Origin of the sequence: Methylobacterium sp. ME121, assembly GCF_000974725.1 — a bacterium.
Lineage (GTDB): Bacteria > Pseudomonadota > Alphaproteobacteria > Rhizobiales > Beijerinckiaceae > Methylobacterium > Methylobacterium radiotolerans.
Genome location: NZ_BBUX01000051.1, coordinates 1 through 45,458 on the forward strand (window position 1 = coordinate 1; position 45,458 = coordinate 45,458).

A 45,458-nucleotide genomic window follows, 5' to 3' on the forward strand; every position below is an offset into this window, starting at 1 on the left:
CGGGCGCGCACGCCGGTCTCGGTCAGCACGCCGTCGCTGAAATCGGGATCGGAGGCGTAGACCGCGGTCGGGATCTGGAGCGCCCCGAAGAAGCCGAAGAGCGGCCGGAAGGCGTGCTCGACCACGAGGGCGTGGCGCGCGCCGCCGCCCGTGGCCACGATCGCCACCGGCTTTCCCGCGAGCGCGCCCGGATCGACCAGGTCGAACAGGTGCTTGAACAGGCCGGTATAGGCGCCCTTGTAGACCGGCGAGCCGACGACGAGCCCGTCCGCCTCCTCGATGGCCGCGAGCACGCTGCGCGCGGCCGGCGCGAGCTGGTCGCGGGTCCAGGCGGCACCGAGGCCGGTCCCGGCATCGACGAAGTCGAGGATCTGCGCGTCGAGGGGAGCCTGGGCGCTGGCCTCGCGGAGCACGGCATCCACCAGCGTGCGGGTCTTGGAGGGCCGCTGCACGTTGGCGCTCAGCCCGACGAGTCTCGGTCGTGTCATTCCGGATGCCTTGCTGTGAGACGGGATGACGGACCGCCCCGACTCCGAAGAGCGGAGGTTGCGCGGCCGGACATCCGAACAGGCCGCTAGAATTGATGGCCGCGACATCCGCCGTCAATGAAACGGCGTTCCCAATTCCCCGGTAAAGGAAAAAAGTTCTCCTCGAAAACGGGCGTGGAATATGGAACTTCATCTCGCCAGCCACGCAGGGCGGCGGAGAGATCTTGCGTCCTCGCGGCTCAGGCGCGCGGAAATCGGAGGTTCAGTCTCCCGATGTGCCTGAGGGGAGAAGTGTCTTCTCGAAACGGGAGCGGGCTTGGAACCGAATCGCCGAGCGCGCTCGCCGCAACGGCGCCGGATGCCGGCGCGGCCGGCGACCCTTCCGCGGTGTCATCCGGGCCGGCGTCAGCGTCGCCGTCGCCACGGTCGCCGCCACCGTCGCCGCGACCAACATCGGCGGCGCACCGGCGAGAGCCCTCATCGGCGGACGCGTTCCTACTTGCGGGCGAGGAGATGCTGCACGGTGCCGTCGTCGCCGTACTTGGTCCACATCTGCGCGCAGGCCTCCTCGGGACGCGCGCGGAACTGCGCCAGCTCCGCGTCGAGGTCGTGCTGCAGGGCGACCGAGCGCTTCTTCGTGAAGAAGTCCGCGTGATTCAGATGGTTCTCGCGCGAGAACTGACGGAAGCGCTCCGTGTCGATCCGGACGGCCGGACAGTGTCTCGCGGCCAGATCGGCCTCGATCCCCGGACGGAGCGCCGGCATGTCCTTCTGCAAGGCCGAGCGGCGGGCTTCGGCCCAGGTACCGAACACGGCCCAGGCCAGTGCGGCCGCCACGAGAGGAGCAAACTTATTCATCGCAAGACGTATCGCTGTGCTGCGACATCCCAAATCTCGCACCTGCGATAAGTTCGGTCAGGGCCGCGGAACGCAAGACACTTCTGTGTGAAAGCGCACGCCCCGCGACCGGCGCGGCGCCGGGTCCGGAACCCGGACGGCCTCAGTAGGCCGGGACGACGCGCGTCTCGGGCAGAGGCGCCCGCATGGTGAAGTGCAGCCCGGCCGGCTGGAAATCGAAGGCGATCTCCGCCTGGCACTGGACCTTCAGGACGCGCTGCAGCAGCGTCGAGCCGAAGCCCTTCCGCGTCGGCGCCGCCGTGGCCGGACCGCCCCGCTCGGTCCAGTCCAGGTGGAGCAGGCGGGCGGCGGGCGTCTGCTCGATATCCCAGCGGACCGCGATCCGGCCCTCCGGGACCGACAGCGCGCCGTGCTTGGCCGCGTTGGTCGTCAGCTCGTGGATGGCCATGCCGGTCGGGACCGCGAGGTCGCCCATCAGGTCGATCGCGGGGCCGTCGAGCTGGATGCGGGCGCCCTCGACGTCGTTGTAGGGGCCGAGCTCGTTCATCAGCATGTCGCGCAGGGGCGCCTGCTGCCAGTAATCCTCGGTCAGGAGATTGTGGGTCTTGGCCAGCGAGATCACCCGCGCCGAGAACGACGCGTAGAACGCGTCGACGCTGGTGGCGGAGCGGGCCGAGGCCCCGAGCAGCGCCTGCACGGTCGCCAGCGTGTTCTTTACCCGGTGATGCAGCTCGCGGATCAGGAGCGCCTGCCGCTCGGTCGTGCGCTCGCGCTCCTCGAGATAGGCCCGCGCCTCGAGCTGCCGGCGCTTGGCGCGATGGGCGGAGCGGGCCGCCATGACCAGCGTCGCCGGATGGAACGGGCGTTCCAGCACGCTGACGTTGCCGAGCATGTCGGTCAGCTGCGCGATGGGCTCGGCGCCCCGCAGCCGCAGGAGGATGAACGGGAAGTCGGACCAGGGCGGCTGCGCGGCGATCCAGTCCGCCAGGGCCTGGCGGTTCGAGGACAGCAGCGCCTCCTCGGTGAGCACCGCGCAGGCGGCCGTGTCGAGCCGGGAGACCACGTCCGCGAGGCTGGCGCACACCTGTATCGCGATCCCCGCCTCGCCGAGGATCGCCGCGGCGACGGCGGCGTCGCGGCCACCGGGCGTGAAGATGAGAACCGGCGGTTCAGCCTCGGTCATCAGCCGCGCGGGTCGGCAGGAGCGACGACCGCTCACCCTCGAATGTCGGAACGCCGGTCATGATACCTCGGAACGCGCTGAGCGGTTCGCCAACGCGGATCCCGCCGGAGTCGATCCGCAATTCGCGGATCGCGTCCTCGTGGCTGCCGGTGCGCTTCTTCACGACCGAGATCGCGCGCCGCAGCCGCCCCTCGGCCTCGAAGGTGCGGAACAGCAGGATCGTGTCGCTGAGGTAGGTGAGATCCACGTTCGTGCCCATCGCCCCGATCATCCCGTGCTGGGCCAGGACGAGGAGCGTGATGACGCCCTGCTGGTTCAGGTAGGTCAGCAGCTCGTGCATCTGCAGGAGCAGGTAATTCTCCTCCGGCATGGCGTTGTGATAGCCGGTCAGGGAGTCGATCACGACCGTCGTCACGCCCCGGTGCTCGACCGCGTTCTGGACGATGTCGGCGAGTTCACCGGGCGAGACCTCGGCCGGGTCGATCTGCTCGACGATGAGGGATCCGGCGGCGATCGCGTCGTCGATCGGCATGGCGAGGCCGCGGGCCCTGCGCGTGAGGACGCCGGTGGTCTCGTCGAAGCTGAGGATCAGCGCCCGCTCGCCGCGGGCGATCGCCGCGGTGACGCAGGTGAGCGCCACCGTGGACTTGCCGACGCCGGACGGGCCGATCAGCATCGTGCTGGTGCCCCGGTCGAGGCCGCCGCCGAGCAGCTTGTCCAGTTCGGGGCTGCCGGTGCCGCACTGGTCGTCGGAGGAGGTGCCGAGATGCTCGGCCGCGACGAGGCGCGGGAACACCGTGAGGCCGCCGCGCCGGATGACGTAGTCGTGGAACCCGCCCCGGAACGGCGTGCCGCGCATCTTGATCACGCGCAGGCGCCGGCGCTCGCCGCCGTACAGGGGCGCGAGCTGCTCCAGCCGGATCACGGCATGGCTGAGGCTGTGCAGATTCAGGTCGTCCGTCTCGGCGGTGAGATCGTCGAGGAGCAGCGCCGTGGTGTTCTGGATGAGCAGGAAGCTGCGCAGGGCGTGGACCTGCCTGCGGTAGCGCAGCGATCCCTGCGAGAGCAGCCGAATCTCCGACAGGCTGTCGAACACCACGCGCTGCGGCTTGAGCCGCTCGATCTCGGCGATCGCCATGCGGACGGTCTCGCCGAGTTCCAGGTCCGACGAGTGGACCAGGCTCTGCTGCTGCCCGGGATCGAGGCTGAGTTCCGGCGCGACGAGCTCGCAGATCTCGATGCCGTCGAGGGACCAGCCGTGGCGCTCCGCGACGTTCAGGAGCTCGCGCCGGCTCTCCGAGAGCGTGATGTACAGGCAGCGCTCGCCCCGCCTCACGCCGTCGAGCAGGAACTGCATCGCCAGCGTCGTCTTGCCGGAGCCGGGCCGCCCCTCGATGAGGTGCGAGCGTTGGGACGCGTAGCCGCCGGCCAGGATGTGGTCGAGGCCGGTCACCCCGGTGGAGACCGGCGCCGCGTCGTGATCGGTCACTGCCATGTCCAGCTTCCTGCCGTCGTCCCACGGGCGGGCGGCCCGTCGACCGCCCGACGGAACGCGGAGCCCGGTCTCGTACACGAAGGCGCGCGCAGCGCGAAACGCCGCCGCGCGGCGGGCACGGCGATCCTGCCCGGCGGGCGCGCGAACCGGTGTGCCCGGGCCGCGCGGTCGCGGGACGGCCCCTCCCCCGGCCGGGTCCGGAGGCCCGGCGCCCGCAGGGAGCGGGCGCCGGGGTGTCGGGGCGTTACTGGCTGCCCGGGCCCTTCGCGAGGCCGGCCAGGGTGAACAGGTCCACCGACAGCTTCGCGCCGATCACGAAGGCGTCCGGGATCGGCTTCGGGCGGAACGGGAAGCGGGTCTGGTCCGGGTCGATCACGTATTGCAGGTTCGGCATCAGCCGCACCGCCGGGGTCAGCTGGATGCCGTAGCTCAGCTCCAGGATGGTCTGCAGGGACTCGACGTTCCGGGTGCCGAGCCCCAGCGACGCGCGCGCCGCCCGGATGTTGGCCGTGCCCAGCGGCGAGAGCTTCTCCATGGCGAGGACGAGGCCGAGGGTGTCGTAGGGCCGGCCCGGGAAGGTGCCGGTCAGGACGGCGCCGCCCTCCAGGAAGTAGTCCTGGGTCTGCCGGCCGCCGGTGCCGCCGATCGCGACGCCGAACACCGACAGGCCCTGGACGCCGTTCGGATCCGGCCGCCAGACCATCTGGTCGAAGCGGGCGTAGACCGCGGACCGTCCGAACCGGGTCAGCGGATCGAGGCCGCTGAAGACCTGCGCGCCGCCCCGCCGGTCGCGCACGGGATCCGCGTAGTCCGACCGGTCGAACACGGCGCCCAGGCTGTAGTTGCGCGGCAGCGGGTCGTTGCCGAAATTGGTCGTGTAGCCGACCTCGACCGGCACCAGGAATCCCGTGGCGCCGTTGGTCGATCAGTCGACGCCGTTCCGGGTCGGCAGCTGGTCGCGCGGGTTCACCTCGTAGATGCCGGCGTGCAGGAACACCGTGTCGGTGACCCAGGCCTTGGCGTGGCCACCCCAGGTGGCGATCGGCCAGTAGGTGAAGTTCGTCAGCTTGAAGATGGACTTGGGCGCGCCGCAGGTCGCGTTGTTCTGGAAGTTGCAGTAGAGCGGCGAGGCCAGGAAGTTGGGGTTGGCGAGCAGGCGGCCGACCTCGATGTCGAGGCGGTTGTCGAGCAGCTTCTGCTCGTAGGACAGCAGCGTCAGGTGGGCGGTCTGGCCGCCGCCGTAGATCTCCTGCACGCTGCCGTTGAAGCCGATATCGTCCTGCGCCAGGCTCCGGCCGTGGCGCTGGGTGACGATCGTGTGCACCGAGCCGCCGTCGATGCCGGCGAGGCGGCCGAGATCGGCGTCGAGGCCGAACGCGATCTGGCCCGCGTAGGCCGATCCCTGCCGGATCCCGCCGGACGGGTTGGCGGCGAACTCGCCCGTGTAGTTCAGGATCATGCTGATCCCGTTGCCGAGATCGAGGGTGCCCGGCGGCAGGCTGGGCGGCGTCGCGCTGCTGCCCTGCACGTCGAGGCTGGCCGCGGCGCTGCTGGCGCCCGAGAAGCTCCGCGCCTCCCGGATGACCCGCCGCCGGGCGCGGTTCGCCCGATATCTCGCCTTCTGCGCCGGGCTCGCCTCCGGCCCCGGATTCACCAGGGACGGTCCCCCGTCCGGGGCGGTCGCCTCGACCTGCGCGACCGCCGGGCCCGCCGTGACCGCCGCGGCGCAGAACGCGAGCGCGGCCCATCGCCGATGCTGTCCCCTATGCTTTCCCATGTGTGACTCCCCCTTAACCGCGCGGCCTTGCCTGGCTCTGTCGCGTTCGTGTCCCGCAGGGGCCCTCCCGGGCAGTCCGTGTCCGGTCAGTCCGTGAAGGCCTCCACCGTGCGGCGCTCGCCGCGCATGAAGGCGTCGGCGGCGTGGATCAGCGGATTCAGGTCGACGTCGCTGGCGCCGGAGCGGACCAGGGCGGCGAAGCGGTCGTAGAGGCCGCGGTACTCCGCCTCGGGCGGGAGCGGCCGGTCGCGGCCGGCGATCGACAGGGCGGCCCCGCCCCGCGACAGGACCAGGGGGCCGTCGTCGGTCTCGACGCGGATGTCCCAGGTCTGCGGCCCGGTCTGGCGCCAGTCGAACCGGGCGCGGATCGGGGTGCCGGCGGCGTCCGCGAAGTGCAGGTCGGCGGCGATCGGCGCCTGCCGGTTCGCCGGCACCGACAGGGTCGCGCCGGTGAGGAAGAACGGCGGCAGGATGTGGGTGGCGATCGACAGGGCGTTGATCCCCGGATCGAACACTCCCATCCCGCCCGCGTCCCAGATCCAGTCCTGGCCCGGGTGCCAGTGCCGGACATCCTCCAGCCAGGCGATCGCCACCGACCGGATCCTGCGGCCCGACAGCCAGCGGCGGGCGGGCTCCACCCCCGGCGCGTAGCGGGAGTGCCAGCTCGCGAACAGGCTCACGCCCCGGTCCCGCGCGGCCGCGACCAGGAGCCCGACCTCGGCCAGCGTCGCGCCGGGGGGCTTCTCGAGGAAGACGTGGCGGCCCGCCGCGATCCCCGCCAGGGCCGCCGCGAACCGCGCCTGCGGCGGCTGGCACAGGGCGACGGCGTCGAGGTCGCCGTGCGCCGCCAGCATCGCCTCCAGCGTGGCGTAGCTCGGCACCCCGTCGAGGCCGCCGTGCGGGCTCGCCACCGCCACGAGCGCGTAGTCCGGCGAGGCGGCGAGGACCGGCAGGTGCTGGTCGCGGGCGATCTTGCCGACGCCCACGAGGCCGATGCGGATCGGGGACGCCATCTCAGAGCACCCGCACGGACGGTGCGCCCGCCGGCGCGATCGCCAGCGGGTTGCGCAGGGGCAGCGTGAACGGCGCCGCCGCGATCTCGAAGACGTCGCCCGGCCGGGTCGCGACGCCGTCGCTGAACGACAGGGTCGCGGTCCCGAAGAAGTGGACGTGCACGTCGCCGGGCCGCCGGAACGGCCCGTACTTGAAGTGGTGTTGCTCCAGGTTGGCGATGCTGTGGGACATGTTGGCCTCGCCGGAGAGGAACGGCTTCTCCCAGAGCACGGCGCCGTCGCGCAGGATGCGGCTGGTGCCGCGCACGTCCGGCGGCAGGGCGCCGAGCCACAGCTCCGGGCCGAGGGCGGCCGGGCGGAGCTTGGAATGGGCGAGCCAAAGGTAGTTGCCGCGCTCGGTCACGTGGTCCGAGAACTCGTTCGCCAGGGCGAAGCCGAGGCGCACCGGGGCTCCGTCGGCGTCGATCAGGTAGATCCCGGCGATCTCCGGCTCCTCGCCGCCGTCGCGCGCGAAGGCGGGCGAGACCAGCGGCTCCCCGGAGGCGACGAGGCCGGAGCCGTCGCCCTTGTAGAACCATTCGGGCTGCACGCCGGCCTCGCCCGGCGCCGGCTTGCCGCCCTCGATGCCCATCCGGAACATCCGCATCGAGTCGGTCGGGGCCGGGTCGGCGGCCGCCGCGCGGTGCATCGCGTCGCGGCCCTCCGCGGAGCCGAGATGCGTCAGGCCGGTGCCGCTCAGCAGCAGGTGGGCGGGGTCGGCGTGGTCGATCGGCGGCAGGAGCCGGACCGCGTCGAGATCGACGGGCGCGCCGAGCCCCGCCCGCTCCGCCGTCGCGGCCAGATCGTCCCCCGCCGCGAGGGCCCTCTGCGCCAGGGCGAGCACGCTGTCGCCGCCGAGCACCCGCCGCGCCCGGCCGTCGGCGAGCAGCGCGAGGCCCCGCTGCCCGTCGGCGGCGCGGAATTGTAGGAGTGATTGTCCCATCTGGTCCTCCCGGGGACGACCGCTCCGGGGCGTCCCGAACGCGCGGCCGTCGAGGGTCGCGCGGCGGCCTGTCAGCGGCCGGGTTGCGGGGCGAGAGCGCCATCGATCCGGCGCGCGAGGTGCCAGGGATCGTCCGGGCGCAGGGGCGGCGGCGGCAGCGCGTCGGGCAGGTCCCGGTAGCAGACCGGCCGCAGGAACCGCTCGATCGCCAGCGGTCCGACCGCGCTGCTACGGCCGTCCGAGGTCGCCCGGAACGGGCCGCCATGCCCCATCGCGGGGGCGACCTCCACGCCGGTCGGCCAGCCGTTCGCCAGGACCCGGCCGACCCTTCGGGCCGACCGGACCGGATCCGCCAACAGGTGCAGCTGCTCGACCGTGCCGGCGCGCTCGTCCTCGGGCCGCGCGCGCGGCAGGCCCGTCTCGCCCATCGCCCGCGCGACGAGCGGCGCGGCGAGTTCGGCGATGCCGTCGGCGACAGCCTCGAGACAGCGCGCGCGTGTTGCTAGGGGCCTCTCGGAGGCGTGCGGCGATGCCGCCGCCAGCGCGCAGGCGGCCTCGACCTCCGCCGGGCCGGCGGCCGAGAAGGCCGGCTCCAGGGCCGCGCCGGTAGCGGGACCGACGGCCCGGAAGACCTGTACCGTGGCCACGTCGGCGGCGCCGATGAGGACGCTGCCGCGGATCGTGGCGGACCCTGGCGGTTCACTACTCATACAATTAAGCTAGGGCAGTTCGCCTCCGCCCGCAAGCGCGACCGCGATCCCGGTGCGGCGGGCGCTCCCCTTTCCGCTCCTACAACTTCAGGATACGATCGCGCCGTTCCTGCCCCGATCCGGTGGCCCGGACCGGAGGTGGACGAGGTGAGGCAGGAGCGCGGCCCGGAGAACATCACGCTGCCCCTCGCCACGGGGACGCGCCGCATCCACGGCTCGGTCGCCCGCGATCTCGGTGTGGCGATCCTGGGCGGCCGCTACGCGCCCGGGGACGTGCTGCCCGGGGAGATCGAATTCTCTGAGAAATTGAACGTCTCGCGCACCGCCTATCGCGAGGCGATCCGCATCCTGAGCGCCAAGGGGCTCGTCGAGAGCCGCCCGCGCACCGGCACCCGCGTCAGCCAGCGCAGCCGCTGGAACCTGCTCGATCCCGACATCCTCGCCTGGGCCTTCGAGTCGGAGCCGAGCGAGTCCTTCATCCGCGACCTGTTCGAGCTGCGGATGATCGTCGAGCCGGCCGCGGCCGCGCTCGCGGCCGAGCGGCGCTCGGGCCTCGACATCGCCCGGATGGGCCACGCCCTGGAGGAGATGGGTCGCCACGGCCTCGCCACCGAGGCCGGGCGGGCCGCCGACCAGGCCTTCCACAACACGATCCTGGAAGCGGCCCGCAACGGGGCGCTGATGGCCCTGTCGAGCTCCATCGCCGCCGCGGTCACGTGGACGACGATCTTCAAGCACCGCCGCCAGGGCCTGCCCCGGGACCCGATGCCGGATCACCGCGCCCTCTACGACGCGATCGTGGCGGGCGACCCGGACGCCGCCCGCGCGACCATGACCGAGCTGGTCCGCCTCGCCCTCGCCGACACGGAGCTGGCGATGCGGCCCTGACGGTGCCGGCGGCGGGGTGCCGCCGGCCCGGACAGCGGCCGAGTGGCCTCAGGGGCCTCAGCGGCCTCAGTGGTTGTCGCGCGGCACGCCCCGCGTCTGCGCGATGCGCTGGAACGCCTCGGCGCCCTCCAGGATGGCCCCGGTGTGCATCTGCCCCACCGCGGCGCGCTGCATCGCCTGCCAGGGCGTCTGCGACGCCGGATAGGCGTAGCCGCCCGCCGCCTCCAGGGCCTCGCGCCGGCGCGCGATCTCGTCGGCGTCGACCAGCATGTCGGCGGTGCCGCGGCGCAGGTCGATCCGCACCCGGTCGCCGGTGCGCAGGAGCGCGAGGCCGCCGCCGGCCGCCGCCTCGGGCGAGGCGTTGAGGATCGACGGCGACCCGGAGGTGCCGGACTGGCGCCCGTCGCCGAGGCAGGGCAGCGCGTGCACGCCGGCCCGGATCAGCTGCGCGGGCGGGCGCATGTTCACCACCTCGGCAGCCCCCGGGTAGCCCACGGGCCCGGCCCCGCGCATGACCAGGAGGGTCTCCTCGGTGATGCCGAGGCTCGGGTCGTCGATCCGGGCGTGGTAATCCTCCGGCCCGTCGAACACCACGACGGGACCCTCGAAGGCGTCCGGATCCTCCGGGTTCGACAGGTAGCGGCTGCGGAACTCCGCGCCGATGACGCTGGTCTTCATGACCGCGGCGTCGAACAGGTTGCCGCGCAGGACCAGGAAGCCCGCCGCCTCCTTGAGCGGCCGGTCGATCGGCCGGATCACGTCCTCGTCCTCGATCGCGGCGCCCCGGCAATTGTCGCCGAGGGTGCGCCCGTTCACCGTCAGCGCGCCCTCGCGGATCAGGCCGCGGCGCATGAGCTGCGCCACGACCGCGGGCAAGCTGCCGGCGCGGTAGTAATCCTCGCCGAGATAGGCGCCCGCCGGCTGCAGGTTGACGAGGAGCGGCACGTCGAGCCCGTGGGTCTGCCAGTCCGCGATGTCGAGCTCGACTCCCATGTGCCGGGCGATCGCCGCGAGGTGGATCGGCGCGTTGGTCGAGCCGCCGATCGCGGAATTGACCGCGATGGCGTTGAGGAAGGCGTCGCGGGTCAGGATGTCGGAGGGCTTCAGGTCCTCGGCCACCATGGCGACGATGCGCTTGCCGGTCAGGTAGGCGGCCTCCTGCCGGTCGCGGTAGGGCGCCGGGATCGCCGCCGAGCCGGGCAGCATCATGCCGAGCGCCTCGGCGAGCGTGTTCATCGTGGTGGCGGTGCCCATCGTGTTGCAGAAGCCGGTCGAGGGCGCCGACGAGGTCACCAGCTTGATGAAGCCGTCGTGGTCGATCTCGCCGGCCGCCAGCATCTCGCGGGCCTTCCAGACGATCGTGCCCGAGCCCGTGCGCTGGCCCTTGAACCAGCCGTTGAGCATCGGCCCCACCGACAGGGCGATGGCCGGGATGTTCACGGTGGCGGCCGCCATCAGGCAGGCCGGGGTGGTCTTGTCGCAGCCCGTGGTCAGCACGACCCCGTCGAGGGGGTAGCCGTAGAGCAGCTCCACGAGGCCCAGATAGGCGAGGTTGCGGTCGAGGCCCGCGGTCGGCCGCTTGCCGGTCTCCTGGATCGGGTGGACGGGGAATTCGAGGACGATCCCGCCCGCCTCGCGGATGCCCTCGCGGATCCGCTCCGCGAGGACGAGGTGATGGCGATTGCACGGGGACAGGTCCGAGCCGGTCTGGGCGATGCCGATGATCGGCTTGCCCGAGCGCAGCTCCTCCAGGCTGAGGCCGAAGTTCAGGTAGCGCTCCAGGTAGAGCGCCGTCATGTCGATATTGTCGGGGTTGTCGAACCACGCGCGCGAGCGCAGGGGCCGTGCAGTCGGTCGGTCGGTCATTTCTGGGTCCGGTGGGCGGGGCTGGTCGAGAAGCGGTAGGTGATGACGTTCCGGTAGGTCTTGCCGGGATCGAGCCGCGCCGAGCCGAAGGCCGGCCGGTTCGGCGTGTCGGGGAACAGCTCCGGCTCCAGCGCCAGGGCGTCCGACTGGCGGTAGGCGAGGCCGGATTTACCGACCGCGGTCGCGTTGAGGAAGTTGCCGGCGTAGAACTGGAGGCCGGGCTGGTTGCTCGCCACGTCGAGGACGCGGCCCGACTCCGGATCCTCGACCCGCGCCACGGGGTGCGGCTCGGCCGTGGGCGCGTCGGTCACGACCCAGTTGTGGTCGTAGCCGCGCCCGCGCACGATCTGCACGTCCCGCCCGTCGCGGATCCGCGCGCCGATCACCGCGGGCTCGCGGAAGTCGAAGGGCGTGCCGGCCACCGGCAGGATCTCCCCGGTCGGGATCAGGGTGGCGTCGACCGGCGTGAAGCGCTCCGCCGGGATCGTCAGGGTCTGGTCGAGGATGGAGCGGCCCGAGCCCTCGCCCGCGAGGTTGAAGAAGCTGTGGTTGGTCAGGTTGACGATCGTCGGCTTGTCGGTGGTCGCCTCGTAGGTGACCGTGAGCGTGTTCGTGTCGTCCAGCGCGTAGGTGGCGGTCGCCGTCAGCGTGCCGGGATAGCCCTCCTCGCCGTCCGGACTGACGTAGCGCAGGGTGACCGAGGGGGCCGCGCCGCCCTTGACCGCGGTGATCGTCCAGAGCCGCTTGTCGAAGCCGGCCGCGCCGCCGTGCAGGGCGTTCGGGCCGTCGTTGGTGGCCAGGGTGTAGGCTTGGCCGTCGAGGGTGAAGCGCCCGGCGCGGATGCGGTTGGCGTAGCGCCCGACGCTCGCGCCGAAATAGCTGCCCCTGGTCAGGTAGGAGGCGAGGTCGTTGTAGCCGAGCACCACGTCCGCGGCCTTGCCGGACCGGTCCGGCACGTCGAGGCTCCGCAGGAGCGCCCCCCAGGACAGGATCCGCGCCGTGAGGCCCTTGCCGTTCGTCAGCGTCACCTCCTCGACCGTCCGGCCGTCCGGCAGCGTGCCGAACACCGTCCGGGTCGGCTCGGCCGCCCGGGCCGGTGCCGGCGTCAGGCCCGGCAGGGCCGCACAGGCGCACAGCGCCAGGGATCCCACTCCACGCATCGCGTTCTCCCCCTCGTGACTCCGCCCGCCGCGCCGGTCCTGCGCCGGCCCGCGGCGGGGCTCGCGGTTGACGTCCGCGAACCCGCTATATACTCAGACAAATAAAAGGGACAACACGGGACCCCGACAAGGCGGCCCGGAAGGCAGAGGACAACGCCCGATGGCAGGACCGATCCCGACCGCTGGGACCGCGGCGCCCCGGACGGGGGCGGAGGCCGCGCGCGACCGGGGCGGCTACCGCCCGGCCCTGTCGCTGCTGGCGAGCCTGTTCTTCATGTGGGGCTTCATCACGGTCATCAACAACACGCTGCTGCCGCACCTGCGCAGCGTGTTCGACCTCGATTACACGCAGACCACGCTGATCGAGTCCGTCTGGTTCATCGCCTACTTCGTCGCCTCGATCCCGGCGGCCAAGCTGATCGAGCGGGTCGGCTACCAGCGCGCCCTGGTGGCGGGGCTGGGCATCATGGCGCTGGGCACGCTCGGCATGATCCTGGCCGCCCACCGAGTCTCCTACGCGATCACGCTCACGGCCCTGTTCGTGATCGCCAGCGGCATCACCCTGCTGCAGGTCGCCGCGAACCCCTACGTGGCGGTGGTCGGCCCGGCCGAGAGCGCCCCGGCGCGGCTCAACCTCGTGCAGGCGTTCAACTCCCTCGGGACGACCCTGGCGCCGCTGTTCGGCGGCTACCTGATCCTCGGCCGCTCCGCCTCGGGCAACGCCGCCGCCGAGGCCAGCCTGACCCCGGCCGAGCGCCTGGCCGACGCGCAGTCGGTGCAGCTGCCCTACCTGATCGTGGCGGTGATCCTCGTCGTCCTCGCCGTGGTCATCGCCCGCTTCCCCCTGCCCGCCATAGGCGGGTCCGGCGGGTCCGGCGGGTCCGGCGGTGCCGGCGGCGCCGCGGCCCGGGCCGCCAAGGCCGAGCGCGCCGGGCTGTCGCTCTGGCGCCACCGCAACCTCGTGCTCGGCGTGCCGGCGATCTTCATCTATCTGATCGCCGAGATCGGGGTGTCGAACCTGTTCATCAACTTCGTGTCGCAGCCCGAGATCGGCGCCCTGACCCACGCCCAGGCCTCGCGCTACCTGTTCCTGCTCTGGGGCGGCATGATGGTCGGCCGCTTCGTCGGCAGCTACCTGATGCAGCGGCGCCCGGCCGAGACCGTCCTGGCCGGCGCGGCGATCGGCGCCTGCGCGGTGATGCTGGTGGCGACCTTCGCGACCGGCCACCTCGCCCTGTGGGCGCTGATCTCGGTCGGCCTGTTCCACGCGATCATGTTCCCGACGATCTTCACCCTGGGCATCCGCGGCCTCGGCCCCCTCACCGAGGAGGGGGCCGGACTGCTGATCATGGCGATCGCGGGCGGGTCGCTGGTGGTGGTGCAGGGCTGGGCGGCGGACCGGTTCGGGCTGCAGCGCTCCTTCCTGATCACCGCCGCCTGCGAGCTCTACGTCCTGTTCTACGCGCTCCGGGGCAGCCGCACCGGCGCCGCGGCGCCGCGCCCGGCGGGCGCCTGAGCGTCCGCCGGAAGGGGGAGGGCACGGCCATGGACCCGCGGATCCGCATCCTCGCTCGGTCCCGGCGCGACCGGCTCGGCGAGGGCCCGGTCTGGGTTCCGGAGCGGGGCGTGCTGTTCTGGGTCGATATCGAGGCGCCGGCCCTGAACTGGCTCGACCTCGCCGACGGCGCGACCGGCACGCGCCCGTTCCCCGAACCGCTCGGCTGGATCATCCCCCGCGCCGGCCGGCGCGACTTCATCGTCGGGCTGAAGAGCGGCTTCGCGACCTACGACCTGGAGGCCGGTCGCCTCGTGCCGATCGGCGACCCCGAGCCCGACGACCCGGACAACCGCCTGAACGACGCCAAGGTCGACGGCGCCGGACGGATCTGGGCCGGGAGCATGCACCAGGCCGAGACCGCGGTGTCGGGCTCCCTGCACCGGCTCGATCCGGACCTGACGTGGCGGCGGATGGACACCAGCTACGGCGTCGCCAACGGGCCGACCTTCAGCCGCGACGGCCGGATCCTCTATCACAGCGACAGCGCCGCCCGGACGGTCTACGCCTTCGACCTCGCCGCCGACGGCGCGCTGACGGGCAAGCGGCCCTTCCTGCGCTTCCCCGACGCCTGGGGCTGGCCCGACGGCATGACCACGGATGCCGAGGGCTGCCTGTGGATCGCCCACTGGGGCGGCGGCCGGCTCAGCCGCTTCGATCCCGAGGGGCGCCTCGTGCGCGCGATCCCCCTGCCCGCCCCCAACATCACCAGCTGCGCCTTCGCGGGCCCCGGCCTCGACCGGCTGTTCGTCACCTCGGCGGCGCGGGGGGCCGAGCACGTGCCGGAGGCCGGCGCGCTGTTCGAGCTCGACGTCGGCGTCGCCGGCCTGCCGCCCCGCGCCTTCGCGGGCTGACGGACCCCGCACCTAGGACAACGATCCCCTGCGGCGATCTTCCCCCGCCCCCGCCGGACCGGTTCCCTGGCGGCCGGGGAGCGGGAAGCCGGGGCCTGCGCGTGGCAACGGGCCCCGCGGATCCCGCGACGGGACCGCCGCGCCATGTGCCCGTACGGTGCCGGGGAGGCCCCGCCAGTACAGCCAGCGCGGGTTTGCTGGCGAAATAGGGCGCTGATCGTCGCCTCCGGGGCCGCGCATACTGGCGGCGGTCGCGGATCGACTGCCGCCCGATGATCCGTTGTTGTCGATAAGTAAGCGGCCGTATCTTTTCGTCTCCGCCGTTATAGTCCCGCTTTTCGGCGCAGAAATCCGGCTCTTAACCTGAGTTATTTCATCGAGACGGGATTCCCGATCTACATAGCTTTAAGTCCTCGCAGGGGAGTTTCCACGCCTCGTGCCGGAATCTGTGCTCATTACCGGTGGCGCCGGCTTCATCGGTCGCCATCTCGCCGCCGAATTGCTGCGCCGCGGCTACCGCGTGCGGGTGCTCGACAGTCTGATCGAGCAGGTCCACGGCGGCGAGAGCGGCGCCGAGGCGCTGCCGTCGGACGTCGAGTTCCAGGCGGGCGACGTCCGCGACGGTGCGGCCGTGGCGCGCGCCCTGTCGGGCATCGACCGGGTCGTGCACCTCGCCGCCGAGGTCGGCGTCGGCCAGAGCATGTACGCGGTCGAGCGCTACGTCTCGGTCAACGATTGCGGCACGGCGGTACTGTTCCAGCAGCTCATCGACGCCCCGGTGAGGCGCGTGGTCGTCGCCTCCTCGATGAGCATCTACGGCGAGGGGCTGTACCGCACCTCCGACGGGTCGACCGCCGAGGAGGTGGTGCGCCGCCCGCGCCGGCCCGGGGAGCCCTGGGACCCCCTCGACGGGCACGGGCAGCCCATGCGGCCGATCCCGACGCCCGAGACGAAGCGCCCGGCCCTCGCCTCCGTCTACGCCCTGACCAAGTACATGCAGGAGCGCCTGACGCTCACCCTCGCCCCCGCCTACGGGATGGAGGGCGTGGCGCTCCGCCTGTGGAACGCCTACGGGCCGGGCCAGGCGCTCTCGAACCCCTATACCGGCGTGCTGGCGATCTTCGCGGCGCGGCTCCACAACGGCCAGCCGCCGATGATCTTCGAGGACGGCGCGCAGCGGCGCGACTTCGTCCACGTCGAGGACGTCGCGCAGGCCTTCGCGCTGGCCCTGGAGCACCCGGCCGCCGCCGGTCAGGTCTACAACGTCGGCAGCGGCCAGGACCGCACGGTCAGCGAGGTCGCCCGCCTGCTCGCCCGCGCGATGGGCCGCGAGGAGATCGGGCCGGAGGTGACCGGTCAGGCGCGGCTCGGCGACATCCGCCACTGCATCGCCGATATCGGCAAGATCCAGCGGGAGCTCGGCTACGCGCCGCGCCGCGATTTCGCCGAGGGGCTCGCCGAACTCGCCGCCTGGGTGGCCGAGCAGCAGGCCGTCGACCGCGTCGCCGAGGCGCGGCGCGAACTCGAAGCGCGCGGTCTCGTCGCGTGAGCGGCCGGCCGATCCTCGTCACCGGGGGCGCCGGGTTCATCGGTGCCAACCTGTCCGACAGCCTCGCGGCCGACGGCCACGCGGTGATCGTCTACGACATCCTCTCGCGCCCCGGCGTCGAGGCCAACCTCGCGTGGCTGCGGCAGCGCCACGGCGCCCGGATCATCCCGATCGTCGCCGACATCCGCGACATCCAGGAGCTCGGCCGCGCGGTGGCGGAGGCCGGCGCGGTGTTCCACTTCGCCGCCCAGGTGGCGGTGACGACGAGCCTCGTCGCGCCGCGGGCCGACATGGAGATCAACCTCCTCGGCACCGTGAACCTGCTGGAGGCCCTGCGGGCGCAGGCGCGGCCGGTGCCGCTCCTCTACGCCTCGACCAACAAGGTCTACGGCGACCTGCCCGACATCGCCCTCGAGGCGGTCGGCGACGCCTATCTGCCGGCCGATCCGGACCTGCGCCGGCGCGGCATCGGCGAGACCCGGCCCCTCGACTTCCACACGCCCTACGGCTGCTCCAAGGGAGCGGCGGACCAGTACGTCCTCGACTACGCCCGCAGCTTCGGCGTCCCGGCGGCGGTGATGCGGATGAGCTGCATCTACGGTCCGCGCCAGATGGGCAACGAGGACCAGGGCTGGGTCGCCCACTTCCTGATCCGGGCGCTCGCCGGCGAGGCGGTCACGCTCTACGGCGACGGACGGCAGGTGCGCGACATCCTGCACGTGCGCGACGTGGTGGCGGTCTACCGGGCGGCGCTCGCCCGCATCGACGACGCGGCGGGCCACGCCTTCAACGTCGGCGGCGGCCCCGGCAACGCCGTGAGCCTGCTGCAGCTCCTCGACCATGTCGGCACCCTGCTGGGGCGCCCGGTATCGCGCAGCTTCCAGGCGTGGCGCCCGGGCGATCAGCGCTACTACGTCTCGGACACGCGCCGGGCCGTCGCGCGGCTCGGCCTCGCCCCCTTCACGGGCTGGCGCGACGGCGTCGCCGACCTCGCCGGCTGGCTCGCCGCCGCGCGCGCGTCGTCGGATGGCGCGGCACCGATCGCGGGGGCGGCCGCATGAGAGTCGCGCTGGTCAACCCGCCCTGGGACTACCGCAACAGCATCTATTTCGGCTGCCGCGAGCCGCACCTGCCGCTCGAACTCGGCTACTCCGCCGCGCTGCTGGCGGCCTCCGGCCACGAGACGCTGCTCGTGGACGCGCATCTCGAGGGCCTGACCGCCGAGGCCGCCGCCGACCGCGTCGCGGCCTTCGCCCCCGCCATGACCGTGGTGGCGACCGCCCCCACCTACCTGTTCTGGCGCTGCGCCCCGCCGGAGCTGCGGGTGCCCCGCCTGTTCCTCGACACCCTGGCGGGCCGGGGCGGCACCACTGTCGCGGTCGGCCCCCACGGCTCCGCGACGCCGCGTCCGGCGCTCGACAAGCTCGGCTGCGACATCGTCGTGCGCGGCGAGTGCGAGGAGGTCGTCGCCCGGCTCGCCGGCCTGCCCGACCTGCGCCTGGAAACCCTGCGGGCCGTGCCCGGCCTCGCGGTCCGCGACGGTGAGGCGGTCGCGGTGACCGGCCCGCCCCAGGCCGGCCGCTTCACCGACCTGCCGGCCCTGCGCTGGCCGGATCACTGGATCGCCCGGCACCGGCACCACCACCACCGGTTCGACGCCGCGCCGGACGGCCCTGGCGCCGAGGTCGAGGCCTCGCGCGGCTGTCCCTACACTTGTTCGTTCTGCGCCAAGATCGACTTCCGCGACGCCTACCGGCGCCGGGATCTCGGGATCGTCCTCGACGAGATCGACGGGCTGATCGCGCAGGGCGTCACCTACGTCTACTTCGTCGACGAGATCTTCCTGCCGCAGAAGCCGCTTCTGGAGGCGCTGGTCACGCGGAACATCCGCTTCGGGATCCAGACCCGGATCGACCTGTGGAAGCCCGACCTGCTCGACCTCCTCGGGGCGGCGGGCTGCGTCTCCATCGAGGCCGGGATCGAGAGCCTGACGGAGGAAGGCCGCGCCGCCCTCGACAAGCGCTGCCGCGCCTCGACCGACGATCTCGCCGAGCGCCTGATCCACGCCCGCCGCACGGTGCCGTTCGTGCAGGCGAACCTCATCGCCGTGGCGGGCGACGATCCCGATCTCGTGGCGACGTGGCGCGACCGCCTGCGCTGCCAGGGGGTCTGGGCGAACGATCCCGTCCCGCTCTACCCGTATCCGAGCTCCCCCGATTACCGGCGCCTCTGGGGCGAGCCGGACGACCGGGCCTGGGAGCGGGCGCACGCGCACTATCTCGGCCAGTTCACGCAGTTCAGCGAGATCCAGGACGAGCGTCCCCTGCCGCTGTCCGAGCTGGAGGCCGCATGCGGGTGCCGCTGAGCCCCTCCCCGGCAGCGGCGCCGCACGTCCTGATGAGCGCGGACGCGGTGGGCGGCGTCTGGCAGTACAGCCTCGACCTCGCGGCCGGCCTGGTCCGGCGGGGCCTCGCCGTGACCGTCGCGGTCCTGGGCCCGGCCCCCTCCGAGGCGCGGATCGCGGCGGCCGAGGCCGCCACGGGCGCGTGCATCCGCGCCACCGGGCTGCCCCTGGACTGGACCGCCGCGACGCCCGACGCCGTGCTGGGCGCCGCGCGGGCGCTGGCCGGGCTCGCCCGGACCCTGCGCGCCGATCTCGTCCACCTGCACAGCCCCGCCATGGCGCTCGCCGACTTCCCCGTGCCGGTGGCGGCCGTGTGCCATTCCTGCGTGGCGACGTGGTGGGACGCGGTCGAGACCGGGCCGCTCCCGGCCGACCTCGCGTGGCGCCACGACCTCACCGCGCGGGGCTGCCGCGCCGCCGACGCCCTCCTCGCCCCCACCCGGGCGCACGCGCTGGCGACCGCCCGGGTCTGCGGCCTCCCGCAACCGCCCGTCGTGGTCCGCAACGGGCGCGCGCCGAGCGGCGCGCAGCCCCGGGCCGCCGCGCCCTTCGTCTTCACGGCCGGGCGGCTCTGGGACCGGGCGAAGAATGCCGCCGCCCTGGACCGCCTCGCCGCCCGCCTGCCGGTGCCGCTGCGCGCCGCCGGCTCCGTCGACGGGCCGAACGGCGCGCGGGTCGAGACGCGCCACCTGCAGCGCCTCGGGCGGCTCGACGATGCGGGCATCGCCGCTGAGCTCGCCGGCCGCCCGGTCTTCGTGTCCCTCGCCCGCTACGAGCCGTTCGGCCTCGCCGTGCTGGAAGCGGCCGCTTCGGGCTGCGCCCTCGTGTTGTCCGACATGCCGGGCTTCCGCGAGCTGTGGGACGGCGTTGCCGCCTTCGTGGGCGCGGACGACGACGGGGCCGCCGCGCAGGCCGTGCGGGACCTCCTGGACGATCCAGCCCGGCGCGCCGCCGCCGGGGCGGCCGCGGCCGATCGCGCCGCCCGCTACGGGGTCGAGGCGATGACCGAGGGCGTGCTCGGGGTGCTGCGCGGCCTCCTCGACGGGGCGCCCGCCCGGCTCGGCGGAGCCGCCGCATGAGGATCGCCTACTTCACCCACTCCCTGGCCTCGTGCTGGAACCACGGCAACGCGCATTTCCTGCGCGGCGTCCTGCGCGAACTGAGGGCGCGCGGCCACAGCGTCAGGGCCCACGAGCCGGAGGGCGCCTGGAGCCTCGAGAACCTCCTGCGCGACCACGGCGCGGCCGGCCTCGACGCCTACCGGGCGGCCTATCCGGAGCTGGCCTCCGACCGCTACGCCGCCATCGACGCGGTGGTCGAGCGCGTGTCCGACAGCGACCTCGTGGTGGTCCACGAGTGGAGCGAGCCGGCCCTGGTGGCGGCGCTGGGCGCCGCCCGGCGCCGCGGCGCGCGCTACACGCTCCTGTTCCACGACACCCATCACCGGGCGGTGAGTGCCCCGGCCGAGATGGAGCGCTTCGACCTGTCCGGCTACGACGGCGTGCTCGCCTTCGGAGAGACCCTGGCCGCCGTCTACCGGGCGCGAGGCTGGGGCCGCCGGGTCTTCGTCTGGCACGAGGCGGCCGACACGCGGCTGTTCCAACCGCCTGCGCAGGAACTGCCGGATCTCGACGGCGCCGGATCTGGCGCGGGTCCCCTCTCCCGTTCGGGAGAGGGACAGGGTGAGGGATCAGGTCCATCCGGACGCGGCGCGCCGTTCCCGCGCGTCGCTGGCGCGCCTCATCCGGAGGGTTCGCCACCCTCACCCCAACCCTCTCCCGCACGGGAGAGGGCGCGCGTCGCGTCCGATCCGGATGGTCGGGAGAGCGCCCGCGCCGGCCTGATCTGGATCGGCAACTGGGGCGACGACGAGCGCAGCGCGGAGCTGGAGACCTACCTGTTCCGCCCCGCCGCGCAGGTCGGCCTGCCGCTGGACATCTACGGCGTGCGCTATCCCGAGGCGGCGCTCGCGACGCTCCGGCGCTACGGTGCCCGCTATCACGGCTGGGCGGCGAACGCTGCCGCGCCGGGCCTGTTCGCCCGCCATCTCGCCACCGTGCACGTGCCCCGGCGCTTCTACGTGGAGCGCCTGCCGGGCATCCCGACGATCCGGGTGTTCGAGGCGCTCGCCTGCGGCATCCCCCTGGTCTGCGCGCCGTGGGACGACGCGGAGGGCCTGTTCCGGCCGGGCCGGGACTACCTCGTCGCCCGCACCAGCGCCGAGATGGAGGGTCACCTGCGCGCCCTGCGGTCGGATGCCGGTCTCCGGCAGGCGCTCGCGGCCTCCGGCCTCGCCACGATCCGGGCGCGCCACACCTGCGCGCACCGCGCCGAGGAACTCCTGTCCATCGCCGCGAGCCTGCGGGCGCCCGCCACCCTGGAGGCCACCGCGTGAGAATCGCCTTCTACGGCTCCTCCCTGCTGTCGTCCTACTGGAACGGCGCCGCCACCTATTACCGGGGCATGCTCGCCGCCCTGGCGCGGCACGGCCACACGATCACCTTCTACGAGCCCGACGCCTTCGACCGGCAGCAGCACCGGGACATCGAGCCCCCGCCCTACGCGTCCGTGACGGTCTACCCGGCGACGATCGAGGCGGCGCGCGCGGTCATCGCCGAGGCGGCGCAGGCCGACGTGGTCGTGAAGGCGAGCGGCGTCGGCGTGTTCGACGACGAGCTGCTCCACGGCGTCATCGCGGCATCCCGCCCGGAGGCTTTGCGGATCTTCTGGGACGTCGACGCCCCGGCGACGCTCGCCGAGATGCGCGCCGACGCCGACCACGCGCTCCGCCGCGCCCTGCCCGATCTCGACCTCGTGCTCACCTACGGCGGCGGCCCGCCGGTAGTCGAGGCCTACGAGGGCTTCGGCGCCCGGGCCTGCATCCCGATCTACAACGCGCTCGACCCGGACACCCATTTCCCGGTGCCGCCGGAGCCGCGCTTCGCGGCCGACCTCGCCTTCCTGGGCAACCGCCTGCCCGACCGCGAGGCCCGCGTCGAGAAGTTCTTCCTCGCGGCGGCGGCGCGCCTGCCGGAGCGGTCGTTCCTGATCGGCGGCAACGGCTGGGAGAGCCGCGGCCTGCCGCTCAACGTCCGGCATCTCGGCCACGTCTACACGCGCGAGCACAACGCCTTCAACACGACGCCGCTCGCCGTCCTGAACATCGCCCGCGACAGCATGGCGGCGGTGGGCTTCTCCCCGGCCACCCGGGTGTTCGAGGCCGCCGGCGCCGGCGCCTGCCTGATCACCGACGCCTGGGAGGGCCTCGGCCTGTTCCTCGGCGAGGGCACCGAGGTGCTGGTCGCCCGGGACGGGCGCGACGTCGCCGACCACGTCGCCGCCCTCACCCCGGAGCGGGCCCGCGCCATCGGCGAGGCCGCCCGCCGGCGCATCGCGGCCGAGCACACCTACGCGCGCCGCGCCGTCGAGGTCGACGCGATCCTGCGGGCGGAGGCGGCCCGCAAGGCGGACGCGAACCGGCGGAGCGTCGCGTGAGCGCGGCCCCGATGCGCCTCGTCGTCCTGGGGCTCAGCCTGTCCTCCTCCTGGGGGAACGGCCACGCGACCACCTACCGGGCCCTGCTCAAGGCCTTCGCGGGCCGCGGCCACGACGTGCTGTTCCTGGAGCGCGACGTGCCCTGGTACGCCCAGCACCGCGACCTGCCCGATCCCGATTTCTGCGACCTCGCCCTCTACGGCGACCTCGACGGGCTCGACGCGCACCGCGCCGCCATCGCGGCGGCGGACGCCGTGATCGTCGGCTCCTACGTGCCCGACGGCGTCGCGGCGGGCGCCCGGGTGCTCGACTGGGCGCGGGGAACCCGCGCCTTCTACGACATCGACACGCCGGTGACGCTGGCCGCCCTGGAGGCCGGCACCTGCGCTTACCTCGCGGCCGGGCAGATCCGGGACTACGACCTCTACCTGTCCTTCACGGGCGGCCCGACCCTGCGGCGCCTGGAGCGGGCCTACGGCGCGCCCGCCGCCAGGGCTCTCTACTGCTCGGTCGACCCCGACGCCTACCCGGCCCTCGACCGCCCGGCGCGCTACGACCTCTCGTATCTCGGGACCTACAGCCCGGACCGGCAGCCGACGCTGGAGCGCCTGCTGATCGAGCCGGCCCGCCGCGCGCCCGATCTCCGCTTCGCGGTGGCGGGCCCCCAGTACCCGGCCGGCATCGACTGGCCCGCCAACGTGGAGCGGATCGAGCACCTGCCGCCCGACCGGCACCCGGATTTCTACGCGGCGAGCCGCTACACCCTGAACGTCACCCGCGCCGACATGGTCCGGGCCGGCTGGAGCCCGAGCGTGCGCCTGTTCGAGGCGGGCGCCTGCGGCACGCCGGTGATCTCCGACCGGTGGGACGGCCTCGACACCCTGCTCGTCCCGGAGCGCGAGATCCTGCTCCCCGACGGCCCGGAAGCCGTCCTGGCCATCCTGCGCGGGCGCGCCGAGGCGGATCGGCGGAGCCTCGGCGCCGCCGCCCGCGCGGCGATCCTCGCGCGGCACACCGCCGCCGCCCGCGCCGAGGAACTCGAACGCTTCCTCGACGAAGCGGGCGCGCGGTCCGGATCCGCGCGCTCCGGCGCGCCCGATCTCGCGATCATCGGTCACTAGGCACTCGGGAGAATGATGGTGGGAACCAGGAGCGGCATCCGAGTCCTCGTCGCCGGCGGCGCCGGGTTCATCGGCTCGCATCTGATCGACGCGCTCCTCGCCGACGGGGCGCGCGTCACCTGTGTCGACAGCCTGCTGACCGGGCGGCGGGCGAATCTCGCCCATCTCGCCAACGAGGCGCGGTTCGACTTCGTCGAGGCGGACGTGACGGAGCCGCTGCCGGCGCTGCCGCGGTTCGACTGGGTGTTCAACCTCGCCTGCGCGGCCTCGCCGCCGCACTACCAGGCCGACCCGGTCCACACGATGATGACCAGCGTGCTGGGCACCGGCCGGCTGCTGGAGGTCGCCCGGGACGCCGGGGCGCGCTTCCTCCAGGCCTCGACCAGCGAGGTCTACGGCGATCCGGAGCGGCACCCGCAGCAGGAATCCTACTGGGGCAACGTCAACCCGACCGGGCCGCGGGCCTGCTACGACGAGGGCAAGCGCTCCGCCGAGACCCTGACCTTCGATTTCGAGCGCCAGCACGGCCTCGACATCCGCGTCGCGCGGATCTTCAACACCTACGGCCCGCGGATGCGCGCCGACGACGGCCGGGTCGTTTCCAACGTGATCTGCCAAGCCCTCGCGGGCGACGACATCACGGTCTACGGCAACGGCGAGCAGACCCGCTCCTTCTGCTACGTCAGCGACTTGGTGGACGGGCTCCTCCGGCTGATGGCCGCGGAGACGCCCCTCGCCGGCCCGGTCAACCTCGGCAACCCCCGCGAGCTGACGGTCGGCGCGCTGGTCGACCTCGTGGTGCGGATGACCGAGACCCCGTCCCGGATCGTGCGCCGGCCGCTGCCGGTGGACGATCCCCAGCGCCGCCGGCCGGACATCACCCGCGCCGAGACCCTGCTCGGCTGGTCGCCCCGGGTGCCCCTGGAGGAGGGGCTGGAGGCGACGATCGCGTGGTTCTCCCGCGAGATCGCCCCGCGCCGGGCCCGTCCGGCCATCGAGGAGCGCGCCGTTGTCGCCGGCTGAGCCGCGCCCCGGGCGGCCGAGGCGCTGATGGCCGCCGCCCCCATCCGCGTCGGCCTCGTCGGGATCGGCAACTGCGCCTCGTCCTTCGTGCAGGGACTGCACCATTACCGCGACGCGGCGCCCGGCGAGCCCGTGCCCGGCCTGATGTCGCCGGATCTCGGCGGCTACCGGGTGCGCGACATCGCGGTCGTCGCCGCCTTCGACGTCGCCGCCGGCAAGGTCGGGCGCGACCTCGCCGCGGCGATCCTGGCCGCGCCCAACAACACGCAGGTCTTCGCCGCTGTGCCGGAGACCGGCGTCACGGTGCGGCGCGGGCCGACCCATGACGGGATCGGCCGCTACCTCGAGGGCGTTGTCGCGGAATCGCCCGAGCCGGTGGCCGACGTGGTCGCGGAGCTGCGGCGCACCGGCACGCAGGTGCTGGTCTCCTACCTGCCGGTGGGCTCGCAGGCGGCCACGGAGTTCTACGCGGACTGCGCCCTGCAGGCCGGCTGCGCCTTCGTGAACTGCATCCCGGTCTTCATCGCGTCGAACCCGGAATGGGCGGAGCGCTTCGCCGCCCGGGGGCTGCCGATCGTCGGGGACGACATCAAGAGCCAAGTCGGCGCCACCATCGTGCACCGGGTGCTGGCCAATCTCCTGCGCGAACGCGGCGTCCGGCTGGACCGGACCTACCAGCTCAACTTCGGCGGCAACGCCGACTTCCTGAACATGCTGGAGCGCGAGCGGCTGGAATCGAAGAAGCTCTCGAAGACCCGGGCGGTGACGAGCCAGCTCGACGGAGCCCTGGCGCCGGGCGACATCCATGTCGGCCCGAGCGACCACGTGCCGTGGCTGACCGACCGGAAATGGGCGCATATCCGCCTGGAGGGCACGGCCTTCGGCGGCGTGCCCCTCAACATCGAGCTGAAGCTCGAAGTGTGGGATTCGCCGAACTCCGCCGGGATCGTGATCGACGCGGTGCGCTGCGCCCGCCTCGCCCTCGACCGGGGTCTCGGCGGGGCGCTCGAGGGTCCGTCGAGCTACTTCATGAAGTCCCCGCCCCGGCAGTTCACCGACGCCGAGGCGCGCGAGCGGACCCTGCGCTTCGCGGCGGGCGAGGGCGCGTGATGGGGCGCGGTCCAGACCCGACGCGCGCCTCTCCCGCCCCCGCGGCGGGGGGTGGGACAGGTGCGCAGGCGCGGCGCGCATGCGGCGCCGCGCCGGGCCGGAGCCCCGGATGAGGCAGGTCTTCCTCGTCCGCCACGGCAGCCACGACCGGCTCGGGCGGATCCTGTGCGGGCGCATGCCGGGCGTCTCCCTGAGCGAGACCGGCCGCGCCGAGACCCAGGTCCTCGCCCGCTCCCTCGCCCGCCGCCTCGCCGGGGGCGGCGCCGGCACCCTGCTGGCGAGCCCGCGCGACCGCACCGCCGAGACCGCCGCGCCGATCGGGGCGGCCCTCGGGCTCACGGTCGAGACCGAGCCCGACCTCGACGAGATCGAGACCGGCGCCTGGACGGGCCGCGGCTTCGACGAGCTCGCGGCCGATCCCCTCTGGGCCGCCTGGAACGCGGAGCGCGCGACGGCGCGCCCACCGGGCGGCGAGAGCATGGCGGAGGCGCAAGCGCGCGTCGGCCGGGTCCTCGCCCGCTTCGCCGCGGACGGCGCGCCCGTCATCCTGGTGAGCCACGGCGACGTCATCCGGTCCGCGCTCCTCGGGATCCTCGGTCTCGGCCTCGAGGCCTACGACCGGATCGTCGTCGATCCGGCCTCCTGCAGCGAACTCGCCCTCTGGCCCGGCGGCGGGCGGGTGGTGTCGATCAACGAACGGACCGCCCCATGACGGCTGCAGAGCTGCGCCGGCAGGCCGACGCCCTCGGCCCCTGGTTCCACAACATCGACCTCGGCGACGGGGTCTGGACCGCCCCGGACCATTTCCTCGGCGACTATCCGGGCGTGAAGTGGCGGCGCTTCGCCGACGCGCTGCCCGCCGACCTGACCGGCAAGAGCGTCCTCGATATCGGCTGCAACGGCGGCTTCTACGCCATCGCGATGAAGCGGCGCGGCGCGGCCCGCGTGCTCGGCCTCGACTCCGATGAGCGCTACCTCGCCCAGGCCCGCTTCGCCGCGGCCCGGCTCGGCCACGACATCGAGTTCCGCAACCTCTCGGTCTACGATGTCGGCGCGCTCGGCGAGCGGTTCGACGTCGTGCTGTTCATGGGCGTGCTCTACCACCTGCGCCACCCGCTGCTGGCCCTCGACCTGATCCGCGAGCACGTGGCCGGCGACCTCCTGGTGTTCCAGTCGATGCTGCGCGGCAGCCGGGCGGTCGAGCCGGTCGCCGAGGATTACGAGTTCTGGGACATGGACCAGTTCGAGCGGCCCGGTTACCCGCGGATGCACTTCGTCGAGCGCGCCTACGCGCATGACTGGACGAACTGGTGGATCCCCAACCGCGCCGGCATCGAGGCGATGCTGCGGGCGAGCGGCTTCGCCATCGAGGCCCAGCCCGAGGCGGAGGTCTACCTCTGCCGCACCGCGCCGGTCCCCTACGGGGTGGGGGCCGAATATCCCGCGCGGGCGGAGGCTCACGGACGCGGGGGAACGCGATGATCGACTCGGTGATGCTCTGGAACGAGCCCAACAACAAGTCGCACTGGGATCCCGAGATCGACCCCGACTGGCTGCTCTTCGCCGAGATGGCCAAGGAGGCGGGGCACGCGGTCCGGGCGGCGAACCCGAACCTGACGCGCGTCCTCGGCGGCATCTCGCCGATCGACCCGGTCTTCATCCGCAACATGGAGGGGCGCGGCGTCCTCGACGCCGTCGACGCCGTGGCGGTGCACGGCTTCCCCCTCGACTGGAACCTGTGGTCGATCCACGACTGGCCGGCCAAGCTGGAGGAGATCCGCGCGGTCACCGACCTGCCGATCTGGGTCTCGGAGGTCGGCGTCTCGACCTTCGGCGCCGAGGAGGTGCAGGATTGGGGCCTGCGCCGGACCCTCGAGCTGCTCTCCGGCCGGGCGCCGCGGATCCACTGGTACAGCCTCTACGACCTGCCGCGGGAATGGGAGGCCACCACCCGCCACAAGGAGGCCGAGGGCTCGTCCTATTACCGGCACTTCCACATGGGCCTGCTCCGGCAGGACGGCACCCCGAAGATCGCCCTGGAGAGCTTCGCCCGCCACACGCCGGAGATCGGCCTGTGCCAGTGGTTCCACTTCGAGGACCACCGGCTCGACGAGGCCGTCGCGTGGATGAAGCGGCTCGGCGTGCGCTACCTGCGCACCGGCCTGTCCTGGGCCGACAGCTTCCGGCCCGGGGCGCTGGACTGGTTCGACCGGCAGATGACGGCGCTGCAGGATTTCGACGTCACCGTCACCTTCTGCTTCACCCCGGAGCATCGGGGGATCTCGCCCCACCACACCAGCGCGCCGCTGGTCCGCGCCGAGTTCGCGGAGTTCTGCGCCACCATGGTCCGCCGCTACGCCCCCGGGCCCCTGCCGGGCACGACCTGGTAGAGCGCGCGGCGCGCCGGCCGGGCCATCGCGGGAAAGCAGGCGCGGCCGGCAGCCGCGGGCCGGCAGCCGCGGGAACGTGCGCCGGCCTCATCCGGATGGGGGATGCGGGTGCCCCGTCCCGGGTCTACGGTCGCACCGTCTCCGAGACGAGATCACCTCAAAGCCCGCCCGGCCAGGCCGCGGCGGGCTTCTTGTCGGGCGCCGACCGGCGCCCCGCCGCGCGTCCTGGACCCGCGCTACCGCCGGATCGGCAGCCGGTGGCGGGCGTACCCGGCGGCGTCGCGCACGACCAAGCTCCAGGACCGGTCGGGATCGGCCGTGCAGACCTCGTCGGCCATCTCGGCGATGACGCTGCGCGCCTCGGCCATGGCCTCGTCCAGGCTGCCGACCTCCACGCCGTCGTCGTCCCGGATCGTCTCCTCGCCGCTCTCGAGGTCGAAGTAGAAGCGCTCGGACACCGCCCTCCCCCCTGCTGCCGCCCCGCGGCGGTCGTCCGGATATCTCTACGTAGTGCGGAACACGACTGGGAAAGGTCTTCGGTTGGATAAACCTTAACGCATCTAAAACATGGAGTGTGCCCGGTTCTACGCGATCCGGCCGAGATTCCGCTCAGATTATCAATTATAAGAATCCGCGGCGTCCCCCCGCCGTCGTCCGACGGCCCGGTGCGGTGGCGCGCCTGAGTCGGGGCTCCGTGACATGTCGACCTCCGCCAACCCGCCCAACCCGAGCGCCGTGACGGCGGCGCTCCGCAAGGACAAGCTGCGCGCGCACATCAGGAACGTTCTGTCGACGATCCGGTCCCATCATACGGGGAGCGGGGCGTCGTCGATCCGCGCGACGGGCTACGTCCTTGGAGGGTGGTTCTGCGGCGCGGCCGCGGCGTCGATCCCGCCTTTTACGTAGCAACGGTCCGTCCAAGGGATGTGTTTCTTGAGGCGCCGCAGTCCGGCGCTTCGAACGGCGTCCCATGGCAGAGAACACCCAGCTTCGATCCCATATCCGCGGCGTGCTGCTCAGATGGGTGCAGCGCCTGCGCGAGCGGGCCGGCTGACAGGGCCTGTTCGAGGCCGGTGGGAGACCTCAGGGACGCCGCTCCGCCGCGCGGCGGAGCGGCTCCGTCGTCCGGCGGCTCAGCCCGCCTGACCGCCCATCATCGCCTGCATCCGGCTGAGTCGGGCGATGTGGAGGTTGATCAGCGGCAGGGCGCCGCGGGCGATCGCGCGCAGGCCGGGATCCTCCCCCGACTGGGCGTAGGCGCCGTGGATGCCCAGCGCCTCCTGATGGCCCTGGAGCGAGGCGTTCACGAAGGTGGCGTCGTATCGCGGCCCCGGCGGCATGGCGCTGAGCTGCGCCAGGATCTGCGCCTTCTGCGCGTCGGTGGTCATGCCCTGGGCCGGGGCCGGGCCGCCGAGTACGCCGCCCGCGACGCCGCCCACGACACTGCCCGCCGCGGTCACGGCGGTGCCGGCCACCGCCACCGGCGCCGCGACGAGGCCGTCGATCAGGCCGCCCGGGCCCGCCGCCGCGGCCGGGCCGGGCATCGGGGCGCCGCCCGTGTAGGCGCTGATCTTGCGGGCGAGGTTCACCTGCTCGACCACCTCGGCGCGGGCGAACTTCTTGACGCCGGGATTGGCGGTCTTCGCGTGGGCGTCGCGGGCGGTGTTCTCCAGGAACAGGCCGCCGCTGGTGGCCATCTGGAGATAGGCGCCGGTCGGGATCGCGCCGGCCGGCGTGACCTGCGCGAGGGCGGTGCGCGTGACCGCCAGGGCCGCGGTGGCGCCCAGCATCGTGGTGAGCAGACCGCGTCGGTGCATGCGACGGTGCATCATGGAGTGGCTTCCGGATTGAGTGAGGCACCCGACGCCCCGATCATCGCTTGAGGTGCTGCCCGGCGAACCGCACAGGGCGGACAAGGTTCCTGCCCGGCGCCCCTGCCGCAGAGCGTGACAGGGGCACCCGAGAACCCGCTGGATGGACCGGAATTCGCGCGCGAATGACCGGTCTTGCGCGGGTTCTGCGCCGGAAGGTGCCGTCTTTGCTGCCCGGCCCGCGGCTTTATCTCCGATCGATACAGATCTAGATTGCCGCACCGAACGAGGCGGCGCCGCGCGCCCGCGCCGGGCCGCGACCGTTCGGACCGGCTCGCGAGGGGACGATGGGCCAGACGACGATCAAGGACGTCGCCCGACGGGCCGGCGTGAGCTTCCAGACGGTCTCGCTGGTCCTGAACCACCCGCAGAAGGTCGCCCGGACCACGCGCGAGACCATCGAGACGGCCATGCGCGACCTGGACTTCGTGCCCAGCCTCGCCGCCCGGTCCCTGCGCAAGAAGCCGAGCCGCAGCATCGCCTGCGTGTTCGCCCCCGCGCCGGAGCCCGCCGCCGACGGGTCCCGCCCGGGGGAGGAGACCGACCACGGCCGCGTCCTCCAGACCTTCGGCACCGTCACCGACCAGCAGGGCTACACCCTGGTCCACCGCTGCCGCCGCGGCGACGACCCGGACGGCCCGGGCCGGATCGCCAGCCTCGTCAGCGAGGCCCGGGTCGACGGCCTCGTGGTCTTCGCCGAGGGCCGGGACGACCCCCTGATCGGCCTGCTCCAGGCCAAGCGGTGCCCGTTCGTGGTATTCGGCCTGGACGTGCCCGGCACGCACTACGCGGCGCGGGCCGAGCGCGACGCGATCCACGGGGCCGTTCGCCACCTGATCGCGGCGGGGAGCCGGTCGATCTGCCTGCTCACGGGCGACGCGCGCCGGCCGGCCGCCGACACCGAGCGGTTCCGCGGCTACAGGGACGCCCTCGCGGAGGCCGGCCTGCCCCTGCGCGACGCCCTCGTGGTCCCCTGCGACGGGACCGTCGCGGGCGGCTACCGGGCCGCGCGGGCGCTGCTGGAGACCGGGCCCGGCGCCCGCCCGGACGCCGTCGTGGCCGCCAGCGACGGGGTGGCGCTCGGCGCGCTGCGGGCGCTGCACGAGGGCGGCGTGCGGGTCCCCGCGGAGATCCGCGTCGTCGGCTTCGACAACCTCGCCCAGGGGGCCTACGCGGTCCCGAGCCTGACCTCGGTCGATGTGCCGGTGCTCGACATGGTCCGGTTCGCCTTCGCGACGCTGGTCGAGCTGATCGAGGGGACGCGGGCGCCGGACGACCTCGCCCAGAAGCTGTTTCCCACGCGCCTCGTCGTGCGCGAGTCGAGCGCGGCGGCGCCGTCCTAGCGGAGTCTGTGGCCGGTTCTCACTCCGCCGCGAGGACGCCCGCGCCGGATGCGCCGCGCCCGAACTGCGCCGCGTGCAGGCGGCTGTAGGGGCCGCCGGCGGCCAGCAAAGCCGCGTGCCGGCCCTCCTCGACGACCCCGCCCTCCCCCAGGACCACGATGCGGTCGGCGTCCCGGACGGTGGCGAGGCGGTGGGCGATCACCAGGGTCGTGCGCCCGCGGGCCAGCTCGGCGAGCGCCCGCTGGATCTCCCGCTCGGTCTCCGTGTCGAGCGCCGAGGTCGCCTCGTCGAGGATCAGGATCGGCGGGTTCTTGAGGAAGACCCGCGCGATGGCGATGCGCTGCTTCTGGCCGCCCGACAGGCGCACGCCGCGCTCGCCCACCACGGTGTCGAGGCCCTCCGGCAGGCCGTCGATCAGCCCGCCGAGCCGGGCGCGCCGCGCGGCGGCGTCGATCTCGGCCTCGGTGGCGTCGAGGCGGCCGTAGGCGATGTTCTCCCGGATCGTGCCGGCGAACAGGAACACGTCCTGCTGGACGATGCCGATCTGGCGGCGCAGGCTCGCCAGGGTGATGTCGCGGATGTCGAGCCCGTCGACGGTGATGCGGCCCGCCTCGACCTCGTAGAAGCGCGGCAGCAGGGCGCAGAGGGTGGTCTTGCCGACCCCCGAGGGGCCCACGAACGCCACCGTCTCGCCGGCCGCCACCGCGAGGTCGAGGCCGGAGAAGACCGGGCGGCCGGGGCCGTAGCCGAAGCCCACCCCCTCGAAGCGGATGTCGCCGCGCAAGGCGCCGACCGCGCGGGCCTCCGGCCGGTCGGTGATGTCGGGCTCGGTGGCCAGCAGCTCCTGGTAGCGGCGGAAGCCCGCGACCCCCTTCGGATACGTCTCGACCACGGCGCCGATCTTCTCCAGCGGCCGGTAGAACACGCCCACCAGCAGCAGGAAGCCCACGAAGCCGCCCGGCGTCAGGTCGCCCCGGACCACGAAGGCGGCGCCGCCGAGCAGCACCGCGATCTGGACGAGGCGCAGGCCGAGATAGTTGATCGACAGGCCGGCCGCCATCAGCCGGTAGGCCTCGAGCTTGGTGTCGCGATAGCGGGCGTTGTCGAGGGCGAACAGGGCGCGCTCGTGGGGCTCGTTGGCGAAGGCCTGCACGACCCGCATCCCGCCGACATTCTCCTCGATCCGCGCGTTGAAGGCGCCGACCCGTCCGTACTGGGCCTGCCAGTTGCGGGTCATGCGGCCGCCGTAGCGGATCGACACGAAGGCGATCAGCGGCAGGATCGCCGCGGTGATCAGCGCCAGCGGCGCGTGGACGTAGAGCATCAGCGCGAAGGCGCCCAGCAGCGTCATCACGGCGATGAACAGGTCCTCGGGCCCGTGATGGGCGACCTCGCCGATCTCCTCCAGGTCCTTGGTCACCCGGGCGACGAGGTGGCCGGTCTTCTGGCCGTCGTAGAAGCGGAAGGAGAGCTTCTGCAGGTGGTCGAAGGCCCGCGCCCGCATCGTGGTCTCGATGTTGATGCCGAGCACGTGGCCCCAGTAGGTGACCACCACCATCAGGCCGGCATTGGCGACGTAGACCAGCGCCAGCGCCGCCGCGGCGAGCAGGATCAGGCCCCAGTCCTGCCGGGGCAGCAGGCTGTCGATGAAGCCCTTCACCGCGATGGGGAAGCCGAGCTCCAGCAGGCCCGACAGCACCGCGCAGCCGAAATCGACCAGGAACAGCGTCCGGTACGGCCGGTAATAGGCGAGGAAGGCCTTCAGCATCGCGCGGCTCGGATCAGCGTTGGGCGGCGCACTCGACGGGGCAGAGCGCGCCGCAGGACGGCACCCCCGGCAGGCGGTGGCGCAGGCAGCAGACGCGCCGCCGCCGGCAGCCCGACGCCCCCGGGCAGAGCGCCTGCGCCAGCGGGCTCCTAGCGCAGCCTGGGCCGGCGCGCCATCCGAGGCAGGCCGCGACGTCGTCACAGGCGTCGGTGCAGGCGCTCGCGCAGGCGGCGCCGTCCCCCTCCCCGTCCCCGAGCGGTCCCCCGGGCGCGCCGCCGAGTTCCCGGGCGACGTAGTCGAGGATCACCGCGGCATTGCCCCAGAGGACACGGGGCGCGATCCCGCACCGGGCGTGGCAGAGCTCGACGAACGGGCGCAGATGCGCCTCCACCAGCCCGGTCAGGCCGGGCGCCGGGCAGGCCGCGCAGCCGGACCCGTCCGCGGGCAGGCGGAAGCGGCACGGCCGGCCGGCCGCGTCGAGCTCGAGGCTGACCGCGTCGAAGGCGAGCGGCAGCGGCCGGCCGAGGCGCACCAGGGCGGTCAGCGCCGGCGTCGCCAGGGCCGCGAGGTAGAACTGGCTCCAGTACGAGACCCGGACCCGCGGATCCGCGGTCCGGAACGCCACGCCGAACCCGGCCCCGAAGGCCGCCAGCGTCGCGTCGAACACGTCGGGGTCGCGCAGGGCGCCGAGGGGCAGCGCCTCCGGGCCGCCGGGGCCCTCGGCGATCCCGTCCCGGTAGGCCGCGAGCGTGTCGGGAACCTGGGCGGCGACCTCGGCGATCATCGCGCGGCCCCGTCGTCCCGCAGGGTCCGCTCCACCGCGACGGCGAGCCACGCCACCGCGGCGGCGTAGAGCGGCAGGGTGGCGGCGAAGTAGCCCGGCCAGCCGATCCAGCCGGCGAGCGCCGGGGCGGCCACCCGCAGCGGCATCGCGGCGAAGAAGGCGGCGCCGAATAGGAGCGCGTAGTCGGTGGCGGGCTTCGGGCCCTGGGCCCAGCGGTAGATCATGTTGAAGACCGGCACGCCCAGGAACCCGCCCGCGACGAAGCTCAGCACCGCGGCGGCGACGCCGAGATCGGGCATCCGGCCCGCGCAGGCGACGACCATCAGGCCCCCGGAGGCCAGGACGCCGAGGGCCCCCGCGGCGATCAGCCGGACCGTGCCGAACCGCGCGGCCAGCCAGCCGGCCGCCAGCGCCATGACGAGGTTCACGGCCGGGAGCACGGTGCCGGTGAGCGTGCCGACCTGCCCGAGCGGGACGCCGAGATCGAGGAGCGCCAGGGTGTTGGGCCCGGCCACGAGGTAGGAGGCGGCGAAGTAGGCCCCGAGCACCAGCACGCGCCCGACCAGGCGGCGCAGCCGCGCCAGCGAGCCCGACCAGCGCTCCGGGCCGGCGCCGGTTCCCGCGGCGCCCCCGGCCCCGCGCGGGGGGGCCTCCCGGTAGCCCAGGATCGGCAGCAGGCAGAGGGCGTCGAGGGCCGCGCAGGCCAGGACCGCCCCGCGCCAGCCCAGGCTATCGTAGGAGCCGACCAGCACGCCGACCCCCAGGATACCGCCGAGGGAGGCGCCGCACAGCTTGGCCGAGGCCACGAAGGCGCGCCGCCCCGCCGGCACGGTCTCGACCACCAGGGCCTCGAGGGCGATGTCCATGGTCGCCACGCAGGCGCAGGCGGCGATCGCCAGGGCGAGCAGCGCCAGGAGCGGCCAGGTCTCGCCGAGGCTCAGGACGGCCAGCAGGAGCACCGAGGCGGCCTGCGCGGCCGCGATCCAGCCGATCCGGTGGCTGAGGAACGGCAGGCGGAGCCGGTCGAGGAGGGGCGCCCACAGGAAGGTGAGCCCGACTGGCAGGTTGATGAGCTGCAGCAGCCCGACCTCGGCCAGCTCCACGCCCCGCGCCCGCAGGATCAGCGGCGCCCCGCCGGACAGGAAGCCGAGCGTCGCCCCGAAGGTCACGTACAGGCAGAAGAACGGCGCCAGCGGCCGCAGGCCCGCCAGGGTGTCGACGACCCGGGTGCCGATGGCAGGTCCGGCGGAACCGGTCACCGCGACCCGCACGCTGTGCCGCGATCCGCGCCGGCCACGAGTCTGCAGTTTGTAATCACACTAATCTATTGATCTACCTCGGTTTTTGCTGTTTAGAGGGGTCGGCGCCGGGGATCAAGCCGGCGGCGTTTCGCGGCGTTTCGCGGCGCGTCGACGCGCGCCCCGCCGGCGGATCCGACGTTAACCTTTCGTCAACCATGCCCCCGACAGAGTCGCCGGCGGAGGGCTGAGCCATGACCCGACGCCGGGATTTCGACGCGCTGAGCGAGGCGCAGATCGCCGCGAACCGCACGCAGGGGCGCTGGGTCGAGCCGAAGGCGGGATTCCGTCCGACCGGTCCGCGGGCCGTGTCCGATCTGCTCGACACGATCCAGCACGTGGCCGAAGCCGCGACCGGCGAGCGCAGCTTTCTGCACCTGCGTCCGGAGGCCGGCCGGCCCCGCGGGCGCTGAGACGATCCGTCCCACGGCGCCCCCCGACCGCGCGGCGCACTGGCAAGGGCCGACCGGTTCTGCAACAACGCCGGGATGAGACGGCGTCCCGCCCGCGAATCCGCTTGCTCGCACGCGTCGATCGCGTCCGCCCGATCCGGCGGCGCCTCGTGAGCGCGGACGAGGCGGCGGACCGCCGGCCGCGCAACCGTACCCTCGCGCAGGAGGTCGAGCGCCGCCGCGCCGCCTTCGCGGCGACCGGCGCGGCGACCGGGCTGCCGATGAGCGAGGTCGGCCTGTCCGGCGGCGGCGACGGCCGGGAGAGGGTGGAAGCGGCCCGGCCGCACCGGCCGGATCCGAAGGTCCTGGTCACCACCGGCTCCGTAAGGATCGCGACCTTCGGCCCCGGCGCCCTCGAACCGGGGATGCGGATGAGCACCGCGCCGCTCACCGTGGAGGCCCTGGCCGCGCGGGCGCGCGCGCCGATCGCCGGTCTCGACTGACCGCCGATGCCGCCCCGCTTCCGGTTCCGCACCCCGCTCCCGCTCCCGCGCTCTCGGCCGCGTTCGCCGACCCTGTCGCTGACGACCCGCATCCTGCTGCTCGTCCTGCTCGCCCTCGCCCCGGCGCTGGCGATCCAGGGCTACAACGAGGTCGCCCTGCGGGCGAGCCGCGACGCGGCCGTGCGGGCCGACGCCCGCGCCACCGCGCGCGACGTGGCGGAGGATTTCGCGCAGGTCTCCGACCGGATGCAGCAGGCCCTCGACCTGATCTCCGGGGACGCCACCGTGCAGGCGCGGGAGCCGGCGGCCTGCACCGCCTACCTGCGGCGGGCGGCCGCGCGGCTGCCGCACGTGCTGCTGATCGCCCTCACCGATCCCGAGGGGGCCGTGATCTGCGACAGCGCCGGCGCGCCCGCGGGCTCCTACTCGAGCCGCGGCCGGGCCTATCACCGCCGCGCCCTGGAGCGGGGCGGCTACGCGGTCGGCGGCTACGCGGTCGGCTTCCAGACACGGCGGCCGTCGATCCACTTCGCCCGGGCCGTCCACGCCGGCGACTCCGGGGGGGCGCCCGCGGGCGTCCTGCTCGCCGCCGTCGACCTCGACTGGCTCTCCGATCACCTGGAACAGGCGCTCCATCAGGCGGAGACGGCGATCACCGTGACGGACCGCGACGGCCTGATCATCGCCCGCCGCCCGGACGAGGCGGCCTGGATCGGCAGGCCGATCCCGCCCGACCGGGTCGCCATGCTGGAGGCCCAGGGCAGCGACGTCCGCGTCGCCGCGGGCCTCGACGGCCGCCAGCGGATCATCGCCACCGCGATGCCGGACGGCCCGCTGGCGGGGGTGCGCGTCGTCGTCGGGCGCGACCACGCCACCGCCTTCGCGGACATCGACGCCGCCACCCGCCGCGGGCTGGTGCTGATCGCCCTCGGGGCAGCCCTGGCGCTCGCCGCCGCCCTCGTGGCCGGGCGGGTGTTCATCCGCCGCCCGGTCGACCGGCTTCTGCGCACCGCGGCGGCGTGGCAGGCCGGCGACCTCGCCGCCCGCACCGGCCTGCACGGCGCCGCGGAGTTCGACCGGCTGGGCAGCAAGCTCGACGCCATGGCCGCCACCCTCCAGCGCAGCACCGCCGAGCTGCGCGCCGAGATCCAGCGCGGCCGCGCCCTGCAGGCGCAGCAGGGCACGATGCTGCACGAGCTGAACCACCGGGTGAAGAACACCCTGGCCACCGTCCAGGCCCTCGCCCGGCAGTCCCGCGGCTCCGCCGAGGTCCTGGAGGCGCGGATCCTGGCCCTGTCGAAGACCCACGACCTCCTGACCCGCGAGGACTGGAGCGGGGCCCCCCTGCGCGAGGTGCTGGAGAGCGAGCTCGGCCCGTACCGGACCGGCGGCGACCAGATCCGTCTGGACGGGCCGGACGTGTCGCTGAGCCCCCGCGAGGTGCTGGCGCTCGGCCTGACGGTCCACGAGCTGACCACCAACGCCGCCAAGTACGGCGCCCTCTCGGTCCGCGAGGGCCGCGTCCGGGTGGCGTGGTCGGTCGCCGCCGGCGCGGCGGGGGAGCGGCGGCTGCGGCTCAGCTGGGAGGAGCGCGGCGGCCCGCCGGTGCGGGCGCCGACCCGGGTGGGCTTCGGGACGCGGCTGATCGCCGGCGGCGTGCGGCGCGAACTCGCCGGCACGGTCGACCTCGCCTTCGAGGCTGAGGGCCTGCGCTGCCGGCTCGACGTGCCGCTCGATCCGGGCCTCGGCACCATGCTGGCACCGACGGGCTAGGACCGGCGTGGCTCGGCCGAATCGCGCCGTTTGACAAGGACTTGGATCCGGATCCGGACAGACCGGTCGAGCGCGCCCGGACCGGTACGCGCGGCGAACCCTCACTCAGATCACGCGTGAGCGGACCGCCGCATCGACCTGACAGCGCTGAGATTTCCGGTCCCGGAATCACGCGCCGGCGCGGGTCACCTCGCGGACGTCCCGCTTCACCTGCCGCCACGTCCGCCAGGGCTCGAGGTTCGAGAGCGCCATCCGGCGGGCGCCCATCCAACCGAGTCCCAGCGCGATGACGAGGAACGGCGCGGCGACGATCAGCGCGGCCGGCGCCTCGGCGCCGAACGGCACGGCCAGCAGCTTCACCACGGCGTCCAGGCCGAGGAAGAAGGTGACGATCAGCAGCACCGGGATCGTGCCGACGATGGCGATCAGCGACACGATCGCCCGGAAATTGCCGTCGACCTCCGTCCGCGCCAGCGTGAGCAGCGCCTCGACATGCGCCGTCCCCTCGCGCAGGGCCGCGATCAGCAGGGCGAGGGTTCCGTCCGGGGTCTGACGCATGGATACGAGGGTCCTCGGGGCCGTCTCCGGCCGGCTCTCGCCAACGGGGCCGCGGCCCGAAGCGTTCCGCGCCGGGCGCTCACAGCATCAGGAGCACGGCGCCGAGGATCAGAACGGTCGCCAGGCCGGCCAGGAGGACGGCCCGGCCGGCATCGGCGCCGTCGTCCGGGATCGGCTCCGCGGCGGCCGGCGCGGCGGATGCGGGGGCCGCGAAGGCCGCGCCCGGCCCCGCCTCCGCGGCCCGGACCGGCGGCGTGCCGGACCCCGGCGCGGGAAGGGTGACCGAGGCCGGGACCGGCCGGTCCGTCGGGGGGCCGAAGGCTTCGGGCTCGACGCTCACGCCCGCCGCCTCCAGCTCCAGCATCACCAGGACCAGGGCGTCGACATCCATGCGCTCGACGGGCAGCGCGGCGCGCAGATCGTCGGCGGTGAGGAGGCCCCGGTCGCGGCCGAGGGCGACCAGCCGGTCGACGGTCCCGCGATCCAGAACCTGCGTCATGTCCCGCCTCCGCGGCCGCGTCCCGCCTGTCCATCGAGAACGCGCCCGGGCGGCGCCGGTTACCGGCGGCCGCGGGCCTTCCGGCGCTAGGCGCCGAGGGCGGGCCCGGCCGCCGGGATCGCGCCGGGCTCCGGCCGGGCGCCGCCCGGTCCGGGCCGGAACTGGAGCATCGGCCGCTCAATCAGGTACCAGCTCAGCAGGCCGAGGGGGATGGCGGCCGCGAGGGTGAGGACGGCGACCGCCCAGGGTGAGATCCCGGGGATCCGCGCGACCAGCAGGTTCTGCACCGGCCAGGCGTAGAGGTAGAGACCGTAGGACGGGTCGACCTGGGCGGTGGCGCGGCTGAGGGCGGTGGGGCGCACCGCGAGGGCGAACCAGAAGATCAGGTAGCCGCCGAGGATCGCGAAGGCCGGCTCGGCCAGCGGCCGGCTGAACATCAGGGGCAGCAGCAGCAGGGCGGCGAGGGTCGCGCCGCGCCGCGTGTAGGTGATCCGGTCGGCGAACAGCCGGAAGGCGCCGCCGCAGCAGAACACGAAGGTGAGGCGGATCATCTCCGACAGGGATCCGAGGATGTCGCCCGGATGCCCGACGGGCAGGAAGAGCCAGCGCAGGGCGAGGAGGCTGCCGAGCCCCCCGAGCAGGCCGAGATAGCGTCCGCGGCGGCGCAGGGCGCGGGCGGTGCCGACGAGGCCGAGCAGCAGGTAGCAGCCGAACTCGCAGGGGATGGTCCACATCGAGCCGTTCAGCAGCGGGTAGGGCAGCTCGGCGAAGGCGCCCGGGACCACCGGCATCAGCAGCAGCGACAGCCGCAGCAGGGCCTCGAGCGGCGAGGCGTCCGCGAGGTTGCCGCCGCCGAGGGGCGCGACGACGGCGATGCAGAGCAGGGACGCGACCACGAAGGCCGGGTAGATCCGCAGCGCTCGCCGCGCGAGGTAGTCGCCGAAGGAGCGCTTGGCGCGGTAGCTCGCGGTGATCAGGTAGCCGCTCACGAGGAAGAAGCCGTCGACGGCGATCTCCCCCAGGGACAGGGTCCCGAAGACCTGGGTCAGCAACTCCCGCGACCGGTTCCCGTCCACGAGTTCGGGGGCGTGGGCGAGGATCACGAGGCCCGCGAACAGGAGTCGCAGGGACCCGAAATTGTTCGCCCGCGGATCCCGGCCGCCCGTCACCTCCGCCACCTCTGCCCGCTCCGCGACCTCTCTGCCCGGCGCCCAGGGGCCGGGAAACGGCGCGCGAAGGCAAGGACGCCGGGGCAACACGCGCCGGAGATCGGATTGCGTCGCCCGCGGCCGCACGCGATGGTGCGGGCGCCGTTGCGCTCCCGGCGCGGTTGGGCTAGGGAATGGCCACGGCTTGCACCCGTAGCTCAGCTGGATAGAGCGTTGCCCTCCGAAGGCAAAGGTCACACGTTCGAATCGTGTCGGGTGCGCCAACCTTCCCAATGACGTAGCAAGGGTTAGGCCCGAGGCGGAGATTGCCGGGGTCACCTCGGTCTCGCCTTCGCGATCCCGTTGCGCGTCGCTTCTCTGCCCCCTGCTCGCTTCCCCGTCTCGCCCCTATGACGATTTCCCGCCCCGCGCAGGATGCTTCCGCGAAAGCGGAGCTGGCGCCGACCGGCACGCTCCGGGTCGGTCTCGTCGAGGCGCCGTCCGCCGGCCTGATCTTCGTCTGCCGCGCGGCCGATGGAGGGCTCGACGGCGTGACGGCCGATCTGGGCGCGGATCTCGCCCGGCAGGTCGGCCTGCCGCTGGCCGTCACCCTGTTCCCGAACTCGGGCGCCGCGGCCGCCGCCCTCCAGGCCGCGGCGATCGATGTCAGCTTCATGCCGGTCGACGCGACCCGGCGCCAGGTAATCGATTTCGGGCCGGGCTACTACGATCTGGAGAGCACTTATCTGGCCAGCGCGGGGGCGGGCATCACCGACGTGGCGCAGGTGGACCGGCCGGGCCTCCGGGTCGTGGCGATCGAGGGCACGACGACGTTCCGCGCCTCCGCCCGCACGCTGACCCGGACGCAGCCCCTCCCCGTCCCGTCCGTGGCCGAGGCGGTCGCGCGCATGCGCGCCGGGCAGGCGGACGCCTTCGCGCTCTCCCGCGACACGCTGCGGCCGGTGGTCCTGCAGGTCCCGGGCTCCCGCATCGTCGCGGGCGGCTTCCAGCAGACGCAGGTCGCCGTCGCCGTTCCGAAGGGCCGGCCCGCCGCCCTCGCCCGCGTCACGGCGTGGATGGATGAGGCGAAGCGCACCGGCGTCGTCCGGCGCATCTTCGATGCCCGCGGCTTCTACGACGACGCAGTCGCGCGCTGACGGATCAATCTACGTCAGAGCAATTCGCAGCGCTGAGGGGCTCGCAGAACATGCGCTGAGGGCGATGAGCTGGTGACGGCCTGAGTCGGTGCCCTATCTCGGCCGGACATTGGTAAATGAAGAGGGCATATGTCTCACTTCCCAACAACCCGCTATGCCGACCGCACGAGCCATCAGGTCAGAACGGAGATCCGCGGGGCGACTTCGAGCGAGGTTGGGGAGGAGATTGAGGAAGAACGCCAAGTCTTAGACGAACAGACCGAGCGGTTGAGGGCGCAACGCCTCGCGCAAAAAAGCCAGGAGGCATAAAACACTTCTGCCTAGGCTGCGTTCGGTATCGCGCGGATCCAGTGGGGGGCGATGATACGTTTCTCGACTGCGCCCCAAGGCGCTGGTCCCGAGAACAAGGAAGACGATTCGCCGATGGCAAATGACGACACTCTCGCGAAGGCGCTTGCCAACGTGAGGCAGCAGCGCGCGACCCTTGAGGCTGATTTCGAGCGGGTCGGCGCGGAGCTGACGAAGCTCCGCCTTGCCGAGCGGTCGCTCGCATCGATCGTGGAGGGCACGCCGCTGTACGAGCCTGCCGACGATTTGCCGACACACCGTCGCGCGCCGGCGAGCGAGGACCGGCCTCGTGGTAGCCGTGGCCCCCGGGGACCGCGCGCCAACTCGGCCAAGGGGCGGCTGAAGGCGCTCCTTGAGAAGGCTGGCTCTGAGGGTTTGACGCATGCCGAGATCAGCGAGCGCCTGACAGACGTGGCAGCCAACACCCTGAACACGTACCTCAGCGTGATGGCCAATAGCGGCGAGCTGGAGCGGCACGGAGATAAGTACCGGACCGGTGCTCAGTCGGTGAGCGCAGCGGCCGAAGGCGCTGCCGAGGACGATCAGGAGGAGAGCGACAGGGCTGAGGCTGCCGAGTAGGCCCACGAGTCCTACGCTGCCCTGTCGACAGGTTGCGCCTGCAGGACAGCGAAGGCTATGCGGGCTCGGGGGCCTGTAGCTTAATGGTTAGAGCCGACCTCTCATAACGGTCTGGTTGCAGGTTCGAGTCCTGCCGGGCCTACCACTCTGCACGGCGTCCTAGAGCCCGCTGGCGTCATCTTTATCGACAAGAGCGGCGAGGGGCCGGGAGTGCGGCTACGCAAGGTGTGACGCGGACAGGAACGAGCTCAGTCGGTTTTGGGCTTTTTGGTCGGGCGTGACCGCTCCTTCGAGGCTGCGATGGCCCGGGCGGCGCGTTCCGCCTCCGTCGGCTTCTTGTCGAGGTGCCGCCTCGACGAGGCGATTACTCGGGCAGCCGCCTCCGCGGAGGCTCGGTCTCCATCCTGTTACGAAGTGGCGACGGCGCGAGCGTAGCGTTCGGCAGCTACTCGGCCCTGAAGCGTGGGGTGCCCGGATGCCTCGATCGACCGGGCCGCACGCTCCTCGGGGCTCAGGTTCTCGACCGACTATCTCGGGCTCTCGGAGGCCCGCAGGATCTCGTCCACAGTCGCCCAGCGCCAGCGCCAGCGCCAGCGCACGCAGCTCGGCGAGATGCGTATCGGTGGCGGCAGGAGGCCCCGTCGGACGTAATCGTCCACGGCGCTCTCGCTCATCATCAGCTCGGCAGCGAGCGCGCGGCGCGTGAGGTAAGAGGCGGTCGGCATCTGCCTTAGCGATGGCTATGGTTCAGCGCTTGCTCGCTGCGTGTTGCTGGGATGCAGATCTGGCGGATCTGCCCCTGAAGGCCTCCGAGCTTCAGTTGAAGCTCAGACGCCTCCTCGGCGAGCTCCTGTCGTTTGCCGACTCGGCGTATATCCGCGCGCAGCACAACGGGTCTCTGCGAGGGTGGTCGGGGTCCGCCCTCATCCACTGTCGCGCCCAAGCTTCTTGTCTCAGAACTCGCCCGCGAGACCGGCGCGAACGCCGACAGCGTTGTCGCCGCCGTAGGCCACGCCTGCAGTCACGGCGATCGGGACGCAGCAGGTCGGCAACCGGTGCGCCACCGCGAGGCCACCGGCCCATTCGCCCCGGTAGGTCGCGCCGTTGGTGGCCCATGTCGTCTTGCCGGGCGCCGACGGCATGGGGGCGGTCGCCATCGCGATCGCCATGGCGACGCCCTGCCGGGCCTCCTTGCGGGTCTGGATCGCGTAGCGCTGGACCGAGTCGGTCTTGGCTTCCAGGTTGTTGACCTGCGCCTGCACCGAGTCGATCCGGTTGCCGAGGCCGGCGATCGTCGAGGGTCCGTAGGCCGAGGCCGCGAGGTTGCCGTTGGCGTCCGTGGTCACGAAGGCCGTCGCTCCGCTCTGCGCGGCGGCGCTCGCCTGCGAGGCAATGCCGGCCAGCCTGTAGGTGTTGGCGGAATTGCCGATCGCCACTTGGTTGGCCTGGGTCGTCTTCACGTTGGCGCCGATGGCGATCGTGTTGGCCTGATTGGCGGCCGCCCCGTTGCCGAGCGCCACGCTGTTGTTGCCGGCCGCCGAGGCGGCCGCACCGACGGCGGTCGAGCCGGTTCCGGTCGCGCCGGCGACGAAGCCCAGAGCGGTGCTCCCGGCCCCGGACGCCGCGGAGGCCGTGCCGATCGCCGTTCCGCCGAGCCCCTGGGCGCTCGCCGCGTAGCCGAGGGCGACGCTGCCGGTGTTGGCCGCGCTCGCGCCCGTGCCGACGGCGGTCGAGGCGGTCCCGGCCGCGCTCGAACCGTAGCCCACGGCCAGCGCGTCGCTGCCGACGGCGATCGGCGCGGCCTGATTGCTGGTGTTGTTAGTCGCCACATTTGTTATTTGTGAGTACGAAGACAGACGAAGCTCAGAAACGATAGTCTGCCCTTGAGATTGGGTGACATTCCCCGTCACGATGTACACGCCCTGGCCTGCGCCAGCCACACCGCTTCCCGTTACGCCGCCGCCTGCTCCGCCGCCGCCTGCTCCACCGCCGCCTGCTCCACCGCCACCTGTCCCGCTGCCACCTGTCCCGCTGCCACCTGTCCCGCTGCCACCTGTCCCGCTGCCACCTGCGCCACACGTTCCGCAGCCACCGCTGGAGCCGGTACCGCCCGCCGTGCCGAGCGTGAGGCCAGTCCCGAGCAGGCCATCTCCAGGCCCGGTCGTCCCGACTAGAACTCCAGTTCCGAGGACGCCGCCGTTGGTCGTTCCGACGTTAAGACCCGTCCCAAGCACACCGGTGCCGGGATTTGTCGTACCTACCGTCACCCCTGTCCCGAGCACACCATTACCGGTGCCGGTCGTTCCGACGTTCAAGCCGGTTCCTAGAACGCCACTTCCAGGACTTGTCGTACCTACCGTCACACCAGTGTCTAAGACACCATTGTTGGTGCCAGTTGTTCCGACGTTGAGGCCCGTCCCGAGGGCACCCGTTCCAGGACTCGTCGTTCCTACAGTTAGGCCAGTGCCCAAGACGCCGTTATTGGTGCCAGTCGTTCCGACGTTGAGCCCTGTCCCCAGAACACCCGTCCCGGGGCTTGTGGTGCCGACCGTCAATCCGGTTCCGAGAATTCCGCCTCCGGCTGTATCAAGCGCGCCTCGAAGTAGCTGAGCATGAGCGGGAGATGCAGCAAGGAGCCCTGCTATCCCGCCATAAACCAGAAGTGTTGCGGCACTAACGCTGCCGCGTAAGATGCTTTCGTCGCTTCCATTTTTGTTTGATACGGGAGCAAACTTACGCATCTGCAATTCCTCTACTGAGGTACCCTGCGGAGGCCTTGGCAAACCAAGATCCCTCTGATGCGCACACCTTGTGATTGAAAGGTTTATGACACCTTAAAGTTGTATCGATGTCGTTGACTCAACCAAAGAGCTGAGCGCGAAGCTAGGAGCCGTCAGCCTCGTCGGCAGCCCATGTGACGGGGCGGCGTTTAGCCAGCCTGCGCAAGCTAGGGACGTTCCGCTTTTAGCGCCTGCGCCACCAGTCGCCGCACAGCTTCCGTTCGTGATGGAAGATCGGGCTGAGCGCGGCGCCATTCATCCACCGCATCAAGCTGGCCGACCGTGAACCGCATTGGAAATGGGGTGGCGAAGGTTCTACCGGGCGGGCGACCTATGCGCTTCTTCTCAACCAGTGGCTGCGTCTTCGGCATACTAATGGTATGACATACAAGCCGTTGTGGATGGGATTGCCGAACCGGACTTTTCACTCCTGCGGGAAAATCGTGTCACAGCGCATTTTCTCCGAAGGCCGGATACCACCCCTGTGAGGGATTCCGGGCAAGAAAAAGCCCGCGTCGACGATTGGAGTAGCTCTTCCCAAATCCGACGAGGCGGGGGCGAACAAGCCGGATCCGGGGCGTCTTGTAACGAGAATGCAGCAGGAGAAAGTTAGCTGCAGGTGAGCTGGGCGGCCGTGCACGACATGAGCGCAGACTTCGTTACTGTCGGTTAACCAGGGTTCACGCATCCGTGATCGGCAACAGCAGGAAGGCTAATGCCGAAGCACATCACCCTC

Annotated in this window: 41 protein-coding genes, 2 tRNA genes and 2 pseudogenes; 25 read left to right on the forward strand and 20 right to left on the reverse strand. The window is 72.8% G+C overall.

Going from position 1 to position 45,458, the window contains the following annotated elements:
- The 8 genes and pseudogenes from ME121_RS23745 to ME121_RS34160 form a co-directional block, all read right to left on the reverse strand.
- Positions 1 to 488: NAD(P)H-dependent oxidoreductase (locus ME121_RS23745; protein WP_059409733.1), on the reverse strand; the 488-nt coding region annotated here is incomplete at its 3' end.
- A 495-nt stretch (positions 489 to 983) separates the two neighbouring features.
- Complete coding sequence (locus ME121_RS23750) at positions 984 to 1,346, reverse strand: hypothetical protein (protein ID WP_059409711.1); 363 nt, start codon at positions 1,344 to 1,346, stop codon at positions 984 to 986.
- Positions 1,347 to 1,488: 142 nt separating this feature from the next.
- The gene (locus ME121_RS23755) at positions 1,489 to 2,529 is read right to left on the reverse strand and encodes a sensor histidine kinase (RefSeq protein ID WP_059409712.1); all 1,041 of its coding nucleotides are present in this window, start codon (positions 2,527 to 2,529) and stop codon (positions 1,489 to 1,491) included.
- Positions 2,516 to 4,024 carry an ATPase domain-containing protein gene (locus ME121_RS23760; RefSeq protein ID WP_059409713.1) on the reverse strand — a complete coding sequence of 503 codons (1,509 nt, stop codon included), beginning with the start codon at positions 4,022 to 4,024 and terminating at the stop codon, positions 2,516 to 2,518. Before ME121_RS23760 ends, ME121_RS23755 begins: the two co-directional genes overlap by 14 nt.
- Positions 4,025 to 4,268: 244 nt before the next feature.
- Positions 4,269 to 5,801: pseudogene (locus ME121_RS23765) on the reverse strand (carbohydrate porin).
- 86 nt (positions 5,802 to 5,887) lie between these two features.
- On the reverse strand, positions 5,888 to 6,814 hold the full coding sequence (locus ME121_RS23770) for a Gfo/Idh/MocA family protein (RefSeq protein ID WP_053621415.1): 927 nt from the start codon (positions 6,812 to 6,814) through the stop codon (positions 5,888 to 5,890).
- Position 6,815: 1 nt separating this feature from the next.
- On the reverse strand, positions 6,816 to 7,796 hold the full coding sequence (gene araD1, locus ME121_RS23775; protein ID WP_059409714.1) for an AraD1 family protein: 981 nt from the start codon (positions 7,794 to 7,796) through the stop codon (positions 6,816 to 6,818).
- A gap of 71 nt (positions 7,797 to 7,867) precedes the next feature.
- Positions 7,868 to 8,125, reverse strand: a pseudogene (locus ME121_RS34160) (aldehyde dehydrogenase (NADP(+))); the annotation flags it as partial.
- Between the two features lie 519 nt (positions 8,126 to 8,644).
- Here ME121_RS34160 and ME121_RS23785 point away from each other — a divergent pair.
- On the forward strand, positions 8,645 to 9,394 hold the full coding sequence (locus ME121_RS23785) for a FadR/GntR family transcriptional regulator (protein ID WP_244633069.1): 750 nt from the start codon (positions 8,645 to 8,647) through the stop codon (positions 9,392 to 9,394).
- Between the two features lie 66 nt (positions 9,395 to 9,460).
- On the opposite strand, the gene ME121_RS23790 is transcribed toward ME121_RS23785, so the two are convergent.
- Together ME121_RS23790 and ME121_RS23795 are read right to left on the reverse strand one after the other, a co-directional pair.
- Positions 9,461 to 11,260, reverse strand: a complete 1,800-nt coding sequence (locus tag ME121_RS23790; RefSeq protein WP_012318313.1) for an IlvD/Edd family dehydratase — start codon at positions 11,258 to 11,260, stop codon at positions 9,461 to 9,463.
- Complete coding sequence (locus ME121_RS23795; protein WP_012318312.1) at positions 11,257 to 12,420, reverse strand: aldose epimerase family protein; 1,164 nt, start codon at positions 12,418 to 12,420, stop codon at positions 11,257 to 11,259. The genes ME121_RS23790 and ME121_RS23795 overlap by 4 nt, the downstream gene beginning before the upstream one ends.
- A gap of 160 nt (positions 12,421 to 12,580) precedes the next feature.
- Between ME121_RS23795 and ME121_RS23800 the strand changes: the two genes are divergently transcribed.
- From ME121_RS23800 to ME121_RS23865, 14 genes are all read left to right on the forward strand, one after another.
- Positions 12,581 to 13,936 carry a sugar MFS transporter gene (locus tag ME121_RS23800; protein WP_059409716.1) on the forward strand — a complete coding sequence of 452 codons (1,356 nt, stop codon included), beginning with the start codon at positions 12,581 to 12,583 and terminating at the stop codon, positions 13,934 to 13,936.
- A gap of 29 nt (positions 13,937 to 13,965) precedes the next feature.
- Positions 13,966 to 14,829: an SMP-30/gluconolactonase/LRE family protein gene (locus tag ME121_RS23805; protein WP_059409717.1), complete on the forward strand. Its 864-nt coding sequence runs from the start codon at positions 13,966 to 13,968 to the stop codon at positions 14,827 to 14,829.
- Positions 14,830 to 15,265: 436 nt separating this feature from the next.
- Complete coding sequence (locus ME121_RS23810; RefSeq protein WP_059409718.1) at positions 15,266 to 16,378, forward strand: NAD-dependent epimerase/dehydratase family protein; 1,113 nt, start codon at positions 15,266 to 15,268, stop codon at positions 16,376 to 16,378.
- Positions 16,375 to 17,439, forward strand: a complete 1,065-nt coding sequence (locus tag ME121_RS23815) for an SDR family NAD(P)-dependent oxidoreductase (RefSeq protein WP_012318308.1) — start codon at positions 16,375 to 16,377, stop codon at positions 17,437 to 17,439. The genes ME121_RS23810 and ME121_RS23815 overlap by 4 nt, the downstream gene beginning before the upstream one ends.
- The gene (locus ME121_RS23820; RefSeq protein WP_059409719.1) at positions 17,436 to 18,743 is read left to right on the forward strand and encodes a TIGR04295 family B12-binding domain-containing radical SAM protein; all 1,308 of its coding nucleotides are present in this window, start codon (positions 17,436 to 17,438) and stop codon (positions 18,741 to 18,743) included. The genes ME121_RS23815 and ME121_RS23820 overlap by 4 nt, the downstream gene beginning before the upstream one ends.
- On the forward strand, positions 18,728 to 19,861 hold the full coding sequence (locus tag ME121_RS23825) for a glycosyltransferase family 4 protein (protein WP_024830619.1): 1,134 nt from the start codon (positions 18,728 to 18,730) through the stop codon (positions 19,859 to 19,861). The genes ME121_RS23820 and ME121_RS23825 overlap by 16 nt, the downstream gene beginning before the upstream one ends.
- Positions 19,858 to 21,177: a CgeB family protein gene (locus ME121_RS23830; protein ID WP_059409720.1), complete on the forward strand. Its 1,320-nt coding sequence runs from the start codon at positions 19,858 to 19,860 to the stop codon at positions 21,175 to 21,177. The genes ME121_RS23825 and ME121_RS23830 overlap by 4 nt, the downstream gene beginning before the upstream one ends.
- Positions 21,174 to 22,277: a CgeB family protein gene (locus tag ME121_RS23835; RefSeq protein ID WP_059409721.1), complete on the forward strand. Its 1,104-nt coding sequence runs from the start codon at positions 21,174 to 21,176 to the stop codon at positions 22,275 to 22,277. Before ME121_RS23830 ends, ME121_RS23835 begins: the two co-directional genes overlap by 4 nt.
- A gap of 11 nt (positions 22,278 to 22,288) precedes the next feature.
- Positions 22,289 to 23,398 (forward strand): CgeB family protein, encoded by a 1,110-nt coding sequence (locus tag ME121_RS23840; protein ID WP_012318303.1) that lies wholly within the window; start codon positions 22,289 to 22,291, stop codon positions 23,396 to 23,398.
- Between the two features lie 15 nt (positions 23,399 to 23,413).
- Positions 23,414 to 24,421 carry a UDP-glucuronic acid decarboxylase family protein gene (locus tag ME121_RS23845; protein ID WP_012318302.1) on the forward strand — a complete coding sequence of 336 codons (1,008 nt, stop codon included), beginning with the start codon at positions 23,414 to 23,416 and terminating at the stop codon, positions 24,419 to 24,421.
- 27 nt (positions 24,422 to 24,448) lie between these two features.
- Complete coding sequence (locus ME121_RS23850; protein ID WP_012318301.1) at positions 24,449 to 25,531, forward strand: inositol-3-phosphate synthase; 1,083 nt, start codon at positions 24,449 to 24,451, stop codon at positions 25,529 to 25,531.
- Positions 25,532 to 25,640: 109 nt separating this feature from the next.
- Positions 25,641 to 26,243, forward strand: coding sequence for a histidine phosphatase family protein (locus ME121_RS23855; protein WP_024830625.1), 603 nt, complete (start codon positions 25,641 to 25,643; stop codon positions 26,241 to 26,243).
- On the forward strand, positions 26,240 to 27,013 hold the full coding sequence (locus tag ME121_RS23860; protein ID WP_043073430.1) for a TIGR04290 family methyltransferase: 774 nt from the start codon (positions 26,240 to 26,242) through the stop codon (positions 27,011 to 27,013). The genes ME121_RS23855 and ME121_RS23860 overlap by 4 nt, the downstream gene beginning before the upstream one ends.
- The gene (locus tag ME121_RS23865; RefSeq protein WP_059409722.1) at positions 27,010 to 27,921 is read left to right on the forward strand and encodes a glycoside hydrolase 5 family protein; all 912 of its coding nucleotides are present in this window, start codon (positions 27,010 to 27,012) and stop codon (positions 27,919 to 27,921) included. Before ME121_RS23860 ends, ME121_RS23865 begins: the two co-directional genes overlap by 4 nt.
- Positions 27,922 to 28,157: 236 nt before the next feature.
- Here ME121_RS23865 and ME121_RS23870 read toward each other — a convergent pair whose 3' ends face one another.
- The gene (locus ME121_RS23870) at positions 28,158 to 28,379 is read right to left on the reverse strand and encodes a DUF6894 family protein (RefSeq protein ID WP_012318297.1); all 222 of its coding nucleotides are present in this window, start codon (positions 28,377 to 28,379) and stop codon (positions 28,158 to 28,160) included.
- A gap of 241 nt (positions 28,380 to 28,620) precedes the next feature.
- Between ME121_RS23870 and ME121_RS23875 the strand changes: the two genes are divergently transcribed.
- Complete coding sequence (locus tag ME121_RS23875; protein WP_059409723.1) at positions 28,621 to 28,827, forward strand: hypothetical protein; 207 nt, start codon at positions 28,621 to 28,623, stop codon at positions 28,825 to 28,827.
- Between the two features lie 227 nt (positions 28,828 to 29,054).
- On the opposite strand, the gene ME121_RS23880 is transcribed toward ME121_RS23875, so the two are convergent.
- Positions 29,055 to 29,738, reverse strand: coding sequence for a DUF4142 domain-containing protein (locus tag ME121_RS23880; RefSeq protein WP_059409734.1), 684 nt, complete (start codon positions 29,736 to 29,738; stop codon positions 29,055 to 29,057).
- A 341-nt stretch (positions 29,739 to 30,079) separates the two neighbouring features.
- On the opposite strand from ME121_RS23880, the gene ME121_RS23885 reads away from it, so the two are divergent.
- The gene (locus tag ME121_RS23885) at positions 30,080 to 31,135 is read left to right on the forward strand and encodes a LacI family DNA-binding transcriptional regulator (protein ID WP_012318294.1); all 1,056 of its coding nucleotides are present in this window, start codon (positions 30,080 to 30,082) and stop codon (positions 31,133 to 31,135) included.
- Between the two features lie 19 nt (positions 31,136 to 31,154).
- Here ME121_RS23885 and ME121_RS23890 read toward each other — a convergent pair whose 3' ends face one another.
- From ME121_RS23890 to ME121_RS23900, 3 genes are read right to left on the reverse strand one after another with little or no spacing between them, the layout of a single operon-like run.
- Positions 31,155 to 32,903, reverse strand: a complete 1,749-nt coding sequence (locus ME121_RS23890; protein WP_024830629.1) for an ABC transporter ATP-binding protein — start codon at positions 32,901 to 32,903, stop codon at positions 31,155 to 31,157.
- A 13-nt stretch (positions 32,904 to 32,916) separates the two neighbouring features.
- Complete coding sequence (fhuF, locus tag ME121_RS23895) at positions 32,917 to 33,687, reverse strand: siderophore-iron reductase FhuF (RefSeq protein WP_059409724.1); 771 nt, start codon at positions 33,685 to 33,687, stop codon at positions 32,917 to 32,919.
- A complete protein-coding gene (locus ME121_RS23900; RefSeq protein ID WP_059409735.1) occupies positions 33,684 to 34,946 on the reverse strand; it encodes an MFS transporter in 1,263 nt (420 codons plus the stop codon). Before ME121_RS23900 ends, fhuF begins: the two co-directional genes overlap by 4 nt.
- A gap of 233 nt (positions 34,947 to 35,179) precedes the next feature.
- Between ME121_RS23900 and ME121_RS23905 the strand changes: the two genes are divergently transcribed.
- From ME121_RS23905 to ME121_RS23915, 3 genes are all read left to right on the forward strand, one after another.
- Entirely contained in the window at positions 35,180 to 35,398 is a 219-nt protein-coding gene (locus ME121_RS23905; RefSeq protein ID WP_012318290.1) for a hypothetical protein, read from the forward strand.
- 104 nt (positions 35,399 to 35,502) lie between these two features.
- Positions 35,503 to 35,880: a response regulator gene (locus ME121_RS23910; RefSeq protein WP_059409725.1), complete on the forward strand. Its 378-nt coding sequence runs from the start codon at positions 35,503 to 35,505 to the stop codon at positions 35,878 to 35,880.
- A gap of 6 nt (positions 35,881 to 35,886) precedes the next feature.
- On the forward strand, positions 35,887 to 37,653 hold the full coding sequence (locus tag ME121_RS23915) for a sensor histidine kinase (RefSeq protein ID WP_059409726.1): 1,767 nt from the start codon (positions 35,887 to 35,889) through the stop codon (positions 37,651 to 37,653).
- A gap of 168 nt (positions 37,654 to 37,821) precedes the next feature.
- Here the strand turns inward: ME121_RS23915 and ME121_RS23920 are convergent, their stop codons facing one another.
- The 3 genes from ME121_RS23920 to ME121_RS23930 all read right to left on the reverse strand — a co-directional run bounded on the left by ME121_RS23920 (position 37,822) and on the right by ME121_RS23930 (position 39,888).
- A complete protein-coding gene (locus ME121_RS23920) occupies positions 37,822 to 38,211 on the reverse strand; it encodes a phage holin family protein (protein WP_012318288.1) in 390 nt (129 codons plus the stop codon).
- Positions 38,212 to 38,290: 79 nt separating this feature from the next.
- Positions 38,291 to 38,710, reverse strand: a complete 420-nt coding sequence (locus tag ME121_RS23925; RefSeq protein WP_059409727.1) for an RNA polymerase sigma factor region1.1 domain-containing protein — start codon at positions 38,708 to 38,710, stop codon at positions 38,291 to 38,293.
- An 86-nt stretch (positions 38,711 to 38,796) separates the two neighbouring features.
- The gene (locus ME121_RS23930) at positions 38,797 to 39,888 is read right to left on the reverse strand and encodes an acyltransferase family protein (protein WP_012318286.1); all 1,092 of its coding nucleotides are present in this window, start codon (positions 39,886 to 39,888) and stop codon (positions 38,797 to 38,799) included.
- Positions 39,889 to 40,065: 177 nt separating this feature from the next.
- Here ME121_RS23930 and ME121_RS23935 point away from each other — a divergent pair.
- The 4 genes from ME121_RS23935 to ME121_RS23955 all read left to right on the forward strand — a co-directional run bounded on the left by ME121_RS23935 (position 40,066) and on the right by ME121_RS23955 (position 42,087).
- Positions 40,066 to 40,142: transfer RNA gene (locus tag ME121_RS23935), tRNA-Arg, on the forward strand.
- 126 nt (positions 40,143 to 40,268) lie between these two features.
- The gene (locus ME121_RS23940; protein WP_059409728.1) at positions 40,269 to 41,015 is read left to right on the forward strand and encodes a transporter substrate-binding domain-containing protein; all 747 of its coding nucleotides are present in this window, start codon (positions 40,269 to 40,271) and stop codon (positions 41,013 to 41,015) included.
- Between the two features lie 423 nt (positions 41,016 to 41,438).
- The gene (locus ME121_RS23950; RefSeq protein ID WP_059409730.1) at positions 41,439 to 41,942 is read left to right on the forward strand and encodes a hypothetical protein; all 504 of its coding nucleotides are present in this window, start codon (positions 41,439 to 41,441) and stop codon (positions 41,940 to 41,942) included.
- A gap of 69 nt (positions 41,943 to 42,011) precedes the next feature.
- Positions 42,012 to 42,087 (forward strand) — tRNA-Ile (locus tag ME121_RS23955).
- Between the two features lie 382 nt (positions 42,088 to 42,469).
- Here the strand turns inward: ME121_RS23955 and ME121_RS23960 are convergent.
- Together ME121_RS23960 and ME121_RS34165 are read right to left on the reverse strand one after the other, a co-directional pair.
- The gene (locus tag ME121_RS23960; protein WP_059409731.1) at positions 42,470 to 42,667 is read right to left on the reverse strand and encodes a helix-turn-helix transcriptional regulator; all 198 of its coding nucleotides are present in this window, start codon (positions 42,665 to 42,667) and stop codon (positions 42,470 to 42,472) included.
- A 228-nt stretch (positions 42,668 to 42,895) separates the two neighbouring features.
- Complete coding sequence (locus ME121_RS34165) at positions 42,896 to 43,771, reverse strand: hypothetical protein (protein ID WP_348648812.1); 876 nt, start codon at positions 43,769 to 43,771, stop codon at positions 42,896 to 42,898.
- 209 nt (positions 43,772 to 43,980) lie between these two features.
- Here ME121_RS34165 and ME121_RS34170 point away from each other — a divergent pair, with 209 nt between their 5' ends.
- A complete protein-coding gene (locus ME121_RS34170) occupies positions 43,981 to 44,070 on the forward strand; it encodes a hypothetical protein (protein WP_491892878.1) in 90 nt (29 codons plus the stop codon).
- The last annotated feature ends 1,388 nt before the right edge of the window (positions 44,071 to 45,458 follow it).

Coding starts and splice junctions, on each gene's coding strand:
- ME121_RS23750 (WP_059409711.1), bottom strand. CDS start 1,346: ATGAATAAGTTTGCTCCTCTCGTGGCGGCCGCACTGGCCTGGGCCGTG.
- ME121_RS23755 (WP_059409712.1), bottom strand. CDS start 2,529: ATGACCGAGGCTGAACCGCCGGTTCTCATCTTCACGCCCGGTGGCCGC.
- ME121_RS23760 (WP_059409713.1), bottom strand. CDS start 4,024: ATGGCAGTGACCGATCACGACGCGGCGCCGGTCTCCACCGGGGTGACC.
- ME121_RS23770 (WP_053621415.1), bottom strand. CDS start 6,814: ATGGCGTCCCCGATCCGCATCGGCCTCGTGGGCGTCGGCAAGATCGCC.
- araD1 (WP_059409714.1), bottom strand. CDS start 7,796: ATGGGACAATCACTCCTACAATTCCGCGCCGCCGACGGGCAGCGGGGC.
- ME121_RS23790 (WP_012318313.1), bottom strand. CDS start 11,260: ATGACCGACCGACCGACTGCACGGCCCCTGCGCTCGCGCGCGTGGTTC.
- ME121_RS23795 (WP_012318312.1), bottom strand. CDS start 12,420: ATGCGTGGAGTGGGATCCCTGGCGCTGTGCGCCTGTGCGGCCCTGCCG.
- ME121_RS23800 (WP_059409716.1), top strand. CDS start 12,581: ATGGCAGGACCGATCCCGACCGCTGGGACCGCGGCGCCCCGGACGGGG.
- ME121_RS23805 (WP_059409717.1), top strand. CDS start 13,966: ATGGACCCGCGGATCCGCATCCTCGCTCGGTCCCGGCGCGACCGGCTC.
- ME121_RS23820 (WP_059409719.1), top strand. CDS start 17,436: ATGAGAGTCGCGCTGGTCAACCCGCCCTGGGACTACCGCAACAGCATC.
- ME121_RS23825 (WP_024830619.1), top strand. CDS start 18,728: ATGCGGGTGCCGCTGAGCCCCTCCCCGGCAGCGGCGCCGCACGTCCTG.
- ME121_RS23830 (WP_059409720.1), top strand. CDS start 19,858: ATGAGGATCGCCTACTTCACCCACTCCCTGGCCTCGTGCTGGAACCAC.
- ME121_RS23840 (WP_012318303.1), top strand. CDS start 22,289: ATGCGCCTCGTCGTCCTGGGGCTCAGCCTGTCCTCCTCCTGGGGGAAC.
- ME121_RS23845 (WP_012318302.1), top strand. CDS start 23,414: ATGGTGGGAACCAGGAGCGGCATCCGAGTCCTCGTCGCCGGCGGCGCC.
- ME121_RS23850 (WP_012318301.1), top strand. CDS start 24,449: ATGGCCGCCGCCCCCATCCGCGTCGGCCTCGTCGGGATCGGCAACTGC.
- ME121_RS23855 (WP_024830625.1), top strand. CDS start 25,641: ATGAGGCAGGTCTTCCTCGTCCGCCACGGCAGCCACGACCGGCTCGGG.
- ME121_RS23860 (WP_043073430.1), top strand. CDS start 26,240: ATGACGGCTGCAGAGCTGCGCCGGCAGGCCGACGCCCTCGGCCCCTGG.
- ME121_RS23865 (WP_059409722.1), top strand. CDS start 27,010: ATGATCGACTCGGTGATGCTCTGGAACGAGCCCAACAACAAGTCGCAC.
- ME121_RS23875 (WP_059409723.1), top strand. CDS start 28,621: ATGTCGACCTCCGCCAACCCGCCCAACCCGAGCGCCGTGACGGCGGCG.
- ME121_RS23880 (WP_059409734.1), bottom strand. CDS start 29,738: ATGCACCGACGCGGTCTGCTCACCACGATGCTGGGCGCCACCGCGGCC.
- ME121_RS23885 (WP_012318294.1), top strand. CDS start 30,080: ATGGGCCAGACGACGATCAAGGACGTCGCCCGACGGGCCGGCGTGAGC.
- ME121_RS23890 (WP_024830629.1), bottom strand. CDS start 32,903: ATGCTGAAGGCCTTCCTCGCCTATTACCGGCCGTACCGGACGCTGTTC.
- fhuF (WP_059409724.1), bottom strand. CDS start 33,687: ATGATCGCCGAGGTCGCCGCCCAGGTTCCCGACACGCTCGCGGCCTAC.
- ME121_RS23905 (WP_012318290.1), top strand. CDS start 35,180: ATGACCCGACGCCGGGATTTCGACGCGCTGAGCGAGGCGCAGATCGCC.
- ME121_RS23915 (WP_059409726.1), top strand. CDS start 35,887: ATGCCGCCCCGCTTCCGGTTCCGCACCCCGCTCCCGCTCCCGCGCTCT.
- ME121_RS23920 (WP_012318288.1), bottom strand. CDS start 38,211: ATGCGTCAGACCCCGGACGGAACCCTCGCCCTGCTGATCGCGGCCCTG.
- ME121_RS23925 (WP_059409727.1), bottom strand. CDS start 38,710: ATGACGCAGGTTCTGGATCGCGGGACCGTCGACCGGCTGGTCGCCCTC.
- ME121_RS23940 (WP_059409728.1), top strand. CDS start 40,269: ATGACGATTTCCCGCCCCGCGCAGGATGCTTCCGCGAAAGCGGAGCTG.
- ME121_RS23950 (WP_059409730.1), top strand. CDS start 41,439: ATGGCAAATGACGACACTCTCGCGAAGGCGCTTGCCAACGTGAGGCAG.
- ME121_RS23960 (WP_059409731.1), bottom strand. CDS start 42,667: ATGCCGACCGCCTCTTACCTCACGCGCCGCGCGCTCGCTGCCGAGCTG.